The 56,159-nt window shown below is 68.5% G+C and carries 58 protein-coding genes and 2 tRNA genes (1 of these 60 only partly in view); 36 read left to right on the top strand and 24 right to left on the bottom strand.

Annotated features, from left to right (window positions below; all coding sequences use genetic code 11):
- From ABD156_RS32215 to ABD156_RS32190, 6 genes are all read left to right on the top strand, one after another.
- Positions 1 to 1,068: the 3' portion of a protein kinase family protein gene (locus ABD156_RS32215; RefSeq protein WP_344282467.1), read on the top strand. 531 nt of this gene lie to the left of the window's left edge; 1,068 of the gene's 1,599 nt are visible here — the last part of the coding sequence; its start codon lies off the left edge, out of view; the stop codon is at positions 1,066 to 1,068.
- 43 nt (positions 1,069 to 1,111) lie between these two features.
- On the top strand, positions 1,112 to 1,777 hold the full coding sequence (gene sigM, locus ABD156_RS32210; RefSeq protein ID WP_344282464.1) for an RNA polymerase sigma factor SigM: 666 nt from the start codon (positions 1,112 to 1,114) through the stop codon (positions 1,775 to 1,777).
- The gene (locus ABD156_RS32205) at positions 1,774 to 2,580 is read left to right on the top strand and encodes a hypothetical protein (RefSeq protein WP_344282461.1); all 807 of its coding nucleotides are present in this window, start codon (positions 1,774 to 1,776) and stop codon (positions 2,578 to 2,580) included. The genes sigM and ABD156_RS32205 overlap by 4 nt, the downstream gene beginning before the upstream one ends.
- A gap of 95 nt (positions 2,581 to 2,675) precedes the next feature.
- Positions 2,676 to 3,668, top strand: coding sequence for a thioredoxin-disulfide reductase (gene trxB / locus ABD156_RS32200; protein ID WP_344282458.1), 993 nt, complete (start codon positions 2,676 to 2,678; stop codon positions 3,666 to 3,668).
- 28 nt (positions 3,669 to 3,696) lie between these two features.
- The gene (gene trxA, locus ABD156_RS32195; RefSeq protein ID WP_009085330.1) at positions 3,697 to 4,020 is read left to right on the top strand and encodes a thioredoxin; all 324 of its coding nucleotides are present in this window, start codon (positions 3,697 to 3,699) and stop codon (positions 4,018 to 4,020) included.
- A 270-nt stretch (positions 4,021 to 4,290) separates the two neighbouring features.
- Complete coding sequence (locus tag ABD156_RS32190) at positions 4,291 to 5,439, top strand: N-acetylmuramoyl-L-alanine amidase (protein WP_344282451.1); 1,149 nt, start codon at positions 4,291 to 4,293, stop codon at positions 5,437 to 5,439.
- 868 nt (positions 5,440 to 6,307) lie between these two features.
- Here ABD156_RS32190 and ABD156_RS32185 read toward each other — a convergent pair.
- Positions 6,308 to 6,952: a GNAT family N-acetyltransferase gene (locus tag ABD156_RS32185; RefSeq protein WP_344282446.1), complete on the bottom strand. Its 645-nt coding sequence runs from the start codon at positions 6,950 to 6,952 to the stop codon at positions 6,308 to 6,310.
- Between the two features lie 182 nt (positions 6,953 to 7,134).
- Between ABD156_RS32185 and ABD156_RS32180 the strand changes: the two genes are divergently transcribed.
- On the top strand, positions 7,135 to 8,454 hold the full coding sequence (locus ABD156_RS32180; RefSeq protein ID WP_344282443.1) for an aminotransferase-like domain-containing protein: 1,320 nt from the start codon (positions 7,135 to 7,137) through the stop codon (positions 8,452 to 8,454).
- Positions 8,455 to 8,484: 30 nt separating this feature from the next.
- Positions 8,485 to 9,435, top strand: coding sequence for a D-alanine--D-alanine ligase family protein (locus ABD156_RS32175; protein ID WP_344282439.1), 951 nt, complete (start codon positions 8,485 to 8,487; stop codon positions 9,433 to 9,435).
- A 131-nt stretch (positions 9,436 to 9,566) separates the two neighbouring features.
- Here the strand turns inward: ABD156_RS32175 and ABD156_RS32170 are convergent, their stop codons facing one another.
- The 8 genes from ABD156_RS32170 to rpmH form a co-directional block, all read right to left on the bottom strand.
- Positions 9,567 to 10,583, bottom strand: coding sequence for a ParB/RepB/Spo0J family partition protein (locus tag ABD156_RS32170; RefSeq protein ID WP_344282437.1), 1,017 nt, complete (start codon positions 10,581 to 10,583; stop codon positions 9,567 to 9,569).
- On the bottom strand, positions 10,580 to 11,503 hold the full coding sequence (locus ABD156_RS32165; RefSeq protein ID WP_344282434.1) for a ParA family protein: 924 nt from the start codon (positions 11,501 to 11,503) through the stop codon (positions 10,580 to 10,582). Before ABD156_RS32165 ends, ABD156_RS32170 begins: the two co-directional genes overlap by 4 nt.
- Positions 11,504 to 11,589: 86 nt before the next feature.
- On the bottom strand, positions 11,590 to 12,270 hold the full coding sequence (gene rsmG, locus ABD156_RS32160; RefSeq protein WP_344282431.1) for a 16S rRNA (guanine(527)-N(7))-methyltransferase RsmG: 681 nt from the start codon (positions 12,268 to 12,270) through the stop codon (positions 11,590 to 11,592).
- Positions 12,271 to 12,931: 661 nt separating this feature from the next.
- Entirely contained in the window at positions 12,932 to 13,471 is a 540-nt protein-coding gene (locus tag ABD156_RS32155) for a Jag family protein (protein ID WP_067578310.1), read from the bottom strand.
- A gap of 27 nt (positions 13,472 to 13,498) precedes the next feature.
- A complete protein-coding gene (gene yidC / locus ABD156_RS32150; RefSeq protein WP_344282425.1) occupies positions 13,499 to 14,659 on the bottom strand; it encodes a membrane protein insertase YidC in 1,161 nt (386 codons plus the stop codon).
- 4 nt (positions 14,660 to 14,663) lie between these two features.
- Complete coding sequence (yidD, locus tag ABD156_RS32145) at positions 14,664 to 14,990, bottom strand: membrane protein insertion efficiency factor YidD (protein WP_116205228.1); 327 nt, start codon at positions 14,988 to 14,990, stop codon at positions 14,664 to 14,666.
- 6 nt (positions 14,991 to 14,996) lie between these two features.
- On the bottom strand, positions 14,997 to 15,416 hold the full coding sequence (gene rnpA / locus ABD156_RS32140; protein ID WP_344282422.1) for a ribonuclease P protein component: 420 nt from the start codon (positions 15,414 to 15,416) through the stop codon (positions 14,997 to 14,999).
- 22 nt (positions 15,417 to 15,438) lie between these two features.
- Entirely contained in the window at positions 15,439 to 15,582 is a 144-nt protein-coding gene (rpmH, locus tag ABD156_RS32135) for a 50S ribosomal protein L34 (protein ID WP_116205226.1), read from the bottom strand.
- 601 nt (positions 15,583 to 16,183) lie between these two features.
- Between rpmH and dnaA the strand changes: the two genes are divergently transcribed.
- The 10 genes from dnaA (at position 16,184) to ABD156_RS32085 (ending at position 29,900) form a co-directional block, all read left to right on the top strand.
- Positions 16,184 to 17,878: a chromosomal replication initiator protein DnaA gene (dnaA, locus tag ABD156_RS32130; protein WP_344282417.1), complete on the top strand. Its 1,695-nt coding sequence runs from the start codon at positions 16,184 to 16,186 to the stop codon at positions 17,876 to 17,878.
- Positions 17,879 to 18,788: 910 nt separating this feature from the next.
- On the top strand, positions 18,789 to 19,922 hold the full coding sequence (gene dnaN / locus ABD156_RS32125; protein ID WP_037363523.1) for a DNA polymerase III subunit beta: 1,134 nt from the start codon (positions 18,789 to 18,791) through the stop codon (positions 19,920 to 19,922).
- A 49-nt stretch (positions 19,923 to 19,971) separates the two neighbouring features.
- Entirely contained in the window at positions 19,972 to 20,862 is an 891-nt protein-coding gene (gnd, locus tag ABD156_RS32120; RefSeq protein ID WP_344282408.1) for a phosphogluconate dehydrogenase (NAD(+)-dependent, decarboxylating), read from the top strand.
- Positions 20,863 to 20,880: 18 nt separating this feature from the next.
- On the top strand, positions 20,881 to 22,035 hold the full coding sequence (gene recF / locus ABD156_RS32115; RefSeq protein WP_344282405.1) for a DNA replication/repair protein RecF: 1,155 nt from the start codon (positions 20,881 to 20,883) through the stop codon (positions 22,033 to 22,035).
- 109 nt (positions 22,036 to 22,144) lie between these two features.
- Entirely contained in the window at positions 22,145 to 22,780 is a 636-nt protein-coding gene (locus ABD156_RS32110) for a DciA family protein (protein WP_344282402.1), read from the top strand.
- A gap of 197 nt (positions 22,781 to 22,977) precedes the next feature.
- Entirely contained in the window at positions 22,978 to 24,945 is a 1,968-nt protein-coding gene (gene gyrB, locus ABD156_RS32105; RefSeq protein WP_344282399.1) for a DNA topoisomerase (ATP-hydrolyzing) subunit B, read from the top strand.
- Positions 24,946 to 24,996: 51 nt separating this feature from the next.
- A complete protein-coding gene (gyrA, locus tag ABD156_RS32100) occupies positions 24,997 to 27,600 on the top strand; it encodes a DNA gyrase subunit A (RefSeq protein WP_344282396.1) in 2,604 nt (867 codons plus the stop codon).
- Between the two features lie 35 nt (positions 27,601 to 27,635).
- A complete protein-coding gene (locus ABD156_RS32095) occupies positions 27,636 to 28,286 on the top strand; it encodes a DUF3566 domain-containing protein (protein WP_344282393.1) in 651 nt (216 codons plus the stop codon).
- A 50-nt stretch (positions 28,287 to 28,336) separates the two neighbouring features.
- Positions 28,337 to 28,410, top strand: a tRNA-Ile gene (locus ABD156_RS32090).
- A 92-nt stretch (positions 28,411 to 28,502) separates the two neighbouring features.
- Complete coding sequence (locus ABD156_RS32085; protein WP_344282390.1) at positions 28,503 to 29,900, top strand: hypothetical protein; 1,398 nt, start codon at positions 28,503 to 28,505, stop codon at positions 29,898 to 29,900.
- On the opposite strand, the gene ABD156_RS32080 is transcribed toward ABD156_RS32085, so the two are convergent.
- Positions 29,901 to 30,515, bottom strand: a complete 615-nt coding sequence (locus ABD156_RS32080) for a DinB family protein (RefSeq protein WP_344282387.1) — start codon at positions 30,513 to 30,515, stop codon at positions 29,901 to 29,903.
- Positions 30,516 to 30,561: 46 nt separating this feature from the next.
- Here ABD156_RS32080 and ABD156_RS32075 point away from each other — a divergent pair, with 46 nt between their 5' ends.
- From ABD156_RS32075 to ABD156_RS32060, 4 genes are all read left to right on the top strand, one after another.
- Entirely contained in the window at positions 30,562 to 31,332 is a 771-nt protein-coding gene (locus ABD156_RS32075) for a phosphotransferase (protein ID WP_344282384.1), read from the top strand.
- A gap of 157 nt (positions 31,333 to 31,489) precedes the next feature.
- A complete protein-coding gene (locus ABD156_RS32070; RefSeq protein WP_020663676.1) occupies positions 31,490 to 31,660 on the top strand; it encodes a DLW-39 family protein in 171 nt (56 codons plus the stop codon).
- A gap of 30 nt (positions 31,661 to 31,690) precedes the next feature.
- Positions 31,691 to 31,763 (top strand) — tRNA-Ala (locus ABD156_RS32065).
- A gap of 364 nt (positions 31,764 to 32,127) precedes the next feature.
- Entirely contained in the window at positions 32,128 to 32,781 is a 654-nt protein-coding gene (locus ABD156_RS32060; RefSeq protein ID WP_344282378.1) for a hypothetical protein, read from the top strand.
- 24 nt (positions 32,782 to 32,805) lie between these two features.
- On the opposite strand, the gene ABD156_RS32055 is transcribed toward ABD156_RS32060, so the two are convergent.
- Entirely contained in the window at positions 32,806 to 33,864 is a 1,059-nt protein-coding gene (locus tag ABD156_RS32055; protein WP_344282375.1) for an ankyrin repeat domain-containing protein, read from the bottom strand.
- A 43-nt stretch (positions 33,865 to 33,907) separates the two neighbouring features.
- Entirely contained in the window at positions 33,908 to 34,384 is a 477-nt protein-coding gene (locus tag ABD156_RS32050; RefSeq protein ID WP_344282372.1) for a MarR family winged helix-turn-helix transcriptional regulator, read from the bottom strand.
- A 55-nt stretch (positions 34,385 to 34,439) separates the two neighbouring features.
- Between ABD156_RS32050 and ABD156_RS32045 the strand changes: the two genes are divergently transcribed.
- From ABD156_RS32045 to ABD156_RS32030, 4 genes are all read left to right on the top strand, one after another.
- Positions 34,440 to 35,282: an LLM class flavin-dependent oxidoreductase gene (locus ABD156_RS32045; protein WP_344282369.1), complete on the top strand. Its 843-nt coding sequence runs from the start codon at positions 34,440 to 34,442 to the stop codon at positions 35,280 to 35,282.
- A 79-nt stretch (positions 35,283 to 35,361) separates the two neighbouring features.
- The gene (locus tag ABD156_RS32040; protein WP_344282366.1) at positions 35,362 to 35,556 is read left to right on the top strand and encodes a hypothetical protein; all 195 of its coding nucleotides are present in this window, start codon (positions 35,362 to 35,364) and stop codon (positions 35,554 to 35,556) included.
- A gap of 127 nt (positions 35,557 to 35,683) precedes the next feature.
- A complete protein-coding gene (locus tag ABD156_RS32035; RefSeq protein ID WP_344282363.1) occupies positions 35,684 to 36,310 on the top strand; it encodes a hypothetical protein in 627 nt (208 codons plus the stop codon).
- 182 nt (positions 36,311 to 36,492) lie between these two features.
- On the top strand, positions 36,493 to 36,657 hold the full coding sequence (locus ABD156_RS32030; RefSeq protein WP_377925996.1) for a UTRA domain-containing protein: 165 nt from the start codon (positions 36,493 to 36,495) through the stop codon (positions 36,655 to 36,657).
- Here ABD156_RS32030 and ABD156_RS32025 read toward each other — a convergent pair.
- The gene (locus ABD156_RS32025; RefSeq protein ID WP_344282360.1) at positions 36,636 to 37,280 is read right to left on the bottom strand and encodes a TetR/AcrR family transcriptional regulator; all 645 of its coding nucleotides are present in this window, start codon (positions 37,278 to 37,280) and stop codon (positions 36,636 to 36,638) included. The two genes, ABD156_RS32030 and ABD156_RS32025, sit on opposite strands and share 22 nt — an antisense overlap.
- A gap of 86 nt (positions 37,281 to 37,366) precedes the next feature.
- Between ABD156_RS32025 and ABD156_RS32020 the strand changes: the two genes are divergently transcribed.
- Positions 37,367 to 39,421, top strand: coding sequence for a HelD family protein (locus ABD156_RS32020; RefSeq protein ID WP_344282357.1), 2,055 nt, complete (start codon positions 37,367 to 37,369; stop codon positions 39,419 to 39,421).
- Here ABD156_RS32020 and ABD156_RS32015 read toward each other — a convergent pair.
- Both ABD156_RS32015 and ABD156_RS32010 read right to left on the bottom strand, forming a co-directional pair.
- Positions 39,403 to 40,602 carry a glycosyltransferase 87 family protein gene (locus ABD156_RS32015; protein WP_344282354.1) on the bottom strand — a complete coding sequence of 400 codons (1,200 nt, stop codon included), beginning with the start codon at positions 40,600 to 40,602 and terminating at the stop codon, positions 39,403 to 39,405. The two genes, ABD156_RS32020 and ABD156_RS32015, sit on opposite strands and share 19 nt — an antisense overlap.
- Before the next feature lie 21 nt (positions 40,603 to 40,623).
- Positions 40,624 to 41,442, bottom strand: a complete 819-nt coding sequence (locus tag ABD156_RS32010; RefSeq protein WP_344282351.1) for an AraC family transcriptional regulator — start codon at positions 41,440 to 41,442, stop codon at positions 40,624 to 40,626.
- Positions 41,443 to 41,542: 100 nt separating this feature from the next.
- On the opposite strand from ABD156_RS32010, the gene ABD156_RS32005 reads away from it, so the two are divergent.
- Positions 41,543 to 42,958 (top strand): amidase, encoded by a 1,416-nt coding sequence (locus tag ABD156_RS32005; RefSeq protein ID WP_344282348.1) that lies wholly within the window; start codon positions 41,543 to 41,545, stop codon positions 42,956 to 42,958.
- Here ABD156_RS32005 and ABD156_RS32000 read toward each other — a convergent pair.
- Genes ABD156_RS32000 through ABD156_RS31990 form a run of 3 tightly spaced genes read right to left on the bottom strand, consistent with a single transcriptional unit; the run spans position 42,955 to position 46,241 of the window.
- Positions 42,955 to 45,333 carry an ATP-binding cassette domain-containing protein gene (locus ABD156_RS32000; RefSeq protein WP_344282345.1) on the bottom strand — a complete coding sequence of 793 codons (2,379 nt, stop codon included), beginning with the start codon at positions 45,331 to 45,333 and terminating at the stop codon, positions 42,955 to 42,957. The genes ABD156_RS32005 and ABD156_RS32000 overlap by 4 nt on opposite strands.
- 43 nt (positions 45,334 to 45,376) lie before the next feature.
- Positions 45,377 to 45,787 (bottom strand): VOC family protein, encoded by a 411-nt coding sequence (locus tag ABD156_RS31995; RefSeq protein ID WP_344282342.1) that lies wholly within the window; start codon positions 45,785 to 45,787, stop codon positions 45,377 to 45,379.
- A 10-nt stretch (positions 45,788 to 45,797) separates the two neighbouring features.
- Positions 45,798 to 46,241, bottom strand: a complete 444-nt coding sequence (locus ABD156_RS31990; RefSeq protein ID WP_344282339.1) for a helix-turn-helix transcriptional regulator — start codon at positions 46,239 to 46,241, stop codon at positions 45,798 to 45,800.
- Between the two features lie 107 nt (positions 46,242 to 46,348).
- Between ABD156_RS31990 and ABD156_RS31985 the strand changes: the two genes are divergently transcribed.
- The gene (locus ABD156_RS31985) at positions 46,349 to 47,233 is read left to right on the top strand and encodes a hypothetical protein (protein ID WP_344282895.1); all 885 of its coding nucleotides are present in this window, start codon (positions 46,349 to 46,351) and stop codon (positions 47,231 to 47,233) included.
- Here ABD156_RS31985 and ABD156_RS31980 read toward each other — a convergent pair.
- Complete coding sequence (locus ABD156_RS31980) at positions 47,230 to 47,868, bottom strand: pyridoxine/pyridoxamine 5'-phosphate oxidase (protein ID WP_344282336.1); 639 nt, start codon at positions 47,866 to 47,868, stop codon at positions 47,230 to 47,232. The two genes, ABD156_RS31985 and ABD156_RS31980, sit on opposite strands and share 4 nt — an antisense overlap.
- Position 47,869: 1 nt before the next feature.
- On the bottom strand, positions 47,870 to 48,541 hold the full coding sequence (locus ABD156_RS31975; RefSeq protein ID WP_344282333.1) for a hypothetical protein: 672 nt from the start codon (positions 48,539 to 48,541) through the stop codon (positions 47,870 to 47,872).
- Between the two features lie 94 nt (positions 48,542 to 48,635).
- On the opposite strand from ABD156_RS31975, the gene ABD156_RS31970 reads away from it, so the two are divergent.
- Both ABD156_RS31970 and ABD156_RS31965 read left to right on the top strand, forming a co-directional pair.
- Entirely contained in the window at positions 48,636 to 49,163 is a 528-nt protein-coding gene (locus tag ABD156_RS31970; protein ID WP_344282331.1) for a DUF2020 domain-containing protein, read from the top strand.
- A 139-nt stretch (positions 49,164 to 49,302) separates the two neighbouring features.
- On the top strand, positions 49,303 to 49,755 hold the full coding sequence (locus ABD156_RS31965; RefSeq protein WP_116206128.1) for a DUF6918 family protein: 453 nt from the start codon (positions 49,303 to 49,305) through the stop codon (positions 49,753 to 49,755).
- Between the two features lie 64 nt (positions 49,756 to 49,819).
- Here the strand turns inward: ABD156_RS31965 and ABD156_RS31960 are convergent, their stop codons facing one another.
- Entirely contained in the window at positions 49,820 to 50,461 is a 642-nt protein-coding gene (locus ABD156_RS31960; protein ID WP_344282327.1) for a hypothetical protein, read from the bottom strand.
- Positions 50,462 to 50,667: 206 nt separating this feature from the next.
- On the opposite strand from ABD156_RS31960, the gene ABD156_RS31955 reads away from it, so the two are divergent.
- Positions 50,668 to 51,192 (top strand): peptidylprolyl isomerase, encoded by a 525-nt coding sequence (locus tag ABD156_RS31955; protein WP_344282324.1) that lies wholly within the window; start codon positions 50,668 to 50,670, stop codon positions 51,190 to 51,192.
- A 43-nt stretch (positions 51,193 to 51,235) separates the two neighbouring features.
- Complete coding sequence (locus tag ABD156_RS31950; protein WP_344282321.1) at positions 51,236 to 52,198, top strand: rhomboid family intramembrane serine protease; 963 nt, start codon at positions 51,236 to 51,238, stop codon at positions 52,196 to 52,198.
- Here ABD156_RS31950 and ABD156_RS31945 read toward each other — a convergent pair.
- Together ABD156_RS31945 and crgA are read right to left on the bottom strand one after the other, a co-directional pair.
- Complete coding sequence (locus ABD156_RS31945) at positions 52,184 to 52,612, bottom strand: PH domain-containing protein (protein ID WP_377925995.1); 429 nt, start codon at positions 52,610 to 52,612, stop codon at positions 52,184 to 52,186. The genes ABD156_RS31950 and ABD156_RS31945 overlap by 15 nt on opposite strands.
- 85 nt (positions 52,613 to 52,697) lie before the next feature.
- Positions 52,698 to 52,964 (bottom strand): cell division protein CrgA, encoded by a 267-nt coding sequence (crgA, locus tag ABD156_RS31940; protein WP_101436684.1) that lies wholly within the window; start codon positions 52,962 to 52,964, stop codon positions 52,698 to 52,700.
- A gap of 637 nt (positions 52,965 to 53,601) precedes the next feature.
- Between crgA and ABD156_RS31935 the strand changes: the two genes are divergently transcribed.
- The 3 genes from ABD156_RS31935 to ABD156_RS31925 are packed head-to-tail and all read left to right on the top strand — an operon-like array spanning position 53,602 to position 55,678.
- Positions 53,602 to 54,555: a class E sortase gene (locus ABD156_RS31935; RefSeq protein ID WP_344282315.1), complete on the top strand. Its 954-nt coding sequence runs from the start codon at positions 53,602 to 53,604 to the stop codon at positions 54,553 to 54,555.
- Complete coding sequence (locus ABD156_RS31930) at positions 54,555 to 54,713, top strand: hypothetical protein (RefSeq protein WP_344282313.1); 159 nt, start codon at positions 54,555 to 54,557, stop codon at positions 54,711 to 54,713. The genes ABD156_RS31935 and ABD156_RS31930 overlap by 1 nt, the downstream gene beginning before the upstream one ends.
- Positions 54,683 to 55,678 (top strand): LLM class flavin-dependent oxidoreductase, encoded by a 996-nt coding sequence (locus tag ABD156_RS31925; RefSeq protein WP_344282310.1) that lies wholly within the window; start codon positions 54,683 to 54,685, stop codon positions 55,676 to 55,678. Before ABD156_RS31930 ends, ABD156_RS31925 begins: the two co-directional genes overlap by 31 nt.
- Here the strand turns inward: ABD156_RS31925 and ABD156_RS31920 are convergent, their stop codons facing one another.
- The gene (locus ABD156_RS31920; RefSeq protein ID WP_344282307.1) at positions 55,679 to 55,933 is read right to left on the bottom strand and encodes a hypothetical protein; all 255 of its coding nucleotides are present in this window, start codon (positions 55,931 to 55,933) and stop codon (positions 55,679 to 55,681) included. It lies immediately after the preceding gene.
- Positions 55,934 to 56,159: the final 226 nt, after the last annotated feature.

Here is a 56,159-nt window from a genome sequence, read left to right as displayed (position 1 = left end):
GGCGGCGCGCTCAAGCTCGCCTTCCCCGGCCCGCTGCCGGAAGCCACTCTCCGCGACGACGTCAAGGCGCTCGGCGCGGTGTTGTATCTGCTGCTCACCGGACGCTGGGCGCTGCCGGGCGGGCCGCCCGCGATCCCCGCGGCCCCGCTCACGCCGCAGGGGCACGTGGTGCCGCCGCGGTCGCTGGTGCCCGCGGTGCCGCCGGAGCTGTCTTCGCTGGCCGTGCGCACGATCGAGGACGGCGGCAGCGGCGGGATCCGCACCAGCTCGGCCATCCTGCGCGTGCTCGGCCAGGTCGCCGAGCAGGAGGAACGCACCCAGCTGATCAACGCGGTCGGCAAGAACGAGGCGGCCGCCGAGACCGACGGCACGATCTGGACCACGAAGAAGCCGGTGAAGGACGTCGCGCGGCGGCGGAAGCTGGCCTTCGGCGTCACCGTGCTGGTGGTCGCCACCGTGGTGATCCTCGCGTGGGGCGGGCTGATGCTGATCAACCTGTTCCAGGGCGACGGCAAGCCCACCGGTCCGGCGATCAACGTCGCGGCGCCGCCGAGCAGCGCTCCGGCGAAACCGGGCAACCAGGCCCCGCCACCGGCGAACCAGCCGCCCGCGGCGCCGAAGATCGGCGACCCGGTGGCCCCGAAGTCGGCGTCGCTCTACAACCCGCAGGGCTCCGGCGACAACCCGGGCCGGGCGAAGAACACGATCGACGGCGATCCGGGAACGGTCTGGAAGACCGACCAGTACCAGCAGCAGCTGCCCGCGCTGAAGCCCGGCGTCGGGATCGCGGTCCAGTTCGACAACCCGGTGAACCTCGCGCAGGTGAAGATCAGCGCGAACAGTCCGGGCACGAAGGTCGAGATCCGGTCGGCGGACAGCAAGAACCCGCAGCTCGACGACACCAAGGTGGTCGGAGGCGGCGACCTGAACGGGCCGGACACCACGATCACGCTGCAGCAGCCGACGCAAAGCCAGTACTTCATCGTCTGGATCACCCAGCTGGGCGACAACGGCGGCGACGGCTTCGTGAGCCAGATCGGAGAACTGAGCTTCCTGCCTGCGGCGTGAGCTGCGAGCACGACTCGGCGGGCGACTCAGTAGGCTCTGCCGGGTGACGGCTGCAGCTCCCACGGATGCGGATCTGATCGCGGCGCACGCCGCGGGCGATCCGCATGCGTTCAGTGAACTGGTCCGGCGGCATCGAGACCGCATGTGGGCGGTGGCGCTGCGCACGCTGCGCGATCCGGAAGAGGCGTCGGACGCGCTGCAGGAGGCGTTCATCTCGGCCTTCCGCGCGGCGGGCAAGTTCCGCGCGGAATCGCAGGTCACGACCTGGCTGCACCGGATCGTGGTGAACGCGTGCCTCGACCGGATCCGGCGAAGGCAGGCCCGCCCGACCGTTCCGCTTCCGGAGACGGGGGAGTTCAACGAACCGGCCGCGCCCGGCGATTCGATGGCGGAGAAGGAAACCAGCCTCCTGGTCCGCAAGGCGCTCGACGAGCTGCCCGAGGACCAGCGCGCGCCGATCCTGCTCGTCGACGTCGAGGGCTATTCCGTGGCGGAGACGGCGAAAATGCTCGGCATCGCCGAGGGCACGGTCAAGAGCCGCTGCGCGCGCGGGCGGGGAAAACTCGCGAAGGTTCTCGGGCATCTGCGGAACCCGGACGGGGGTGGCGACGTCCCAACTAACGAAAGCAAACGCAAGCACGCCACTTCGGAGGGGTCCCGGAGTGCCGGGCGAGCCCAGCGCTCGCCGGGGAACGGGGAGGGACGATGACGGACGAGAGCCGGGGGGCAGGCGGAACCATCGGGCCGCCCTGGTCTGTCGACCTGCTCGCCGACCTCCACGCCGGGGTCCTCGACGACCAGGAGGCAGCACAGCTCTGGCCGCGGGTGAACGCGGATCCGGAGGCGCGCGCGATTCTCGAGGCCCTCGAAGCGACCACCGCCGACCTGTCCGCGCTCGCCGCGGAACCGGCCCCGCCGATGCCCGCCGAGTTCGCGGCAAGGCTCGACGCCGCGCTAGCCGCGGAGTCGGCGGCCCGGCAGGAGGCCACGTTTCCGGCGGCCGCACCACAGCCCGCACCACAAGCTGAGCAGCCGGTCGCGCCGGTGGTGGACCTGTCGGCCGCGCGGAAACGGCGAAACCGGCAGCTCGGCTGGGGCGCCGGGATCCTGACCGCCGCCGCGGCCGCCGCGGTGGCCATCACGCTGACCGTTCCCGGTACGACCAAGACGGACACGTCCGGCGTCGCCGCGCCCGCACCGTCCGCGGTGGGCGGCCCGTCCGTCGGCAGCGACGGCAGCGGGGCGGAATCGCTGCTGGGCGGCGGTCTCGGCGTGCGGAACTACGGCCCGCTGCAGGACTCGAAGCGGTTCGACGCATGCGTCACCGCGGCGGGCATGGATCCGAACGTGCGGCCGGAAGGCGTGCGGCCGGTGACCGTCGGGGGCAAGCCGGGCGTGGTGGCGATTTACACCACCGGCAAGCTCGCGCAGTTCCGGCTGGTCGCGTTCGGCGCGGACTGCGGTCCGGGCAACGCGGACAAGCTGTTCGACAAGGTGGTCGGCAAGAAGTAGCGGCCCGGACGTAGCGGGCGTCACCGCCGGGAACACCTCCACCTACGATCGTGTTGAGCCTGGAGCACAGGTCATGACGAGCGGAGGGTTGACGGGTGGCTGCCGAGGAAATCAGGAACCTGATCGTCGTCGGGTCGGGTCCTGCCGGTTACACCGCAGCGGTCTACGCGGCGCGCGCACAGCTCGAACCGCTGGTGTTCGAGGGCACCCAGTTCGGCGGCGCGCTGATGACGACCACCGAGGTCGAGAACTTCCCGGGCTTCCGCGACGGGATCCAGGGTCCGGACCTGATGGAGGAGATGCGCAAGCAGGCCGAGCGTTTCGGCGCCGAACTGCGCGCGGAGGACGTCGAGTCGCTCGAGCTGACCGGCGACGTGAAGTACGTCGTCGCGAACGGCAAGCGCTACGCCGCCCGCGCTGTGGTGCTGGCGATGGGCGCCGCCGCGCGGTACCTGAAGGTGCCGGGCGAGCAGGAGCTGCTCGGCCGCGGCGTGTCCGCCTGTGCGACCTGCGATGGTTTCTTCTTCCGCGACCACGACATCGCGGTCGCGGGCGGCGGCGACTCGGCGATGGAGGAGGCGACCTTCCTGACGAAGTTCGCCAAGTCCGTGACGATCGTGCACCGCCGCGACGAGTTCCGGGCGTCGAAGATCATGCTCGAGCGCGCTCGCGCGAACGAGAAGATCAAGTGGCAGCTGAACTCGCAGATCACCGGCGTCGAGGGCGACGGGACGGTGTCCGGCCTGAAGGTGCGCGACACGCAGTCCGGCGACGAGAAGACGCTCGACGTGACCGGGTTCTTCGTCGCGATCGGCCACGACCCGCGCAGTGAACTGGTGCGCGGCCAGGTGGACGTGGACGAGGACGGCTACGTGCTGACCCAGGGCCGCACGTCCTACACGAACGTGCCCGGTGTGTTCGCCGCGGGCGACTTGGTGGACCGCACCTACCGGCAGGCGATCACCGCGGCCGGCTCCGGCTGCAGCGCGGCGATCGACGCGGAACGATGGCTCGCGGAGCACGGCGAGTCCGAGGCGCACGAGGCACCGGAACTGGTCGGCGGCGGTTACGGCGCCGGCGAGCACTGACTTTCCCACCGAGTTGAAGGAGCAAGCGATGTCCGAACCCGTGAAGGTGACCGACAAGTCGTTCGTGGACGACGTCCTCACCAGCGAGAAGCCCGTTCTCGTCGACTTCTGGGCGACCTGGTGCGGCCCGTGCAAGATGGTCGCCCCGGTGCTCGAGGAGATCGCGAAGGAAAACGGCGACAAGATCACCGTCGCGAAGCTCGACATCGACGAGAACCCGAACACGGCGCGTGACTACCAGGTGATGTCGATTCCGACGCTGATCCTGTTCCAGGGCGGCAAGCCGGTGAAGCAGATCGTGGGCGCGAAGCCGAAGGCCGCGCTGCTGTCCGATCTCGCCGACGTGCTCTGAGCCGGTCCACCTGCTGAGAACCCGGGCCTGCGGCGATTCGACCCGCCGACCCGGGTTCTCGCACGTTCGGGGGACACCCGCGCGGAGGGGTGTCCGCAGGTGCACTTGGCGTGTCTGCCTGGGGAAGACGCACCCGTCCGGCGGCGCACCGACCGGGCCTGCGTACTCACCGAGAGTTCACAGGGCACAATAGGTGCCTGGGTACACCCCTGCCCGGGTTTCTGTTTCGCATCGAGCCGGTTTCGGTGCCTGAGGAAGAGCGAGGAGTGCATGCGGGTACTCCGCCGCGGTGACGCCGGTCCCGACGTCGCCGAGATCAGGTCGATCCTTGCCGGGATGGATCTGCTCCCGCCGGTGGCGGGGACCGAGCGGTACAACACGTTCGACGTCGCGGTGGAGCAGGCCGTGCGCGCGTTCCAGCAGCGCCGCGGGCTCATCACCGACGGCGTAGTGGGCCAGGCGACGTACCAGGCGCTCAAGGGCGCCAGCTATCACCTCGGGAGCCGCCCGCTCCAGTACCTTTTGTCGTCGCCGGTGAACGGCGACGACGTTTTCACTCTTCAGGAACGGCTCACCGAGCTGGGCTTCGACGCGGGCCGCCCGGACGGCTACTTCGGCCCCCAGACCGAGCGCGCCCTGCGCACGTTCCAACGCGACATGCGGCTGACGTCGGACGGCATCTGCGGCCCGGCCACCATCCGCGAACTGCACCGCCTCTCGTCGCCACGCGCCCGCGGCGGCCGCCCGGTCTTCCTGCGCGAGCAGGAGCAGGTGCGCCAGGCAGGCCCGCGCCTGCGCGGCAAGCGCATCGTGATCGACCCGGGCCACGGCGGCGAGGACCTCGGTGTCGTCGCCGGCGGCCTGCGCGAAGCAGACATCGCCTGGGACCTGGCGCGCCGGCTCGAAGGCCGCATGCAGGCCACCGGCATGGAAGCCTTGATCAGCCGAGGCCCGAACCACAGCCCGACGGACTTCGAACGCGCCCGTTTCGCCAACGACGCCGGCGCGGACCTGTTCCTGTCACTGCACAGCGACAGCAACCCGTCGCCGCGCGCCCAGGGCGTCGCGAGCTTCCACTTCGGCACCGGCAACGGCACGACGTCCACCGTCGGCGAACTGCTGGCCGGCTTCATCCAGCGCGAGGTCGCCGCCCGCACTGGGTTGCTGGACTGCCGCACGCACTACAAGACGTGGGAAATCTTCACCCGCACGCGCTGCCCAGCCGTCCGCGTGGAAATCGGCTACCTGACCAACCCAGACGACGCCGCCCGCCTTGGCGACCCCGCCTTCCGGGACGTCGTGGCCGAAGGCATCCTCATCGCGGTGAAGCGCCTCTACCTCCTGGGCGAAGGCGACCAGCCCACCGGCACCTTCACCTTCGCCGACGTCCTGGCCCACGAACTCGCGAAGGCCGAATAACCCCCTCCCTCTCCGGCGGCCTTCCTTCCGGTCGCCTCAGGCCTTCCTTCCACACCCTCTTAACCCCTGCCTGCCCCCTGAGACGCCCTTCACCGGACTTTCATCGCCGAATCCCGCCAGGGCCACCTCCAGCACGCCCCAACCGGCTGCCGCCCCTCTGAGCGCTCCGCGCGCCCAGCCGCCGCTCCCCGTTTACCCGTACTGACCCGACCGCACCCCAGCCGACAACTACCCACAGTCACCACAACCCGCACCGCCCGCGGCCCAGCACCCCCAAGCCCCACCACGAGGTAAGCCACCACCCCACACACCGCCAACCGCGCCCTCCGGCACCCCACAACCGGAGCCACCCCACCGCTTAACCGGCGCCACAAGAACTTGCGCCGCGCCGCTCCAACCGCCACCACACCTGGGGGCAACCCCCGCCCTCACCGGGGGGCGTCCCCAGATCCATTCTATCCATCCACAGCTTTTCCACGGCCTCTATCTGCAATCTGTGGATAACTCGGGGGTTCTTCCACAGTTGTGCACAGGTACCGGGAGTGGGTGTTTCCCGGGCGATCTTGAGGTGGTATAGGGCCCGTCTGGCAGAGGCGGACGACCCCCAAGGCCCGAGCGACCGGCGGGGAACTGGGCGCGGGCTGACCTCGGTCGATGCCGTTCAGGCGGCTCCGAATAGGGGCCAATCGCGGCTGTCCAAGCAAGGGGTGGAAGTCCGGCGGGAAGCCAAACGCTCCGGTCGATCAGCACTGAGAGTAACGGCCGAGCCGGGTGGTACGGGTCGCAGGGAGCAACCCGGGCGGGTTGTTCATGGTGGGTGCCAGCAAGGTCATTCTGGCTGATCCGAAACAGCAGCGATAAGGAACAGTCAGGCTCGGCCGAGGCTCGGTTCCGCGGTCGTGATCGTCACCTGGCCGAGCAGCCGCTCCAGGGCCGCTTCGACGTCTTCCTTCCAGGTGATCGCCGAGCGCAGTTCCAGGCGCAGCCGCGGGTACTTCGGGTGCGGGCGCACCGTTTTGAAGCCCACGCTCTGCAGGAACGCCGCGGGCAGCACGCACGAGTGCTGGCCAAGCGGATCCTCGTCGTCGGGCATGGCGTCGCCGAAGGATTCGATCGCGCGGACGCCGCGTTTCGTCAGGTCTTTCGCCACGGCCTGCACCAGCATTCGGCCGAGGCCGCCGCCGCGGAATTCCGGCAGGATCTGGAACGCGGTGAGCAGGACGGCGTCGGCGCTGGGCGGCGACGTCGGGAAAGCGAGCGAGCGGGGCACCGCGTTCGGCGGGGCGTAGAGCACGAACCCGACCGGCAGCGTGTCGCTGTAGACGATGCGGCCGCAGGAACCCCATTCCAGCAGCACGCTGGACACCCAGGCTTCCTTCTCGACCTCGGTGGAGCCGTACTCCTCAGCCTGCGCCTTCAGGTGCGGCGCGAGCTCCCAGTACACGCACTGCCGGCAGCTTTTGGGCAGGTGCTCGAGGTTGTCCAGGGTGACGCCCACCACGCGACGTGACACCTGAAACCTCCCTGGACCCCGCAACTCCGGCCTCGACGCCCGCAAAAGCGCAGGCGGCACCGGAAGAACCTCCCCGAGGATAGGCCGATGTGACAAGCGCCGGAAGAGCGGGGAGCCGGAAGAGGCCGCGGTTACACTCGATGGATCTACCAGCAGGTACCCACCGAGCCCTCAGGTGTCCGATGACCGAGAACCGCCCAGCCAAGCCGCAGACCGGCCGCCACAATCTCGACCCTCATCTCGACCGGTACGCGGCGCGTACCGCGGGGATGACCGCATCCGAGATCCGCGCGCTTTTCGCAGTGGCAAGCCGGCCGGAGGTCGTCTCGCTGGCAGGCGGCATGCCGAACCTCGCCGCGCTGCCGCTCGACACGCTCTCGGCCCAGGTCGGCGAGATCATCGCCGAGGAGGGGCTCGTCGCCCTGCAGTACGGGTCCGCGCACGGCGTTCCGGCGCTGCGGGACCAGATCTGCGAAATCATGGCCCTCGAGGGCATCAAGGCGCACCCCGACGACGTCGTGGTCACCGTCGGTTCCCAGATGGGCCTCGACATGGTGACCCGGCTCTTCTGCGACCCCGGCGATGTCGTGATCGCCGAAGGCCCGTCGTACGTCGGCGCGCTCGGATCGTTTTCCGCGTACCAGGCGAACGTCGTGCACGTCGCGATGGACGAGCACGGTCTCGTGCCGGAAGGGTTGCGGGAAGCCTTGCGCCAGGCCGAAAAGGCCGGGCAGCGGGTCAAATTCCTTTACACGATCCCGAATTTCCACAACCCGGCCGGCGTTACCCTTTCCGTCGAACGGCGTCCGGAGATCGTGGAGATCTGCCGCGAGCACGGCGTGCTGATCATCGAGGACAACCCGTACGGCCTGCTCGGTTTCGACGGCCAGGCCTACCCGGCGCTGCGCTCGCTCGACCCGGACAACGTCGTGTACCTCGGCTCGTTCTCGAAGACGTTCGCCTCCGGCCTGCGCGTCGGCTGGGTGCTCGCGCCGCACGCGGTGCGCGAAAAGCTGGTGCTGGCAGCGGAATCCGCGACGCTGTGCCCGCCGACCTTCAACCAGATGATCGTCTCGCGCTACCTCGCGACGCACGACTGGAAGGGCCAGATCAAGAAGTTCCGGGAGAACTACCGGGAACGCCGCGACGCGATGTTGTCGGCGCTGCAACAGTATCTGCCGCCCGGCTGCTCCTGGACCAACCCCGACGGCGGCTTCTACGTGTGGGTCACCGTGCCGGAAGGCGTTGACACCAAAGCGATGTTGCCGCGCGCGGTCACCGCTCGGGTGGCGTACGCGTCCGGCACCGGTTTCTACGCCGACGGTTTCGGCTCCCGCCAGATGCGGTTGTCGTACTGCTACCCGACGCCGGAGCGCATCCGGGAAGGCGTGCGCCGCCTCGCCGCGGTGCTCGAGTCCGAAATGGACCTCAGCCGCACCTTCGGTAGCGTGAAGGCGCGCACCATCCCGGGGCCCGAGACCCCGTCTCCGGACACGGTCTGACCGGCCCAGCAACACTAAGGAGTTCCCACGGTGGTCGACCGTACCGTTGCCGTGCTCGCCGGCGGGCTTTCCCACGAACGCGACGTTTCGCTCCGCTCCGGGCGCAGGCTGTCCGCCGCGCTGCGGGCCGAGGGCCTCACGGTGGAGGAGTGGGACACCGACGCCGGGCTGCTGGAGCGGCTGCGCACGCAGCGTCCGGACGCGGTTGTCGTCGCCCTGCACGGCGGCGAGGGCGAGAACGGCTCGGTGCAGACCGTGCTGGAAATGCTCGACGTGCCGTTCGTCGGCACCCATTCGCAGGGCTGCCGCCGCGCCTGGGACAAGCCGACCGCGAAGGCGTTCGTGCAGCAGGCCGGGTTCTCCACGCCGGACTGGGTTGTGTTGCCTCACAGCACTTTCCGGGAGCTGGGCGCCCAGTCGGTGCTCGACGCGATGGTCGAGCGGCTCGGCCTGCCGCTGATCCTCAAGCCGGATCAGGGCGGGTCCGCGCTCGGCACGCAGGTGGTGCGGGAGGCGGCCGAGCTGCCCGCGGCGATGGTCGGCTGCTTCGCCTATGGCGACACCGTGCTCGCGGAACGGTTCGTAGACGGCGTTGAAGTGGCCGTCACGGTCATCGAAGGGGAGAACGGGGCCGAGGCCCTGCCTGCGGTGGAGATCGTGCCGGAGAGCGGCGTCTACGACTACACCGCGCGCTACACCGCGGGTCTTACCGACTTCTTCACCCCGGCCCGGATTTCCGACGAAGCCGCGAAGGCGGTCGGCGAACTCGCCGTCGGCGCGCACCGGTGGCTCGGGCTGCGCGACATCTCGCGCACGGACGCGGTGATCACGCCGGACGGGGGAGTCCACTTCCTCGAAGTGAACCTCTCGCCGGGTCTCACCGAAACCTCGACGGTGCCGATGGCCGTCGAAGCCGCCGGCACCACCCTCGGTTCAGTTTTCGCGGACCTCGTCGCGCGCGCCGTCGCCCGCGCGAACTGAAACCAGGCGGACGGGGGCGGGCGGCGGTCTGCCGCCCCTCCCCGCGCCGGTCGATTCCGGCGGCCACTCCGGGTGACCATGACCGCCTCGATCCGCAATCATCACCGTGACGAAACGACCCTGGGTGATCCCTAATCGGTTTCGTCGGCCTGATTCGCCGATTTTTCCCCGGAATTCGCGTCGATGATCCCGACGATCCGCTCGAGGTCGTCCACCGAGCCGAACTCGAGAACGATGCGCCCCTTGCGCCGGCCGAGGTCGACCTTCACCCGGGTGTCGAACCGATCGGACAGCCGGTTCGCGAGTTCCTGCAATCCGGGTGCCTGAATCGGCTTGCGGGGAGCGGCCTTCGGCTTGGCCGGCTTCTCGCTCTTCTTCAGCGTGACGGCTTCCTCGGTGGCACGCACCGACATGCCCTCCGCGACGATCCGCGCCGCCAGTTCCTCCTGGCTTTCCGGATCCTCCAGCGACAGCAACGCCCGCGCGTGCCCGGCGGACAGGACGCCTGCCGCCACCCGCCGCTGCACGGCGAGGGGGAGTTTGAGCAACCGGATGGTGTTCGTGATGACCGGACGGCTGCGGCCGATGCGACTCGCCAGCTCCTCGTGCGTCACCGCGAACTCGTCGAGCAACTGCTGGTAAGCCGCCGCCTCTTCGAGCGGGTTCAGCTGCACGCGGTGGATGTTCTCCAGCAACGCGTCCCGCAGCATCGACTCGTCGGCGGTCTGCCGCACAATCGCGGGGATCGCCTCGAGCTCCGCCTGCTGCGAGGCGCGCAGCCGGCGCTCGCCCATGACGAGTTCGTACTCGTCGTTGCCGAGTTCGCGGACCACGATCGGCTGCATGAGCCCGAACTCGCGGATCGAATGCTCGAGTTCGGCGAGCGCTTCCTCGTCGAAAACCTGGCGAGGCTGCTTCGGGTTCGGCTTGACCGAGCTGACCGGGATCTCGCGGTACACCGCGCCGGCGACCTCGCCGCCCGCGACCGGCTGGCCCGCGGCACCGTTCGCCGCGAACCAGCCCTTGTCCTCGCGCACCGCTTTCTCCGCAGGCGTGGCGGCCTCGGTCGCGGCCGGAGGAGGCGTCGCCGGTCCGGTCGGGATCAAGGCCGCCAGTCCGCGGCCGAGCCCTCCTCTGCGCTCAGTCATGTGGTGCTGCTCCTCTCGTTCACACCCCGCTCGGCGATCTCCTTCGCCGCGTCGAGATAGCTCATGGCACCACGTGAACCGGGGTCGTAGGCGAGGACGGTCTGGCCGTAGCCGGGTGCCTCGGACACCTTCACGCTGCGCGGGATGACGGTCTTCAGCACCGTGTCGCCGAAGTGGTTGCGGACCTCGTTGGTCACCTGGTCGGCCAGTTTGGTGCGACCGTCGTACATGGTGAGCAGAATCGTCGACACGCTGAGTTCGCGGTTCAGGTGCTGCTGCACGAGTTCGATGTTGCTGAGGAGCTGCCCGAGACCTTCGAGTGCGTAGTACTCGCACTGGATCGGGATGAGCACTTCCTGCGCCGCCACCATCGCGTTGACGGTGAGGAGACCGAGCGACGGCGGGCAGTCGATGAAGACGTAGTCGACGCCGATCTGGTCGAGCACCTCGGCCGACAGCGCCTCCTTGAGCCGCGTCTCGCGGTTCGCCATGGAGACGAGTTCGATCTCGGCGCCGGCGAGGTCGATCGTCGCGGGCACGCAGAAGAGGTTGGGGGACTGCTCGCTCTGCTGCGCGGCCTCGGCGATCGAGACCTCGCCGATGAGCACCTCGTAGATCGAGGGCGTCCCAGAGCGGTGGTCGATGTCGAGCGCGGTGCTGGCGTTGCCCTGGGGGTCAAGGTCGATCACCAACGTTTTCAGCCCGTGCACGGCGAGCGCCGCGGCCAGGTTGACGGTGCTGGTCGTCTTGCCGACCCCGCCCTTCTGGTTGGCGACGGTCAGCACGCGGCGGCGAGCCGGTCGGGGGAGTACCCCTTCCTTGGGGTGGAGCACGCTCGCGGCGCGAACGGCTTCTTCAGCGATCGGCGTCCAGCCCATCTCCTGGCTGGCCTCCGCGGAGTCGGACGGCGGGGGATTCACCGGTCTCGACACCTCCTCCTGGTAGACGATTCGGGGGCGTTCACACCGCGATGTTTCACGTGGAACGGCGCGGCTCTTGTCGTTCGCTAGCTCCGTCTGCCGCGTGGCCGGTTCGGCTTTGGCGGCAGGCGACGGATCAGGACCACCGTGCTGGGGACTTCGAGTACTGCCTTCCCGCATTCAGCGACCTGTGGTTCGGCACCACCGGCCTTGCGCACCGCGTCGCGGTCGCGGGAGATCTCTTCAGCGGCGCTGGCGCCTTTGAGGGCGACCAGTCGACCTTCGGGACGAACCAGGGGAAGGCACCAGCCCGCGAGCCGAGCAAGAGGGGCGACCGCGCGGGCGGTGACGACGTCTGCGCCACTCAACTGCTCGCGTACGGACCGCTCCTCGGCGCGTCCACGGACGATGGTGATCGGGAGTTCCAGCTTCTCGGCGACCTCGGCCAACCAGTCAACCCGGCGAGCCATGGGTTCCAAGAGCACGATATCGAGGTCCGGTCGAGCGATCGCCAGCGGTACTCCCGGAAGCCCGGCGCCCGACCCCACGTCGACCACGCGCGACCCGGACGGGATCTGCTCGCCGATCACCGCGGAGTTCAGCACGTGCCGCTCCCACAGCCGCTCCACCTCACGCGGACCGATCAACCCTCGCTCGACCCCATGAGTCGCCAGCAGCTCCACGTACCCGGCGGCTTGCTCGACGCGCTCCCCGAACACCTCCACCGCCGCGGTCCGGACCGTCCCGGTGGCGCCGTCCAAGCTCACTACTCCCACTCCTCGCTCCGCGCGTTTCACGTGAAACGCGCTCGGTTGATTGTCCCTGATGCCGACGCCAAATCGAGCCGACAGACCGCAACTGTGGACAACTCCACTCGAGTCGCCGAGCGATCCACAGGTCGTTTCACGTGAAACGCGGTGACCCGGGTGAGCGCGGCCGGCGAGTTTCACGTGAAACGCCACGCTTGTAATTCGCTCTGGGGGACCGGCACGCTGACCGCCCGCGCATCTCGTCAGAGACACGGTGATCACTGACGCTCCACCGTGCCGACGATCGGGATCTCACCGGCGGGGCCGAAGCGCGCGAGTCGGGATGCGGGACACCGCTGCAACGACGTCCCGACAGCCGTCCGGATGAGTACTTCGCCTTCGCATCTCAAGGCATCGAGGCGGCGGCAACGCCAGCCAAGCAACTGGCGACGGTTGGCTGTCGAACCGATGCCGATCGTCCTCCGGCGGCGGGGAGGACTCTCCTCAGCGAAGGAACCGTGCCGATGCGCTTCGAGAGACCGATCGCGGCAGTCGAGAAACTCGGTATGACTCGCCTCCGGTTCCGGAGCACGAAGCAGGCATAAAAGAAGCGGCCCACCGGAACTCCGGTGGGCCGCTTCGGCTCAGTGCTCGACGCGGCTCTGCGCGTCCGAGGGGCTCAGTCCTCGGGGAAGATCACCACGCGGCGCTTGGGGTCCTCGCCCTCGCTCTCGCTCGTGACGCCCTTGACCGTCGCGACCGCGTCGTGGACGACCTTGCGCTCGAACGGGCTCATCGGCTGCAGGCGCACCCGCTCGCCGCTCGACAGCACCGACTCGGCGGTGGACCGGCCGAGTTCGCGGAGCTCCTCCCGGCGGTCCGCGCGCCAGCCGGCGATGTCCAGCATCAGCCGGCTGCGCGAGCCGGTCTCCTGCTGGACCGCGAGACGGGTCAGCTCCTGCAGCGCTTCGAGCACCGTGCCGCGCGGGCCGACGAGCTTCTCCAGGTCGTCGCCGCCGTCGATGCTGACGATCGCGCGGCCCGCTTCGACGTCCAGGTCGATGTCGCCGTCGTAGTCGAGCAGGTCCAGCAGACGCTCGAGGTAGTCGCCGGCGATGTCGCCCTCTTGCACGAGAGCGTCGTCACCGCCCGCCTTCGGCTCGGCCGGTGCGCTCGTCTCTTCCTGATCGGCGTCGATCGTGTCGACCGTCTCCGACATCTTTAGTCTCCTCTCCGAACCGAAGCGTCAGCGACGCTTGCGGCCCGACTTCCTGTTCGAGTCCTTGAGGAGTCCGGGCACTCCGGTGCCGTTCTCCTTCGATCCGTTCTGGTTCGACGTCTGCTCCGGCGCGCTCTCCGCCGGCTCGGCTGCCTTCGTCTCGGACGACGCGGCGCCGTCGGACTTCGTGTTGCCGGACTTGCCACCGGTCGACGTCTGCGCGAAGCCGTGCGCCGAACCTGCCTTGGTCACCTTGCCCTGCTGACCCTGCTGCTGGTTCTTCTTCTGCTGCACGGGCTTCTGCCCGACCTTCGGCGCGGTCGGCTTCTGGCCCGGCTTCGGGCCGAGCGACGCGCGCTTCTCGGCCGCCTCTTCCTTGCGGGCTGCCTCTTCCTTGTCGATCTTCGTGTAGACGAGGCGCTGCTGCATGAGCGTCCAGCCGTTGTTCGCCAGCCAGTAGAAGAGCAGGCCGAGCGGGAAGAAGGCACCGAACACGAGCACACCGAGCGGGAAGACGTACATGGTGAGCTTGTTCATGATCGCGGTCTGCGCGGTGCCCGCGGCCGACGCGTTCTGCCGGGAGACCGAGTGGCGCGCGGTGAGGTGCGTGGCGATCGAGGCGATGATCATCAGCGGCAGCGCGACCGGGAGGACCTCCCAGTGCCACCCGCCGTTCGCGACGTGGCCCGCGACGGCGCCGACGCCGTTGTTGACCGCCTCGCCCATGTTGACGCCGAAGAGCTTCGCGCTGACGTAAGAGTTCACGTCCTGCGCGTTGAAGAAGTAGTTCTCGGTCTTCGGGCCGCCGCCCGCGGGCGGCATGGTGAACGCGCGGAGCACGTGGTTCAGGCCGATGAAGACCGGGATCTGGAGGATCATCGGAAGGCAGCTGCCGAGCGGGTTGACGCCGTGCTCGCGCTGGAGCTTCTGCATCTCCTGCGCCTGGCGCTGCCGGTCGTTCGCGTACTTCTTCTGGATCTTCTTCATTTCCGGCGCGAAGTCTTGCATCTTCTTCATCGACCGGACCTGGTTCACGAACGGCTTGAACATGATGCCGCGGACGGTGAACGTCAGGAAGATGATGCCGAGGATCCACGAGATCGCGGTCGCTTCCCCGAAGACGAACCCGAAGACCTTGTGCCAACACCACAAGATGAAGGACACGGGGTAGTAGATGAAATCGAGCACTGAGCTACTCCTCGATCGGTGTTTCAGGCGTGCGGTGTCGCCACGAGAACTTCTCGGGCACCGGGTCGCGGCCGGGCGGGGTCCACGGGCCGCAGCGAAGCAGCCGGCGCAGCGCGAGATAGGAGCCCTTGGCCGCGCCGTGGCGGGTCAATGCTTCGACTGCGTACGCGCTGCAGCTCGGGTAGAACCGGCAGGCCGGGGGAAGAAAGGGCGAGATCGCCTTGCGGTAGAACCGCACGGGAAGGAGCAGCACCCACGCGACCGGTCCGGGCCGGGGCGGCTTGCCTTCCTCGGGTGCTTCGGTGGTGCTGTGCTCGGAGGTGGCGTCCATGGCCGTTTACACCGCTGATCCGTGGTCGGGTGCCGCGCCCTGCTGACGCGGCTGCCGGGGAGCATCGGCCCCGGACGGCGCGAGGCCGAGCCGGCGCAGCGCGGCGTCGAGATCGGAGCCGAGCTCCGCGCTCGACGCGGACGCCGCCGGAGGCAATGCCCGTACCACCAACGAAGTGCCCGCGGGCAGTGTTCCGAGACGCGCGGAAACGAGGTGGCGCAACCGGCGGGTCACCCGGTGGCGGACCACCGAGTTGCCGACGGCCTTGCTCACCACAAAACCCGCCCTGGCCGCGAACGAGGCGGCCACGGACGGGTCCGTGGTCAACGCATGAACGACGAGGCGGCGCCTGCCGGCTCGGGACCCCCGGCGGAGGACGACCCGGAAGTCCTCGCTCCGCCGCAGACGTGCGCCAGCGGGCAGCACGACGCGGTTCGGCGGAGCCGAGTCAGGCGGACAGCTCGGCGCGGCCCTTGCGACGGCGCGCCGCGAGGATGCCGCGACCCGCGCGGGTCCGCATGCGCAGGCGGAAACCGTGGGTCTTCGCGCGACGACGGTTGTTCGGCTGGAAGGTGCGCTTGCCCTTGCTCACTGCTTCTCCTGTGTCTCGGCCGTCGGGCGACGGCGGATTCCCCGGCGCCCGGCGTGTCGTGCGGGTCGCACGGAAGTTCGTGCTGTCTCCTACCACCGGGTGGTCTCGTCACGACGAGCGACGACATACGTAGGCACGCGAAACGCACCCGTCGCATACGGGAGACCTTACGAGGGTACGCACCCCGGTCGTGAACGCCGCAGGCGCCCCTCCGCCACCCTCGGCGACCGACCCGCGAGACTGCCTCCCGGCACGGCGCGGCACCGAATGGCAACACGCCGTACACCGTGAAATGCTTGCGCAGCACCACGCCTTGTGGCATCGGGCAGGGCTTGTTAGCGTGCCTCTCTCGGCCTCCGGGCAGGACTGATGCCGCTTCGCCGGCGCCGGGGGGTGTGGAGGCGCCCGGGGAGTACGCCGAGCCCGCAGGTGGCGTGGCTGCGGACGGCCGTACATTAGTGCACAGCTGTGGACAACTTTGTGGATATCGCTGTGCCGTCGCGCGGGTGAGTCCGGACCGCGTGCTTCGAGGCGAGCTTCCAGGACGTGCTCGGGGTGGGTCCGAGGCGTGCGCGCCGACGAGGGGAGGGGAGTCAGACCGGTGTCGGAGCACCAGCACAATCTGGGCGTCATCTGGGAGCAGGTGGTGCGGGAGCTGTCCGACGGCACCCTCTCCCCGCAGCAACGAGCCTGGATGCGGGTGACCCGCCCGATCGGTCTCCTCGACGGCACCGCGCTGCTCGCCGCGCCGAGCGATTTCGCGAAGGAAGCCATCGAACGCGCGCTGCGCACCTCGATCACCGAAGCGCTGTCCCGGCGGCTCGGCCGTCCGGTGTCGCTCGCGGTGAAGGTCGACAGCACCGAACCGGTCGCGCCGGTTCCCCGTTATGCGGCGTCACCCGCCCGGGTGGAAAACGATGTCCCGCATCCGGAGCCGATGCCGATGCCGCCCGCGAGCCCGCACACGGAGAACGGCCAGGCCGATCACGTGCGCCCGGAGCGCCCGAAGCCGAAACCGCCGCCGCGGCGGCCGCAGGTCGAAGCGGCCGGTCTTCCGCCGGCGCGGGTCGACCCGCCGCCGCCGCCTCAGCAGCAGCCGCTGCACCCGGCCCACCCCGGCCTGGACGACATCGAGGACCCGGACGAAGAAGTCGACGAAGAGGGCGAAGCGCTGGCGACCGCCAACGAGATCTGGCCCCGGTTCGCCGGGCAGCCGATCGCGGGGCAGCCCTACACCGCGCCCGCGCAGCCGCAGACGTCGAAGACCAAGCTGAACGAGAAGTACAACTTCGACACCTTCGTCATCGGCGCGTCCAACCGCTTCGCGCACGCCGCCGCGGTCGCCGTGGCCGAGGCGCCCGCCCGGGCGTACAACCCGCTGTTCATCTGGGGTGAGTCCGGGCTCGGCAAGACGCACCTGCTGCACGCGGTCGGGCATTACGCGCAGCGGCTGTTCCCCGGCATGCGCGTGCGGTACGTCTCCACCGAAGAGTTCACGAACGACTTCATCAACTCGCTGCGCGACGACCGCAAGGTCGCCTTTCAGCGGCGCTACCGCGACGTCGACATCCTGCTGGTGGACGACATCCAGTTCCTGGAGGGCAAGGAAGGCACCCAGGAGGAGTTCTTCCACACCTTCAACACGCTGCACAACCAGAACAAGCAGATCGTGGTCAGCTCCGACCGGCCGCCCAAGCGGCTGGAAACCCTGGAGGACCGGCTGCGGACGCGGTTCGAATGGGGTCTGATCACCGACATCCAGCCGCCTGAGCTGGAAACCCGGATCGCGATCCTCCGCAAGAAGGCGGCGCAGGACCGGCTCGCGGTGCCCGGCGACGTGCTGGAGTTCATCGCGTCGCGGGTCGAGGCGAACATCCGCGAACTGGAGGGCGCGCTGATCCGCGTCACCGCGTTCGCGTCGCTGAACCAGCAGCCGGTGGAAGCCGGGCTCGCCGAGATCGTGCTGCGCGACCTGATCCCGGATTCGCACACGCCGGAGATCACCGCGCCGACCATCATGGGCGTGACCGCCGAGTTCTTCGACGTGACGCTCGACGAGCTGTGCGGGCCCGGCAAGACGAAGGCGCTCGCCACCGCCCGCCAGATCGCGATGTACCTCTGCCGCGAGCTGACCGAGATGTCGCTGCCGAAGATCGGGCAGACGTTCGGCGGCCGCGACCACACGACCGTCATGCACGCGGACAAGAAGATCCGCAAGGAGATGGCCGAGCGCCGGCGGATTTACGACCAGGTGCAAGAGCTGACGTCGCGGATCAAGCAGCGCGCGCGGCAGTAGCCGACTGACGCGTTTGGACACTCGCTTGTAGACAGTCCTGTTTCGACCCCAAGGCCACCACGGACCTCCCGTGGTGGCCTTTTTCGTGCTCTGACTGGCTTCTCGCGCGTACGCAGCCGAAGTGTGCGTACGCAGCGGCGTAGGAGCGAAGCACGCGTACGTATCCACAGACGTCCACAGCCTGTGTACACAGAATTTCTCAAACTTATTGATACACAAGGGGTTTTCCCCAGGGTGTGGGCAGTTTGCCCACAGTGCCAACGGATCCCGGAGCTGCGACGACCCGGATTTGATCCACATCCCACTCACACCGAATCCACAGGTTGTCCCCAGGGTTGTCCACGCTGATTCCCCAGGTTGCCCACAAGTCATCCACAGCTGTGGTTCGTCACTCACCAGGGCGATCCCGGCCGCTCGGACTGCCCCCAGAGCCTGGGTACAACTCGGCCCCAACCTGGGGACAACCCTGGGGACAACTGGGCCGGATTGTGGATGAATCGGGGACGGCCCGAAACCATCCACGGATCGGCCGAACCATCCACCGATCCGCCACCAGGGCTGCCCACAGGCCCGCGCCTGCCACGACCAGCGCGAACGAGCCCTGTCCACACAATCCACAGCCCCTATTACTGCTACTGGTTTTTCATCTCTTCTAAGAAAGAACAGAACAAAAACAGGCGGAGGACGAAACTGGGGACAAGCCGAGATTCGTGTCGTCTTGTCGACAAAGTGAAGGGGAGGCCGAGGTGACGGCACCCCCGGCGACGGCCTAACGTGGATGTCTGCAGCTGGTCCGTTCCCGCGCGGGGCGGACCGGACCGGCGGGGACCCGGTCGCACGCGGTGCTCACGACCGGTACCCGGCGACCCCTTCACGAGCCGAGGGGCTCGGCTGTCGAAAGGAAGCGCGCATGAAGATCCGCGTCGAGCGCGACGGGCTCGCCGACGCCGTCGCGTGGGTGGCCAGAAGCCTCCCCTCCCGGCCTCCGGTGCCGGTCCTGGGCGGCGTCCTCCTCGACGCGGGCGCGGACGGGGAGTCCGACGCGCTCACGGTCTCCGGCTTCGACTACGAGGTCTCGGCCACGGTCGGCGTTCCCGCGACCATCGCCGACGGCGGACGGCTGCTCGTCTCCGGCAGGCTGCTGGCCGACATCACCAAGGCGCTTCCCGCGCAGCCGGTGGAGATCTCCGTCGACGGCGCCCGCGCCACCATCACGTGCGGCAGCGCCCGGTTCAGCCTCCCGACCATGCCGGTCGAGGACTACCCGCAGCTGCCGTCCCAGCCCGCGCACGCGGGCGAGCTCACCGGCGACGTCTTCGGCCAGGCGGTCACCCAGGTCGCCACCGCGGCAGGCAAGGACGACACGCTCCCCATGCTCACCGGCATGCGGCTGGAGATCTCCGGCGAGACGCTCACCCTCGTCGCCACCGACCGGTTCCGGCTCGCCATGCGCGAGTTCACCTGGAAGCCGGCCGAGGGCCTGTCCGACGCCGCGGTGCTCGTCCCGGCGCGCACGCTCGCCGAGGCCGCCAAGACGCTCGGCGGCGCGGGCACCACCGTGCAGCTCGCGCTCGCTTCCGGCGACGGCCTGCTCGGCCTGTCCGGCGCGGGCCGCTACACGACCACCCGGCTGCTCGACGCCGAATTCCCGCCGTACCGCCAGCTGCTGCCCGCGAACCACACCTCGCGCGCGGTCATCGAGGTCGGCGCGCTCACCGAGTCGATCAAGCGCGTGTCGCTGGTCGCCGAGCGCGGCACCCAGGTGCGGCTCGAGTTCGGCGACGGCTCGCTGCGGCTGTCGGCCGGCGGCGACGACGAGGGCAGCGCCGAAGAGGAACTGCAGGTCGACTACGAGGGCGAGCCGGTCACCATCGCGTTCAACCCCGGCTACCTCGTCGACGGGCTCGGCGCGCTGCACAGCGACCGGGCCGAGCTGACTTTCACCACGCCCAACCGGCCGGCGCTGATCAAGCCCGCCGACGCCGAGGGCAACGTCGTCCCCGGATATCTCTACCTGCTCATGCCGGTCCGGCTGCCGGGCTGAGCGGCGCGCGTCCAACCGAGGAAAACCGATCCAATCCAAAGGGGATCTCATGGTTCAGCTGGGTCTCGTCGGCCTGGGCAAGATGGGCTTCAACATGCGCGAGCGGCTGCGCGCCGCCGGGCACGAGGTGGTCGGCTACGACCGCAACCAGGACGTCAGCGACTCGGCGTCGCTCGAGGACCTGGTGTCCAAGCTGTCCGGTCCCCGGATCGTGTGGATCATGGTCCCGGCCGGGGAGCCGACCCGGCAGACCGTCACCGAGCTCGGGCAGCTGCTGTCCGAGGGCGATCTGGTGATCGACGGCGGGAACTCGAAGTTCACCGACGACAAGCTGAACGCTGATCTGCTCGCTTCGCACGGGGTCGGCTACCTCGACTGCGGCGTCTCCGGCGGCGTGTGGGGCAAGGACAACGGCTACGGCCTGATGGTCGGCGGCGCGGCGTCCGACGTCCAGCGCGCGATGCCGATCTTCGACGCGCTGCGTCCGGAGGGTCCGCGCGAGGAAGGCTTCTCGCACGCCGGCTCGGTCGGTGCCGGGCACTACGCGAAGATGATCCACAACGGCATCGAGTACGGCATCATGCAGGCCTACGCCGAGGGCTTCGAACTGCTCGAAGCGGCGAAGACCGTCGACGACGTGCCCGCCGTGATCAAGGGCTGGCAGCGCGGCACCGTGGTCCGCTCCTGGCTGCTCGACCTGCTGGTGCGCGCGCTGGACGAGGACCCGGAGCTGGACGACCTCGAGGGTTACGTCGAGGACTCCGGCGAAGGCCGCTGGACGCTGGAGGAAGCGGTCAACAACGCGGTGCCCGCCCCGGTGCTCTCGGCCGCGCTGTTCGCCCGGTTCTCCTCGCGGCAGAAGGACTCCGCCGCGATGCGCGCCGTCGCCGCGCTGCGCAACCAGTTCGGCGGCCACGCGGTGAAGAAGGCCGGGAGCTAGCTCCCGCGGTCCCCGCCCGTGTATCTGCGACATCTCCAGGTCACCGACTTCCGGTCCTGGCCGCTGGCCGACCTCGCCCTCGAACCGGGGCCGGTCGTGCTCGTCGGCCAGAACGGCCGGGGGAAGACGAACCTGCTCGAAGCGATCGGCTACGTGGCGACCCTCGGTTCGCACCGGGTCGCCACGGACGCCCCGCTCGTCCGCCATGGCTGTGAACGCGCGCTCGTCCGGGTCGCGGTCGTCAACGAAGACCGCGAGCTGACAGTCGAACTCGAGATCACGCCCGGCCGCGCCAACCGTGCCCGCGTGAACCGGGGCGCGGTCGGCAAGCCGCGCGACGTGCTCGGCATTCTGCGTACGGTGCTGTTCTCTCCCGAGGACCTCTCACTCGTGCGCGGCGATCCGAGCGAACGCCGTCGGTTCATGGACGAGCTACTCGTGCTTCGCGCGCCTCGGTACGCAGGCGTGCGCGCGGACTACGAGAAGGTGCTTAAGCAGCGCAACGCGCTTCTTAAGACTGCGGGCAAACGCCGTACTGGTCGCGAAGATCCGTACGCACTGTCGACGCTCGATGTGTGGGACGACCATCTCTCGGTGGCTGGCGCGCAGCTGCTGGCCGCGCGGTTGAACCTCATCGCGGACCTCGCGCCGTACACGGCTGACGCTTATATGGGCGTCGCACCGGACTCTCGCCCGGCGAAGATCGCGTACAAGTCTTCGCTCGGCGACGCGCTTCCGCCGTCGTACGGCGTGCCTGGCGGAGAGCGTGCGGACGCGGAGGTACTGCGCGAGCTGTTGCTGAAGGCGTTGGCCGACTCGCGGCGGCAAGAACTGGAGCGAGGCATCAGTCTCGTCGGCCCGCATCGGGACGAACTGGAGCTGATCCTGGGCGAGCTCCCGGCGAAGGGCTACGCGAGCCACGGCGAGTCGTGGTCGTTCGCGCTCGCTTTGCGGCTCGGAAGTTACGAGCTTCTGCGTGCCGAAGCGGGCGAACCGGTGTTGTTGCTGGACGATGTCTTTGCCGAACTCGACCGCAAGCGCCGGGCCCGGCTGGCCGAGGTCTCCGCGGGCGCCGAGCAGGTGCTCATCACCGCGGCGGTGGCCGAGGACGTGCCCACCGAGCTCGCCGGCGCGAGGTTCACGGTGGCCGACGGGGAGGTGAACCGTGCCTGAACAGCCACGACGACCACGCGGGGTGACCGGGGTCACGCGAGTTGCCCACCGATCTGGGGACAAACCTGTGGACAGTGTGGATAAACCCGGAGCCGCGTTATCGCCGCGCGTGACGAACCGGCCGGATGGCCGTCTTGACACCTCGAAAGCGGAAGACACCCCCCGAAATCCCGCGCGTGGCGCGACTGAGCGTGACAGTTCCGCTGGGCCGAACGAGACGCCCGCTGGGGACGCGCCGAGCGGCCGCGACCTCGCGCACGCCGCGCTCGAAGCGGCGAAGGCGAAAGCCCGCGAGCGAGGAGCCCCGCCGAATCTCCGGCGCGGCCGGATCACCGGCGGCGGCGGGCAGAACCGCGCGCGCCGGCGCTGGTCCGGTCCCGGCTCGGACCCGCGCGACCCGCAGCCGCTCGGCAGGCTCGTGTCGAGGCTGATCTCCGACAGCGGCTGGCAGGACACGATGACCAACGCGCGCGTGTTCGGGCAGTGGGCCCGGCTCGTGGGCGAGGACGTGGCCGAACACGCCCAGCCGGTTGCGCTGAAAGACGGCGAGCTGACCGTTCGAGCGAGTTCCACCGCGTGGGCGACGCAGTTGCGGTTGCTGCAGGGCAAGCTGCTGGCGAAGATCGCCGCGGGCGTCGGGAACGGCGTGGTCAAGCGGATGCGGATCCAGGGTCCGACCGCTCCGAGCTGGCGGAAAGGCCCCCGGCACGTGCCTGGCCGCGGGCCGCGTGACACGTACGGCTGACGGGGGTTGCGCTTCGCCGGATGAGTTCCCCGAGAACCGGGCCGCGCAGGTTCGGATACGAGATGACTCAACTGAGGGTGATTTCGTCCCTCTGCGACCGGCTCAGCGGTGTCCTAGCCGCATGTGAGCGCGTGCGGCCAAGTACACTGTTGTAGTAGCGGACGTCCGCTCGGGCGAGACGAGGAGAAACAACGCCGGTGACCGAGAACAAGAGCGAGTACAACGCGTCGTCCATCACCGTGCTCGAAGGCCTCGAAGCGGTTCGCAAGCGCCCCGGCATGTACATCGGTTCCACCGGTGAGCGCGGCCTGCACCACCTGGTCCAGGAGGTGGTGGACAACTCCGTGGACGAGGCGATGGCGGGGTACGCCACCAAGGTCGAGGTTACCCTGCTCGCCGACGGCGGGGTGCGGGTAGTCGACGACGGCCGCGGCATCCCGGTCGACATGCACCCCAAGGAGAAGAAGCCGACTCTCGAGGTCGTGCTCACCATCCTGCACGCGGGCGGCAAGTTCGACAGCGACTCGTACGCGGTGTCCGGCGGTCTGCACGGCGTCGGCGTGTCCGTGGTGAACGCGCTGTCGACGAAGCTGCTCGCGGAGATCAAGGTCGGCGGCCGCAGCTGGCGCCAGGAGTACACCAACCAGGTCCCCGGTCCGCTCCAGGACCTCGGCCCGGCCACCGACACCGGCACCACCATCACGTTCTGGGCCGACGGCGGCATCTTCGAGACCACCACCTACAACTTCGAGACCATCTCGCGCCGCCTGCAGGAGATGGCGTTCCTCAACAAGGGCCTCACCCTGTCGCTGCGCGACGAGCGGGTGTCGGACGAGGAGACCGAAGAGGACGCCGCGGGCAAGCCGGCGCGGATCAAGGAAAAGGTCTACTGCTACCCGGGCGGGCTCGAGGACTTCGTCAAGCACATCAACGGCAGCAAGGACCCGATCCACGAGAGCGTCATCTCCTTCGACGCCAAGGGCGCCGGCCTCGAGGTCGAGGTCGCGATGCAGTGGAACACCGGGTTCACGCCGTCGGTGTACACCTTCGCCAACACGATCAACACGCACGAGGGCGGCACGCACGAAGAGGGCTTCCGCGCCGCGCTCACCCGCGTGGTCAACGCGTACGCGCGCGAGAAGAAGCTGCTCAAGGAGAAGGACGCGAACCTGACCGGCGACGACGTGCGCGAGGGCCTCGCCGCGATCGTGTCGATCAAGCTGTCCGAACCGCAGTTCGAGGGCCAGACGAAGACCAAGCTGGGCAACAGCGAGGCCAAGACGTTCGTGCAGCAGCAGTCGAACGAATGGCTCGGCGACTGGTTCGAGCGCAACCCGAGCGAAGCCAAGACGATCATCAACAAGTCGATCTCGTCGGCGCAGGCCCGGCTCGCCGCCCGCAAGGCGCGCGACCTGGTGCGGCGCAAGGGAGCGCTGGAGATCGGCGGTCTTCCCGGCAAGCTCAAGGACTGCCGTTCCAACGACCCCGGCGAGTGCGAGCTCTACATCGTGGAGGGCGACTCGGCGGGCGGTTCGGCCAAGGAAGGCCGCGACTCGATGTACCAGGCGATCCTGCCGATCCGGGGCAAGATCATCAACGTCGAGAAGGCCCGCATCGACCGTGTCCTCAAGAACACCGAGGTCCAGTCGCTGATCACCGCGCTCGGCACCGGCATCCACGACGACTTCGACATCTCGAAGCTGCGCTATCACAAGATCGTGCTGATGGCCGACGCCGACGTCGACGGCCAGCACATCACCACGCTGCTGCTCACCCTGCTGTTCCGCTTCATGACGCCGCTGATCGAGCACGGCCACGTGTTCCTGTCGCGGCCGCCGCTGTACAAGATCAAGTGGCCGCGCTCGGAGCCGGAGTACGCGTACTCGGACAAGGAACGCGACGCGGTCATCCAGGCCGGCGTCGAGTCCGGCCGCCGGCTCCCGAAGGACGACGCGATCCAGCGCTACAAGGGTCTCGGCGAGATGAACGCCGAGGAGCTGTGGGAGACCACGATGGACCCGGCGAACCGGCTGCTCGGGCAGGTCACGCTCGACGACGCGGCGCAGGCCGACGAACTGTTCTCCGTGCTGATGGGCGAGGACGTGGAAGCCCGGCGCTCGTTCATCACGCGCAACGCCAAGGACGTGCGCTTCCTGGACGTGTAGGCGTCCCCTCCTCACTCACTTCCCCAGGACTGCTCACCCGAGAAGGACCCCATGACGGAAACCTTGCCGCCGGAACACGACCGGATCGAACCGGTCGACATCCAGCAGGAGATGCAGCGCTCCTACATCGACTACGCGATGAGCGTCATCGTGTCGCGGGCGCTGCCGGACGTGCGCGACGGCCTCAAGCCGGTGGCGCGCCGGATCCTGTACTCGATGTTCGACTCCGGGTTCCGCCCGGACCGCGGGTACAACAAGTGCTCCCGCGTCGTCGGCGACGTCATGGGCAACTATCACCCGCACGGCGACTCGGCGATCTACGACGCGCTCGTGCGGCTCGCCCAGCCGTGGTCGCTGCGCTACCCGCTGATCGACGGCCAGGGCAACTTCGGCTCGTCGGGCAACGACCCCGCCGCCGCGATGCGGTACACCGAATCCCGCCTCGCGCCGCTCGCGATGCAGATGCTCGCGGACATCGAAGAGGACACCGTCGATTTCCGCGACAACTACGACGGGCGCACGCAAGAGCCCGACGTGCTGCCGTCGCGGTTCCCGAACCTGCTGGTCAACGGCGGTTCCGGGATCGCGGTCGGGATGGCGACGAACATCCCGCCGCACAACCTGCGCGAGGTGTCCGAAGGCGTCGTGTGGGCGCTGGAGAACCCCGAGGCGACCGACGACGAACTGCTCGCCGCGCTGCTCGTGCGGGTCAAGGGCCCGGACTTCCCGACCAAGGCGATGATCCTCGGCACCTCGGGCATCGAGGACGCCTACCGCACCGGCCGCGGTTCGATCCGGATGCGCGCGGTCGTCGAGGTCGAGGAAGACGCCAAGGGCCGCACGATCCTCGTCGTGTCCGAGCTGCCGTACCAGGTCAACCCGGACAACCTGGTGGAGAACATCGCGCACCTGGTGCGCGACGGCAAGATCACCGGGATCTCGGACATCGCGGACGAGTCCAACAGCCGCTCCGGCATGCGGATCGTCGTCACGATCAAGCGCGACGCGGTGGCGAAGGTGGTGCTGAACAACCTGTTCAAGCACACCCAGCTGCAGCAGAACTTCGGCGTCAACATGCTGGCGCTGGTCGACGACGTGCCGCGCACGCTGCGGCTCGACCAGATCATCCGGCACTACGTGAAGCACCAGGTCGACGTGATCGTGCGGCGCACCCGGTACCGGCTGCGCAAGGCCGAGGAACGGGCCCACATCCTGCGCGGCCTGGTCAAGGCGCTCGACATGCTGGACGAGGTGATCGCCCTGATCCGGCGCTCGCCGTCGGCCGACGAGGCCCGGCCGGGCCTGATGTCGCTGCTCGAGATCGACGAGATCCAGGCGACCGCGATCCTGGACATGCAGCTGCGCCGGCTGGCCGCGCTGGAACGCCAGCGGATCATCGACACCCTGGCCGAGATCGAGCTGGAGATCGCCGACCTCAAGGACATCCTCGCGAAGCCCGAGCGGCAGCGGTCGATCATCCGCGACGAGCTGATGGAGATCGTCGACAAGTACGGCGACGAGCGGCGCACGCAGATCATCCCGTTCGACGGCGACGTGTCGGTCGAGGACCTGATCGCGCAGGAAGACGTCGTCGTCACCATCACCCGCACGGGCTACGCCAAGCGGACGAAAACCGATCTGTACCGCTCGCAGAAGCGCGGCGGCAAGGGCGTGCAGGGCGCGACGCTGAAGCAGGACGACATCGTCCAGCACTTCTTCGTGTGCTCCACGCACGACTGGATCTTGTTCTTCACGAACAAGGGCCGGGTGTACCGGGCGAAGGCCTACGACCTGCCCGAGGCCAACCGCAACGCGCGCGGCCAGCACGTGGCGAACCTGCTCGCGTTCCAGCCGGACGAGCAGATCGCCCAGGTCATCGAGATCCCGAACTACGAGGTCGCGCCGTACCTGGTGCTCGCCACGCAGCGCGGTCTGGTGAAGAAGACGAAGCTCACCGATTTCGACTCCAACCGCGCGGGCGGGCTCATCGCGATCAACCTGCGCGAGGGCGACGAGCTGATGGGCGCGGTGCTGGCCGCGGCCGAGGACGACCTGCTGCTGGTGTCCGCGGGCGGCCAGTCGATCCGCTTCCACGCGACCGACGAGGCGCTGCGCCCGATGGGGCGGCCGACCTCGGGCGTGCTGGGCATGCGGTTCAACGAGGGTGACGAACTGCTCGGCATCAGCGTGGTCAAACCGGACAAGTTCCTGCTGGTCGCCACGGACGGCGCGTATGCGAAGCGGACGCCGATCGAGGACTATCCGGTACAGGGCCGCGGCGGCAAGGGCGTGCTCACCATTCAGCACGACAGCAAACGTGGCAGGCTGGTGGGGGCACTCATCGTCGACGAGGACGACGAGCTGTTCGCCATCACGTCCAGCGGCGGGGTCATCCGCACGCCGGCGCGGGACGTGCGCAAGGCGGGCAGGCAGACCAAGGGCGTTCGGCTGATGAACCTGGGTGACGGAACCACTCTTCTCGCGGTCGCACGCAACGCGGACGAGGGTTCGGACGTCGCCAATGGTGGCGAGGACTCCGCCGAGGACGGTTCCGAGGTTTCGGAAGTTATCGCTTCCGAGACGGTTTCGGAGGAAGCGGCCGAGGCTACGCCAGAGGAGCCCACAGCAGAAGACGGCACGGCGCCGGAGCAGTGATCGGCGCCCCACGCACGGGTAAGGACTGACTCAACGTGGCACCATCCGACAAGGCCGACGACGCGTCGGCCAACCCGCCCTGGCAGCGCACCGCCAAGGACGGCGGCGGCGACTCCGAGGCCATGGCCACGGCGCGGATCGCGACCGAGGACGTGCCCACCGCGGCTCCCGAACCGGCCGCGGCCGAGAACGACTACCCGGTGACCGGCTCGGCGGCGCCCCGGCTCTTCGGAGGCGAGGCACCGCCGCCGGCGGACGACGTGCCGCCCGCGGGCCGCACCCGGCCGACGCCGAGCGCGCTGCGCCGTCCCGGCCGGGGCCCGCGGCGGGCGAGCCTGCAGATCAAGCGGTTCGACCCGTGGTCGGTGCTGAAGCTGGCGCTGGTGCTCGGCGTCGCGATGTTCTTCGTGTGGCTGGTCGCGGTCGGCGTGCTCTACACCGTGCTCGACGGCATGGGTGTGTGGGACAAGCTGAACGGCACGTATTCGTCCCTGGTCGGCGGCGAGGGCGCGAACGCGTCCCCGGAACCGCTGATCAGCGCCGGTCGCGTGTTCGGCATCGCGGCGATCCTCGGGGCGATCAACATCGTGCTGGTGTCCGCGCTGGCCACGGTGAGCGCGTTCATCTACAACGTGTCGGCGGACCTCGCGGGCGGGCTGGAAGTCACCCTGTCCGAGCGAGAGTAACCCGGTTGCACGAGCGGATGAGGGGTCCGGTAAAGTACTCCTCGTTCGACGGGCCCATAGCTCAGGCGGTTAGAGCGCTTCGCTGATAACGAAGAGGTCCCAGGTTCAAGTCCTGGTGGGCCCACATTTCCCAGAAGGCCGGTTCGCAGCTCCTGCGGACCGGCCTTCTGGTATTTCGGATGACTGACCGGCGGTGCGGTCGCCAGAATCAGCCGTATGCAGACTCCGGCGGAGATCCTTTATCGGCTGAGCCTCGGCGTGGTCGCCGCGCAGTGGGACGACCGCGAAGGCTTGGCCGAAACCTCAGCGTGGTTCGAGTCGGCGACCGCGCGCGAGATGCTGCGGATCGACTGCTACTCCCGCCAGTCCCGCTCCGAGGAACCGGTGATGGGGCGGGTGACGGACCGGAAGCTGAAGCGCGCTCCGCTGGTCGCGCTGGTGCTGGCTTCGATGCATCGCAACGGGCGCCTGCGGGAGCGGGCGGTCCGGCTGTTGTGCTCCTCGGACAGTGCGTTGAGCGACCGGGCGCTGGCGGTCCGGGTTGCCGACTACGCCGAGGCGGTCCGGGAACTGGCCGAACAAGAGGTGCTGCGGCGGACGACGTTGGCGCAGGCGGAGCGGATCATGCCGCTGCTGCAGCGGATTTCGCAGCGCTGGCGGGGTTCGGAAGTTTTCGCGCGCTATCTGCGTGCGCTGACCGCCGTGCACGGCGAGGCGACAGTGTGGGCGTGCTTGCGAAACTCCGAGGGCTTTGAGGTCCGGCGGGCGGCGTTCCGGCACAGCTTCGAGTCCGGATTGCTCGGCTTGCCGGACGCGGTCCGGTTGCTGCCCCGGGAACGGGACCAGATCGTCCGGCGGCAGTTGATCGGGATCGTCGCGGAATCGGCGGCGCCGGACGTCATCGCCGAGTTGCTGCTTCGCGGGCGGTCCGCGGAGAGCCGGGTGCTGGGGTTGGTGAAGCTGACCGCGGCGCAGCTCGATCCGGTTGAGGTGGAACGACTTCTGGTCGACCGGTCGGTGCTGGTGCGGTTGTGGGCGCGGCTGCGCTGGCGGGAAATGGGACGGGACCCGGTCGAGGTTTACGCGGCGGTCGCCCGTTCCGCTGCCAAGCCGGCGGTGCGGGCTCGGGCTTACGTCGGGCTCGCGGAGGCTGGGACTGAGCTGGACCGTTCGGAGATCGTCGGTCTCGCGCGGAGCGCGGACTTGCCGTTGAAGAAGGTCGGGTTGTCGTTGCTGCGGGGCAAGGCGATCGCTTCGGAAGTGCCGTGGCTGTTGCGGGAAATGACCGGCGAGCACTCGCGCGTGGCCCGGTTGGCGGGGGAAGTGCTCAGCAGCAGTCCGCAGCTGTGGTCGCCGGCGGATTTGGCTGTGTTGAAGGGTTCTCCGGAGACAGTGCTTCGGCGTCGGGGATGGGGGCTGCACCGCGGTCGCGGCGGATGGGAGGCGGTGATCGCCGACCTGGAGTTCGGGGAGGTTCGGGGCAGGCTGGCGCTGCCGATGTACTTCCAGCCGACCGACGTGCAGCGGCAACGGATCGTGGACCTGCTCAGCACGCTTTCCCTTGACCGGCACAAGGTTTCGGAGATCGCGTTCGCCGCGGGGATTCCGGGGTGATCAGCGGGTCTGCCGGTACAGGTCGCGCAGCAGGGCGATTTCCGCGCCGTGGTGCAGGACTTCCTGGTTGACCCACCAGACGATCTCGAGGAAGGGGCTTTCGGCGTCGCTGCCGTGCGGGTAGGTGCAGTAGCCGACGGTGTCCAGCGCGGCGTCGTCGATGGTCAGCAAGGCTTCGCGCCAGGCTGTCGCACCGGCGTCGAAAGCGGCGACGGCGGCCGTGACGTCGCCGGCGATCGGGTAGTCGTCGCGGGTTTTGGTGTGCGTGCCCGAGGTGTGGTCGGCGCGGAGGGCGAGCATTTCGCTGAGATGGCTGAGCCGCCAGGCGATGGTGGTGAACGGCGGTGGCACCGGTTGCGGGTACGGCGCGGCGTCGCGGCCCCACTCGCCGGTGCCGGCCAGGTGCGTCGCGCGCGGTCCGGGTCCGTCGGCGCGGCGGCGCACCGACCAGTGCCCGGGGACCGGCGGCCAGTGGTATTCGGCGTCGGTCATCGGGCTGACCGGTATTTCGGAGCCGTCGCCGCTGTCCAGGAACGAACCGGTGAGGCGGTTCGCGAGGCGGGTGCGGGCGAAGTCGAACTGGTCGAGCAGCGGTGCCAAACGGGGTGGCGGCACGGAAAACTCCCTGGGCCGATGCCGGGAAGACCTGGTTCAGTGTGGCATGGCCGGCGAGGATCTGGGCGAGGGTTGGGACAGCGTCGCGACGCTTGTCGACGGGCGATGGGTCGAGCGGCGACCCAAACGGGACGAGGTACGCGCTTGGCTGCTGCGGGAGACGACGGTGTTGCCGTGGCTGGCTCCGCAGCTGCCGTTGCCAGTGCCGATTCCCGTTGTGTGGCAGGAAAATCCGTTGGTCGTACGGCGCGAGCTGGTGCCCGGCGAGCCGGGCGAACTGACCGCGGACGACGGCGGAGCGCTCGGTCGGTTCCTCCGCGCTTTGCACAGCGCGGACGTACCCAAGGCGCGCGAACTTGGTGCTGTGCCGGAAGATCTGGCCCTCGACGCTGTCCCGCCCTTGCTTGGTCCGCTGGCTGATCGCGCTCGTGCTTTGCTGGCGGAGGTCGAGGATTATCCAGCAGACACAGTGGTGCACGGAGACGTCGGGCCCGAGCACGTGCTCAAGCAGGACGGCCGGGTGAGCGGCGTGATCGACTGGTCCGACGTCTCGATCGGCGACCCCGCGCGGGACCTGGCGTGGCTGCTGTTCGGGACGTCGGCGGAGTGCGTCGCGGCGTTCTCCGCGGAGTACGAGGTCACGCCCGAACTGCGCCGGCGCGCGTGGGCGTGGAACCAGCTGGGCCCGTGGTACGAGGTGACGTACGGCTTGGAGAACGACCGCCCTGACCTGGTCGAATCGGGCCTCGCCGGCACCCGCGCGCGGCTCGTGGAGACGAGTCAGCCCTGCCGGGAAGAGAAGGACCGGCAGGGCTGAGTGATGCGCGGCCACGAGGACCGTCGGGTTCAACGGACCGATCACTCCGGATATTCCCGGTGTTCCACGTGGAACGAGAGACGGAACCGCCGGACGGGACGCGCGGCGGGTCCGGTAGCATCGTGGGGTAGCGCAAGCACTCAGAAGGGGGCTTCAGGTGAAGAAGCTGTTGGCACTCGCGGTCGTCGCGGGCGGCGTCCTGTTCGTCGTCAAGCGGAACAAGGCCGCCAAGGCCGAGGCTGACCTGTGGCGTGAGGCCACCACGCCTGCCGCCCCGTCGGCGAACGGCAGCGCGCCGGCCAAGGCCGCGGACGCCTCGCGCAACTGACGTCATGCTTCGCGGACCTCGGTCCGCACCGGGCCTGTAGCTCAATTGGTAGAGCACCGCCTTTGCAAGGCGGGGGTCAGGGGTTCGATTCCCCTCAGGTCCACTTCGGGATCCCCGTTCGGCCAGCGCCGAGCGGGGATTGTTGCGTTCGAGGGGCGCTACGGAAGCTGCTTCAACCGGTCGATGATCTTCAGGACGGCACCGCCGAACACCTGGTTGAGCGTGGGTGGCAGGTCGCGTGGTTGGCGTAGGTCGCGCCGTCCGCGTTGTCGTACGTCTCGACGCGAGCCGTCAATTCGTCCTGTTTGGCCTTGTCGCCGGTGTCGGCGCTCAGCTCCCTTGGCTGTACCGGAGCTAGCTTTGCCCGCGACCGCGGTGCTGCATCCGGCCGCTGGCTTGACTTCAACCTACCTTGAAGTTTCATCCTTCGGGAGTTATCGCTGAACTCGAAGGGATACCGAAGATTCATGACTGCCAACCAAGTCGCGCGTCCTGACCTTGCCCGCCAGGATGTTGGCACTGTACTGGTCGCCGAGACAGCCGTCGGTGCGGCGAACGTGCTTGCGGAGCTGGAAAACGAGCCGTGGCCTGCGGGGATGATTTCGTTCAGTGCGTTGGACAGTACCGACGGCGAGGCGTCGCTGATCTACACCCAGTGGGCGGAGGGAACAGCCAACCCCGGGTTCGTGGGTCGGGTTTCTGGAGGTGATCCCGTTGAGTACCGGTTGTACCGCAGCGGAATTCGGGAGGATTCGGCGGTTCCGGGGTGCATTGTCGTCGTGAGTGTCGAGTTCGACGGTGCTGACGCGCGGCGGCAGCGGCGTTGGGTGGACACCGTGTTCGGCGCGTTGGGCAGTGAAGAAACGCCTGCGCCTGGCGGGATCTCCGGGCACTTCCATGTCAGCACCGACGGGACTCGGGTGCTCAACTATGCGGAGTGGACTGACGAACAGTCGCATCGAGACGCGTTGGCGCTGTCCGGCCGGGGGACGGTCGGGGTGTCTGACGAGTGGCGAAAGGTGCAGGAGTTTCCGGGAGTGCGCGGCAGCGGGTTCCGGCGATATCGGATGGTGCGCAGTCTTTCGCTGGGGCTGTCCGCGAAGGAATCAACCGTCGCATAGCTTTCTCTGTGCGGGGCTGTCCGGCTAACGGCCGTAGTTGGGCGAAGTCATCGGCAACGGGGTCGAGTTGAGCCGGACCCAGGCGACCGCGAGTTTGGACAGCCGGGCCAGTTCTTCGTCGGTTCCGTTGCCGGAGCGGGTGCGCTTGGTGAGGGCCTGTGCTTCGTGAAGTTCAGGCAGCGGGGTGCCCGACGCGAGGTAGCCGGGGAGTGCGTCGATCATGGCGCGGAAGGATCGGTCCCAGTTCACGCTGCCGTTGTCGAGGATCTCGCGAGCGACTTTTCCGGTTACGCGGATCGCTTCTCCCTGCACGGTTTCCGCCGCGCCCGAGGACGGGACGAGCAGTTCCCACAGCTGCTGGTGCTGTTTCTGCCAGGTGCCGTCGGGCACCGTGATCGGGGAGGTTCCGTCGTGGATCAGCCGCGGTGGGACCGGTTCGACGTCGAATAAGCGGTACAACTCCTGCAGCCCGGCGTCGGTCGCGTCGAGGAGGTCGCGGTTGAAACCCTTGCGGTGGAACTCGAAGGTGGTGCCGATCCGGCGGACCAGATCTCGCGCTACGTCCGTTACGGGTGCGCCGGCTTGAAGGAGAAGCGCGGCAGTTTCTGCCATGTCCGCGATCCCGATGTTCTCGGTGTGCCGCAGGCCGAACAGGAGTGGCGTGAGGTTTGGCTTGCCGTCGATCGTGGCGTGGACATTCGCGCCGTGTTCGATCAGTACTCGCACTGTTTCCGGTCGCTGTCGGCTGGCCGCGCCGTGCAGTGGGGTGCCGTTGTGGCCTCGTCGTCGTTCGAGGTCAGCGCCGAGGGAAAGAAGCAGCGGGATCTGTGCTGCTTCGCCTCTCGCGGCCCGTGTCCACAGTGGAGTTTCGTCGTACTGGTTGGCCGCGTCCACGTCGAGGCCCTGGTCGACTAGCCAGACGATGAGTTCGTCCGGGCAGTCGACGTATCCGATCGCCGTTTCCTTGCCGTATCCGCCGCGAGCGTCCAGTTCGGTGCGGCCGAACACTGCCTGGAGCTCGGCGAGCGACGCGGACGTCAGCATCTCGCCGAAGTTCTTCGGCAGCGTCTTTCGCTTACGCATCAGCGGTTTCTCCTTGACGTCCGGGGAGACGCCAGCTTAGTGATCAGGAGGGCAGTTCGGATTTCAATCGGTGCTGCAGTTCGATGAGCGTCTGCCGGGCCAATTCCAGCCGTTCCAGGTCTAGGCCATCGGTGGTGCGCAGGGCCAGGTCGTCGTACGCCGCTTGCATTCGGTGCAAAGCGGCGCGGCCGGTCGAGGTGACTTCGAGCAGTTTGGCGCGTTGGTGCGCGGGGTTCGGACGGTAGCTGGCCAGGTCGTCGTCGACCAGTAGGTCCGCGACTCGTTGGACGCTTTGTCTCGTGTGGCCTAACTGCGTGGCGATGGTCCCGACCGGAGCGGGTTCCTCTTCGACCGCGGCCAGCACTTGGTACCGCGCGACGCTCAGGCCGGTGGGGCGGGCGATGCCGTTGCCGACTGCTTCCAGGATGTCGGAGAGTCGGATGACCTCGTCCATCAGGTCGTTGTAGGCGTCGCAGGCCTTCTTGACAGCATGCTGTCGTATCGCTAGCTTGTCGGACATGACAGCATGCTGTCATTTAGCGCTGAGTCAGGCAACAGCTCGAGAGGATCATCTGGTGCGGATCGGCATAGGACTTCCGAATCAAGTGCGCGACGTCGACCCCACGGTCGTGCCGCGGTGGGCGGTGCGGGCGGAGGAGGCGGGCTTTTCCTCGCTGGCGACGATCGGCCGGTACGCGTATCCGGGGGTGAGCGACACGGTTTCGCTGGCGGCCGCTGCTGGGGCGACCGAGCGGATCGGGCTGCTCAGCGGCGTGTTGCTCGCGCCGACGTGGCCGGCCGCGTTGCTGGCCAAGGAAATCGCGAGTATCGACGGCGTTTCCGGGCATCGGCTGACGTTCGGCGTCGGCGTGGGGCTTCGGGAGGAGGAGTTCACCGTGCCGGGGCTTGGGGCGCGTGGCCGCGGTGCGCGGTTCGATGCTGACCTGGAGATTTACCGCGAAGTGTGGGGTGGCAAACCGGTCGGGGAGAACGCGGCGGTACCGAGCGGGACGCGTCAGGTGCCGATGTTGTTCGGCGGCTATACCGAGCAGGCGTTGCAGCGAATGGTGCGATGGGGCACGGGTTACATCGCCGGTTCGGGCTCGGTGGCGGCCAGCGCGCCTCGGTTCGCGGCGGCGAAACGTGCCTGGAGCGAGGGTGGTCGGGACGGGGTGCCGCGGCTGGTTTCGTTGGCCTACTTCGTGTTGGGGGACGTCGACGCTGGCTTGGCGAATGTGCGGGACTTCTATCGGTTGGCTCCGAAGGAAGTCGCGGACAGCGTGGTGCCTTGCTCGTCTCCGGAGCTGGTGCGGAAGTCTATTGCGGATTTCGCTGAGCTGGGCGCGGACGAGCTGATTCTTGTGCCGGTGACGGATGACGTGGACGAGGTCGCTCGCTTGGCGGACGTCGTCAGCTGAGTATCGTCCCGGAAGATGACTTCGACATCGGGGGCTCATCGGGGACTTCACCGATGCTGCCTGGCATGGCGACCACAGCATGTTCACCGATGAACTGCTGCTCTTTCAGCAGGCGGGGATGCCGTTGCCGGGGGTCGAGATCGATCCGTCGCGGGGGCTCCGGGTCGGCGAGGCGTACCTGACCGCGTTCCTCGACCAGCACCTGCGCGGGGTGCACCAGCCGCTGCTGGACGGCCCGTCGCCGCGGTTCCCTGAAGTGCGCTTTTGGGGCTGAGTTTCCCTGCCGGGGAAGTCCGGCGGAATTTCTTCGCAACCCCCTCCGGCGGTGTGCGTCTCTATAGGCAAAGGGAAAGCCAAGAGCGGGTCAGGGGAGAATTGAAATGCTCATGAAGACTGTCAAATTGGCCACCGTCGGAGCGGCTCTCGGCGCGGTCGCGCTGCTTTCCGCGTGCTCTGGCCAGAATTCGGCAGCCCCGGCGAGCAACCAATCCGCCCCGGTCAACGTCGCGGCGAAGAGCCAAGCGCAGCAACCGAATGCGCCGGTCAAAAAGGGCGGCAGCGGCGGTGGCGGGGCCGGCTCGGAGGACGTTAATTGCAGCACACGCGGCGGAACTGTCGGGCCGCGCAAGGTTGATTTGATCGCGGACGCAACCAAATCCGGTACCGTTGGATGCACTGAGGCGTTCAATGTCATGACCGAATACTTCGACAATATCGACAAGGCCGTCGGATCCAACTACATGCTGACCGTCCAGGGCTGGCAGTGCCTGACCGACACCGGCGCGGAGGGCACGCACGAGATCCGTTGCGCGAAGGACGGTCTCAAGATGCACACGACTCCGCCGAAGGACGAGAACACGCCGGACCCGCAGGAACAGGGCACTGGCTACCACGGTGTTCCGATCGATCCGCCCACGGCGCAGGACCAGGGCACGGGGTACAACGGGATGCCGATTGACCCGCCGACCGCGCAGGACCAGGGGACTGGGTACAACGGCGCGCCGATCGACAATCCGGACCAGAACTGAGCTACGCCGCTGAGGAAGCAGGGCCAGGCCTTCCGGGGCCTGGCCCTTTTCGCGCGCTGGGCAGCAAGGCGAAGATGGGCGCATGGCCGATTTCGTACCGCCCGCCGACGCCATCCATCGCAGCTCCCAGGCCGGACTGTCCCGCGCGGCCCGGGCGGCGAACTGGGGCGCGTTTCTCGCGGATGCCGACCCCGGACGAGGCGGCGATTCTGCACCTCTCCGAAGGAACACCCGTCCTGACGGTCACCCGAATCGCCCGCGACGAGGACGGCCTACCGCTGGAGGTCAACGACATGGTCCTCGCCGCTGACCGCTACCAGGTCTCTTACGAATGGCTCGCAGACTGACCCAGCACCGAACACAGCCCCTCCCGCAACACCCGATAAGCCGCCTCCGCTCGTGCCACAGCGTCCGGGTACGTCTCATCGGCGCTCCGACCACCACGAATCTCCCGGGCATTGTGAAACCCCAAGATCCGCTGCGCCCCGAAGATCTGCGCCGCCACCAGCCGCGCGGTGAACTCGTCCGAGACCCCGCACGAAGCCCGCAGCTCCTCCACCAGCTCCTGCTCCTTCTCCAGCAGGTACGTGGCAAGCCGAGCCAGCAGCGCCGGCGTTGAGTACAGCAGGGTGTGGCACGTGATCGCGTCCGGCGAGTCGTTCAGGCCGGTCAGCGGGTCGCGTTCGGCCAGGCGGTCCAGGAAAGACCGTTCCAAGGCGGACAGGGCCGACACCCCGTCTGGCCGCGCGCGGACGATTTCCGCGGGGCCGTTGTCGTCGGCGAACTGGTGGATGACCAGGTCTTCCTTCGTCGGGAAGTACGCGAACAGCGTCGGCTTCGAGATCTCGGCCGCCGCGGCGATGTCGGCTACCGAGACCCCGTCGAAGCCGGATTCCCGGAACAGCCGCAGCGCCGCCGAGGCGATGGCTTCCCTCGTGCGGCGGCGTTTGCGCTCGCGCAGTCCTGACACGGGCGTCAGCCTAGCCGGAACTCGAACCCGGATAAAAACTTGACTGAGTTGTATATTTAACTTAGTCAATAATCAGGGGGCGGGGAGTGGAACCAGAGATCCGGGCGGAGCGCGAGTATCTCCAGGCCTGTCACGCAGAACTGGACCGCATGCGGGAGGAGATCAAGACCGCGATCGCGACGGGGATGGGCGAGGGCGACGCGGTCGACGACAAGTACTTCAACCACGTCCTCAGGCAGTTTCGCACCGAGATCGCCGAGGAGCTAGCGGATATCGACGAGGCGCCGCTCTTCTTCGGCCGGCTCGACTATCCGCCGGGCGAGGTCTACGAGGCTGCCCGTGGATCGCATACTCGGTCGCCGCGGCATGACCTGGTTTACCTGGGGCGCAGAGGAATCCGCGACGACGATGGCGAACCGCTGGTGATCGATTGGCGGGCGCCGCTCGCCAGGGCGTTTTACGAAGCCGATCACGATCATCCGATGGGCGTGCGGGTGCGGCGCCGGTACGGCTTCGACCAGGCCGGGGTGCTCAGCGCGTTCGAGGACGAGCCGCTCGATCGGCCTGGCTCCTCAGCGAATCGGCTGCTCACCGCCGAAATTGAGCGGCCGAGGCAGGGGCCGATGCGGGACATCGTCGCCACGATTCAGCCGGATCAGATGCGGTTGGTTCGGGCACCGGTCGATCGGACGCTGTGCATTCAGGGCGCGCCGGGGACGGGTAAGACGGCGGTGGGGCTGCATCGGCTCGCGTATCTGCTCTACACCGAGCGGGTGCGGCTGCAGAAGGCCGGCGGGGTCGCGGTGATCGGGCCGAACCGGTCGTTTCTCGCTTACATCGCGGGTGTGCTTCCGGCGCTCGGCGAGGTGGCGGTTTCCCAGGCCACGATTGACGAATTGACCGGGGCGGGGCATCCGGCCGAGCACGTCGACGAGCCGGGGACGGCGCGGATCAAGGGTGACGTCCGGATGGCGGAGGTTGTCCGGAGGCATCTGTGGGCGCGGATCCGGCCGGTCGATCGGACGCTCGAAGTCAAGTATCAGCACCGGACCTGGCGGTTGTATCCCGAGGACATCGCCGAGGAATTGACCGAAATCCTCAGTCGCGGCGCGGATTACAGCGCGGGGCGCGAATTGCTGGCCCAGCGGCTCGCGCATCGGGTCTTGCGCGAGATGGAGCGCTCCGGCGGCACGAGCGCGACGCTGCATCAGCTCCGCCGCAATGCCGCGATCACCAAGGCGGTCCGCGACATGTGGCCTGCGGTTGAGCCTGCGCGGTTGGTCTATGACCTGCTTACGGACCGAGCAAGTCTCGCTGAAGCGGCCGAAGGAATCCTCACCGCCGAGGAGCAGGAAGCGCTAATCCGGCCAAGGCCGCGCAGTCGTAAGGCGATGACCTGGTCAACGCTCGATCTGGCGTTGCTGGACGAGGCCGCGGCGCTGGTCGAGCGTCCGGCGAAACTTGGGCACGTCGTGGTGGACGAGGCCCAGGACCTCAGCCCGATGCATCTGCGGGCGATCGCGCGCAGATTGGCGGGGGCGTGCACGGTTCTCGGCGACGTCGCGCAGGCGACCAGTCCGTCCGCCGTCCGCGAGTGGACCACAGTGCTGACCCATCTTGATAGACCTGGCGGGCGGATCGAGGAACTCACGCACGGCTACCGCGTTCCGGCGGATGTTCTCGATTTCGCGGCTCGGCTGCTTCCGCACATCGCGCCGGAGCTGGGCAGTCCCACGTCGTTCCGACATTCCGCGGATGCCTTGCACCTGACCGAAACGGACGAGACGGTCGCCGCCGCGGCCGACGCTTGTGCCAAGGCGCTCAGCCAAGAAGGGTCGATCGGGCTGTTGGCGGCGGACACGGATGTTCCGGAGTTAAGCCAGGCCCTCGCCGAACGCGGGTTGGACCACGCGGTGCTGGGCACCGAGGGAACCGCGCGGATCACGCTGGCGCCGGTGAGTTTGGCGAAGGGGCTGGAGTACGACACGGTCCTGGTGGTCGAACCGGCGCGCATTGTGGCGGCCGAAGAGCGTGGGCTGCAACGGTTGTACGTCGCGCTCACCCGGGCGGTCAGCACGTTGCACGTCCTCCACGCAGACCGGCTTCCGGAGCCGCTGCTGGCTCAGACCGCGGCGGTCTGACGGCGCGTCGAAGAGAACTGCCAGCCGAGGAATCCCAGCGCCAGCAGCAAATAGCTGTTGCCGATCAGGTGCTCGACAGGGCCCCAGGACAGCTCCAGGTACCCGTTTTTCGGCAGCCACGAATGCGGTGCGATCACGAAAATCGCGGCCACCGCGGCCAAACCGGCGACGGCGATCCGCGTGTGGGCGCGAGCGGCGAACAGCACGATCGCGGGCACGATCCACACCCAGTGGTGGGACCACGAAATCGGCGAACACACCAGGATCGCCGCCGTGTTGAGCAGGAACGCCATCGGCGGGTCGGCACGCAGCATCGCGGGAACGGTCAGCGCGAGCGCGGCCAAAGTCAGCACCGCGACCAGGATCAGCGTCGGAGTGTCCGGAAGTCCGAACCGGTGCACCGCGCCCTGGATGGTCTGGTTCGTCGCGAAAATCGACCCGCTCATCCCGGACGCGCCGGTCAGCCCGCCGCCGAACCAGTACTTCATCGACGCTTCCGGCGCGATCACGAACCCGGCCACGCCGGCGAGCACGAAGGTGACCACCGTGGTCACGACGGCTCGGAAGTCCTTTTTCAGCAGGAAGAACAGCAGAAACCCGGCCGGAGTGATCTTCATGGCGGCGGCAAGACCGAGCAGGACGCCGCGCGGCAGCCGGGTCCGCGGGCCGAGGCAGTCGATGACCACAAGCGCCATCAGGATCAGGTTGATTTGCCCGAACCACAACGTTTCGCGGACCGGTTCGAAGGCCAGCGATCCGGCCCCGACCACCAGCGCGGCCAGCAACGCGGTCCGCCGCCGGGCCTGCGGGCGGACCACGACGTAGACGGTCCCGCAGAGCGCCGCCAGCGAGACGGCGAGCATCAAGATCGCGCCCAGCGGCAACGGCATCGCGGCGAACACCAGGAAGACGACGGCCGCGAACGGCGGGTAGATGAACGGCAGGATCAGCCCGGCGCGGGTCGGCGGGAGCGGGCCGTAGACGTCCTCGCCCTGGGCCAGTGCCCGCGCGCCGGAGCGGTAGATCTCCAGGTCGAGCGGCCACATCGTGCAGACGAGCCAGAGTATCGCCGCCGCCACCGCCACCGAGGCGATGACCAGCGCGAATACCACCCGCCGGCGGCTGCCGACGTCGTCTAGCCACCGGCGCAGCGCGACAGCGGGGGGCCGGAGGGAAGTCACTCCGCGATCATGCCGGTGCGATCACCCGTTCGCGCAGTGGGGGCGGGACCAGGCCACTTCGTCGACCGCGAGCCATGGCGCGTTCGCTGCGGCCGCGGGGGTGACTCCGGCGAAGGCTTTGACCTCGTGGTGCAGGTGCGACTGGTCGACATATCCGCTGTCCGCGGCCACTGAAGCGGGGCTTTCGCCTGCGGCTAGCCGGTGTACCGCGTGGTCGAAACGGACCAGTTGCGCGGCGCGCTTCGGGCTGAGTCCGAGCTGGCCGCGGAACCGGGACCACAGCCGTTTCCGGCTCCATCCGGTCTCGTCGGCCAGCTGCTCGATCCGTACCTGACCGTGGCGCGCGTCCATCCGCTGCCAGGCGAAGGCGACTTCCGGGTCGACAGTGCGACCTGCCTCGTACCGCGCCCCTAAAGAGGCTTCTACCAGCGCAAACCGGTCGTTCCAGGAGCCCAGGGCGCGCAGCCGGTCGGGCAGTTCAGTAGGCCAGACGTCCTCGAGAGACACGACCTCGCCGCTGAGATCCGTCCCGAGCACCGCGTGCGCGACCCCGGGGGACAGCCGGATCTGCATGCATTCGATGTCCTGCCCGCGCACGCGCATCCCCTGCGGAGCGAGCCCGGCGACGACGCTGCCGCGAGCGACGTCGTTGACCAACAGCCGTTCGCGAAGATTGACGAACAGCGTGACCGCCGGATACGGGACCACCCTCAGGTCGACCAGATCGACGGTGTCGCCGACAAACCCGGCCATCTGCACGCCCGGCAGCCGACTCGGGCGGGGCGGCACCGCGATGCCCCACACCGCCGCCCCATCGCGAGCCCACTCGGCTGGTCGCATGCCGCCATCGTAGGAGAAAACCAGCCGCGCGACATTTCTCCAAGACCGGCGACCCTCACCCTGACCAGGCTGAACGAAGGTATCGGAAAGGGGATCCGTCATGGTCAATCCGTTCAGCTCCGCCGTCGAACTCGCCGCCGCCATCCGCGCGAAGGAGGTGAGCCCGGTCGAGGTCGCCGGCTGCTACCTCGACCGCATCGCCGCGCTGGACCCGAAGTTCAACGCCTTCTGCTTCCGCGCAGACGACGAGGTCCGCGCCGCCGCGAAAGCCGCCGCCGACGCGGTGGTCCAGTGCCCGCCGGAGGACCTGCCGCCGTTCCACGGGATTCCGTTGCCGATCAAGGATCTCGCCAACGTCCAAGGCTGGCCGACGACCTACGGCTCGCTGGCCACCGACCGGGCTCCGCAGCCGAAGTCGGATCCGCTGGTGCAGCGGTTCACCGACGCGGGCTTCCTCCCGCTCGGCAAGACCACGACGTCGGAATTCGGCGCGGTGCCGTTCACCGAAAGCGAGGCGCAGGGCATCTCGCGCAACCCGTGGGACCCGGACCGCACGCCTGGCGGTTCGTCCAGCGGGGCCGGGATCTCCGTCATCGCCGGGATGGCCCCGGTCGCGCACGCGGAGGACGGCGGCGGCTCGATCCGCATTCCGGCGTCGTGCACCGGGCTCGTCGGACTCAAGCCGACCCGCGGCCTGATCACGAACGCCGTGGTGGAGGTCGAAGGCTTCGCGACCAGCGGCGTCGTGAGCCGGACGCTCGTCGACACCGCCGCGGTGCTGGACGTCATCGCGCGGCACGACCCCGGCGCGTGGTGGTCGCAGCCGACGCCCACGCGGTCGCTCGCGAAAGCGCTGAACGAAGAACCGCCGACTGGCCTGCGGATCGGTGTCCTCACGACCTCGCTCATCGACGGCATCACCGTCGACCCGGCGTGCCTGACCGCGGTCGACAAAACCCTCCGCGCGTTGGAAGAAGCCGGACACCAGATCGTCGACAAACCGCTTCCGCTGCCCACCTCAGAGGAGCTGATCTCGACGTTCATGAAGGTCTGGAACGTCGCCAGCGCAGGCATCCCGCTGGTCGATCCGGACCGCGTCGAACCGCACAACCGTGCCCAGCGCGAAGCCGCGAAGTCGGTCGATTCCTGGGCTTACGCGGAGAGCGTGCACAAGACCCAGGTGCTGTCGCGTCGCATTGTCGAGGCCTTCACCGACAGCTTCGACCTGCTGGTCACGCCGACCATGGCGTGCCTGCCGCCGAAGGTCGGCGCATGGCGGGCGAGTGGAAATCCGGTGGTGGCCGCGTACCCGATGGGCGTCTTCACGTCGTTGTTCAACGTGACCGGCCAGCCCGCGATCTCGCTTCCGCTGCACCACGACGAGGCCAGCGGCCTGCCGGTCGGCGTCCAGTTGGTCGCCGCGCCCTGGCGGGAAGACCTGTTGTTGCAGGCCTCCCGCACCCTGGAGCAGGCACTTCCCTGGACGGACCGGCGGCCGCCGCTCGATCTCAGCTAGCCGACGTAGGCGGCCAGGTGCTTCCCGGTCAGCGTCCGCTTCTTCTTCACCAGCTCGGCGGGCGTCCCCTCGAAGACCACCTGGCCGCCGTCGTGCCCGGCGCCGGGACCGAGGTCGATGATCCAGTCCGCGTGCGCCATCACGGCCTGGTGGTGCTCGATGACGATCACCGACTTGCCCGATTCGACCAGGTGGTCCAGCAGCCCGAGCAGCTGTTCCACGTCGGCGAGGTGCAGGCCGGTGGTCGGCTCGTCAAGGATGTACACGCCGCCGTTCGACCCCATGTGCGTTGCCAGCTTCAGCCGCTGCCGCTCGCCGCCGGACAGCGTGGTCAGCGGCTGGCCGAGGGTCAGGTATCCGAGCCCGACCTGCTCCATCCGTTCGAGAATCCGGTGCGCGGCCGGGGTTTTCGCGTCGCCGTCGGCGAAGAAGGCGGTGGCCTGCGCGACCGACATCGCGAGCACCTCGCTGATGTCCCGGCCGCCGAAGTGGTACTCCAGCACCGAGGCGTCGAACCGCTTGCCCTCGCAGACCTCGCACGTGGTGGCGACCCCGGCCATCATCCCGAGGTCGGTGTAGATCACGCCGTTGCCGTTGCAGTTCGGGCACGCGCCCTCGGAGTTGGCGCTGAACAGCGCCGGCTTCACGTTGTTGGCCTTGGCGAAAGCCTTGCGGATCGGTTCGAGCAGCCCGGTGTACGTCGCCGGGTTGCTCCGCCGCGAACCGCGGATCGGCGCCTGGTCCACCGATACGACGTCGTCGGACTCCCGGATGGACCCGTGAATCAGCGAGCTCTTGCCCGACCCGGCAACACCGGTGATCACGCACAGGACGCCGAGCGGGATGTCGACGTCGACGTCCTGCAGGTTGTGCGTGTTCGCGCCGCGGATTTCCAGCACGCCCGTGCGCTCCCGCACCGACGGCTTGAGCGACGCGCGGTCGTCCAAGTGCTTGCCCGTCAACGTCTTGCTCGCGCGCAGACCGTCCACAGTGCCCTCGAAACACACCATGCCGCCGTTCGTGCCCGCGCCCGGCCCGAGGTCGACCACGTGGTCGGCGATCGCGATCGCCTCCGGCTTGTGCTCCACGACGAGGACGGTGTTTCCCTTGTCCCGCAACCGGAGCAGCAGGTCATTCATCCGCTGGATGTCGTGCGGGTGCAGGCCGATGGTGGGCTCGTCGAAGACATACGTGACGTCGGTGAGCGACGATCCGAGATGCCGGACCATCTTCACCCGCTGCGCCTCGCCGCCGGACAGCGTGCCCGCCGGCCGGTCCAGCGACAGGTAGCCGAGCCCGATCTCGACAAACGATTCGAGCGTTTCGTGCAGCGACTTCAGCAGTGGCGCGACCGACGGTTCGGACAGCTTCCCGACCCAATCGGCGAGATCGCTGATCTGCATCGCGCACACGTCGGCGATGCTCATCCCGTCGATCTTGGCCGACCGCGCCAGTTCGCTCAGCCGCGTCCCGTCGCATTCCGGGCAGGTCGCGAAGGTGACCGCCCGGTCCACGAACGCGCGGATGTGCGGCTGCATCGCCTCGACGTCCTTGGACAGATACGACTTCTGGATCCTCAGCACCAGACCCTCGTAGGTCATGTTGATGCCTTCGATCTTCATCCGCGTCGGTTCCTTGTACAGGAAGTCCTGCAGCTCGCGCTTGGTGTACTTGCGGATCGGCTTGCTCGGGTCGACCAGGCCGGAACCGGTGTAGAGCCGGTAGTTCCAGCCGCCCGGGGTGTAGCCGGGGATGGTGAGCGCACCGTCGTCGAGCGACTTCGTGTCGTCGTACAGCTGGGCGAGGTCGATGTCGTTGATCGAACCGCGGCCCTCGCAACGCGGGCACATGCCGCCGGTGATGCTGAAGCTGCGCCGCTCCTTGATCTCCTTCCCGGCGCGCCGCACGGTGACCGCGCCCGCGCCGCTGACCGACGCGACGTTGAACGAGAACGCCTGCGAAGACCCGATGTGCGGCACGGCGAGCCTGCTGAACAGGATCCGCAGCATCGCGTTGGCGTCGGTGGCGGTGCCGACCGTCGAGCGCGGATCGGCCCCCATCCGCTGCTGGTCGACGATGATCGCGGTGGTCAGCCCGTCGAGCACGTCGACCTCGGGCCGGGCCAGCGTGGGCATGAAGCCCTGCACGAAACTGCTGTAGGTCTCGTTGATCAGCCGCTGCGATTCCGCCGCGATGGTGCTGAACACCAGCGAGCTTTTGCCCGAGCCGGACACCCCGGTGAACACCGTCAACCGGCGCTTCGGGAGTTCGACGCTGACGTCCTTGAGGTTGTTCACGCGGGCGCCCTGCACGCGGATCAGGTCATGGCTGTCTGCGGCGTGCTCCGGCGCGGGCTTCCCCTTGGCCTTCGTCATCGTCTCTCCTTGTTTCTTCCCCAGAGGTCCGGCTCGGACTTCTTCAGCTCGCTTGCTGGATGCGGATCAGGTTCCCGGCCGGGTCGCGGAACGAGCAGTCGCGGACGCCGTAGGGCTGGTCCGTCGGCTCCTGCACGACCTCGGCGTCGCTGGCCTGCAACCGGTTGAAGGTCGCGTCGACGTCCTTGGTGGCCAGGTTCAGCGCGGCGTAGGTGCCCTTGGCCATCATTTCGGCGATCATCCGGCGTTCGTCGTCGGTGAGGCCGGGGAACGCGGCGACCGGCTGCAGCACGACCGAGGTGTCCGGCTGTCCGGGCGGGCCGACGGTAATCCAGGCCATGTCCCCGTACTTGACGTTGTTGCGCACCTCGAAGCCGAGGACGTCGCGGTAGAAGGTCAGCGTCGCTTCCGGATCGGTGTGCGGGAGGAAGCTCGCGTGAATGGTCATCTCCATGCCGATCACACTAGGTTCGCGCCGAAGGGGGTGCTTCTCGATTCCTGATCGGTCGCGTGACCTGTTTCGCGACGCACGGCGCCATGCCCTCGGTCGCGCCGGTCTCCTCCTGGCGGTAAACGCTTGGCGGCTTCCCGACCAGCTCGGTGAACCGCGTGCTGAACGTCCCCAGCGACGAAAAGCCGACCTCGAAACACACCTCGGTGACGCTCAGGTCGCCTCGGCGGAGCAGCGCCATGGCGCGCTCGATGCGGCGGGTCATCAGATACGAATACGGCGACTCTCCGTAAGCGGCGCGGAATTGCCGGCTGAGGTGCCCGGCGGACACGTTGACGCTCCGCGCGAGCGCCTCGACGTCCAGGGGACGCGCGTACTCGCGGTCGATCCGGTCGCGCACCCGGCGCAACCGTGCGAGATCGGCCAATCGCTGCGCGTCGTCCGGCTTGCTGGTCACCCCGAAATCGTGCCATGACGATCGCCGCGGTCCCAGTAATCCGCTCTTTCGGGCTGGTGGCCGATTCGTTCAAGACCGTCGCGCCGAGCACGTGCGACGGTTTCCGGGTGACTGTGAAATTGGAGGCCGTCGCCCCGTTCCTCGCCGGGCACGGCCGGTTGCTGGACCAGCGGCGGTTCGAGTTGCTGGAAGGAAATGGGCGCGCCGAGGAGGTGCTCGCGGCGGTCGCGGCCTACCGGAATCCGGACGGCGGCTACGGCTGGGGCCTGGAGCCGGACCTGCGCGCGCCGGAAAGCCAGCCGGGCGGCGCGCTGCACGCGTTCGAGATGTTCGGCGACATCGCGCCGGTGACCACGCCGCACGCGGTGCAGCTGTGCGACTGGCTGGAGTCGGTGTCGTTCGCCGACGGCGGGCTGCCGTTCGCGTTCCCGGTCGCCGATCCGACGGCGTGCGCTCCCTTTTGGACTGGAGCCGACCCGACGGTGTTCTCGTTGCAGAGCACCGCGTTCGTCACGTCGGCGGCGTGGCGGGTCGCCGAACACGACGAGGCGGTCGCGGCCCATCCGTGGCTCGCGCGGGCGACCGAGACGTGCCTGCGCGCGATCCGGGACCTCAACGAGATGCCGCACGTCATCGAGTTGAGCTTCGCGATCCACCTGCTGGACGCCGCGTACGACCGGTACCCGGAGGCCGACGAACTCCTGACAAAACTGGGGAAGTTCCTGCCGGAGAGCGGAATCGTCGCGGTGCAGGGCGGCTCCGAGGGAGAGGTGCTGCGCCCGCTGGACTTCAGCCCGGTGCCCGGCCCGTCCCGGCGGCTGTTCACTCCGGAAGCGGTCGAGGCTGACCTGACCCGGCTGGAACAGGGCCAGCAGCCCGACGGCGGCTGGACGGTCGACTTCGCCAGCTTCTCCCCGATGGCCTCGCTGGAGTGGCGCGGCTACGCCACCGTCGGCGCGATCTTCAAGCTGCGCGCCAACTCCCGGCTCTAGGGCCAGAGCCGTTCGCGGACCCAGCCCGCGGGTTCGCGGCGGTAGCGGACCCGGACGTGCCGCCGGTCGTGCGAGGCCTGCCAGAACTCCACCGATTCCGGCTGGATCAGGTAGCGCGTCCACGTTTCCGGTGCCGCGTCCGGGTTTTCCGCCACCCACTTCGCCGCTGCCTCAGCGGCTTCGACCAGCTTCGCCGGGTCGGACAGCACCTCCGACTGGTGCCCGACGTACGCCTCGGCCCGCGACGCCGGCGGCCGAGCGAGAAAGTCGTCGGCGGACACCTCGGCCGCGGCCGGGACCACCAGACCGCGCACGCGCACCTGCCGTCCGCGACCGGGCCAGAAGAACGTCAACGCCGCCCGCGGGTTCGCCGTCAGCTGCTGACCCTTCGGGCTTTCCGAGCTGGTCGCGATCGCCCAGCCGTCCTCGTCGACGTTCTTCAGGATGACCACGCGAGCGTCCGGCGCGCCGTCGGCGTCCACTGTGGACAGAGTGACCGCGTGCGGGGCCAGCACGTGCTCGCCGGCTTCGGTCAGCCAGGCGAGGAACAGCTCCTCGGGCGTTTCCGGGGTGCGGTCCGGGTCGAAGTCCGGGAGCTGTTCGGGGAACGACTGCCAGCCGCGCAACGAAACCATGTCACCGACCGTACGGCGGTTGCCCCGGCGGCGGGTAATGCGGCGGCTGCGGCCCGGCCGGACCCGCGGCGGGCGGGGGAGAAGTCTGTGGCATCGGCCCCTGCGGAATCTGCCCGGGGAAACCGCCGGGTCCCGATTGCGGGGGCTGCTGGTAAGCGGCCTGTTGCTGCTGCCACTGCACCTGCTGGAAAGCCTCGGCGGGCTGCGGGAAACAGAACGTCAGCTTCGCGTTGATCGCGCCGTGCATCGCCGCGCCCCAGAGCTTCCCGCCGGTGAAGGCGTACGTCGCGCCCGCGTACGGATCCACCGCGACCATCCGGGTTTCGCCGGCGAACTGGTTGCGCGTCTTCGCGCTCGCCAGCTGCGCGGCGTCCGGGTGCACGCGTCCGACGAGCCCGCAGATCACCACCGACCCGGCGGTCCAGCCGATCGTGCCCTGCACGTTGGCGCGGGCGTGCTGGGTGGCCATGCCGGTGAACTGCTGCAATGTCGCCGCATCGACCTCGGGATAAGCCCCGGCCACGACGCAGTAGTTCATCGTGGACAACATGATCGACTCGGTGAACAGGCCGACCGCGGCGGTCACCGGTCCGATCTGGACGGTGTTGAGCCTGCCGCCGCTGCGCACCACGCGTTCGGCGACCACCTGCAGGTACTGCTCGGGCGTGAGCACGTCCGCGACCTCCCGGGCTGAGCGGAATCCGGGGCAATCGTCGCACGCGCCGCCTTCGCACGGACTTCACCGGGCATGGTTGACTGTGCCCGCCATGCGCCGACTTCTCGTTCTCGCCCCAGCCCTGGTCCTGCTCGCCGGCTGCAACCCGTCGAGCCCGGCGAAGGAGACTCCGTCTTCGGTGCCGGCGAGTTCCGCTTCGGCGTCCGCGGGGCTGCCGCCCGATCCGCAGCCCGCGCGCACCGCGGAGTGCCCGTACCTGTCGAACGAGACGGTGCAGGACGCGAACGGACAGCACGTCACCAAGGTCAGCGTGTCCGACGACGAGCCGCATCCGACGTGCTTCTTCTACCGCCCGGACGGCAGTCTCCAGCTGTCCGTGCGCGTGTACGTGGGCAAGAGCGACGTCGCGACCGCGCTGGTCAACAAGGCCGCGCCGGTCGACACGTCGAACCCGGCTTCGGATCCGGCGGGGTGGAAGGGCGGCTACCAGCCCGCCGGCGACGGGGTGGTCTACGCCGTCGCGAAGGGCGAGGCCGCCGTCATCGTGACGAGCAACCAGAAGCAGAGCATCAAAGCACGCACAGTGGCGAAAAAGGCTATCGCTGCCCTGAAGCTCTGAGTAACGGGCTCCGCACGGGTGAGTGAAGTTGATCTTGTATTACTCTAAGCAGCACGCGCAGTCCCCCCAACACTCGCGCGGCGGGTGCCCGTCCGGCACCGAATACTTGGTTACCCCTTTTGACGACAAGGACAGATTCGTGGCTGACACCCTCAAGGAAATCCTGCTCGACTCGAGCCGTCGCCCCAGCGTGGTCACCGACCTCGGAGAGCTCGTGGACGCCGAGGTCTCCGACAAGGGCGGGGTCTCGGGCGCGGTCGTGAAGACCGGCTTCGCCGCCGTCAAGAAGATCAAGCCGGGCATCATCCCGTCCGCGGTCGACAGCCTGCTGGACGACTTCGCCGGCGCGCTCGAGCCGTTCTACGGCGACTACCGCGCGAAGGGCGGCAACGACTTCGGCGCGTACCTGACCAGCCGCTCGGACGAGGCTTCGGACGCGCTGCTCGGGGTTACCGACAGCCGCGCGGACCGCAGCAGCCGCGACAGCATCAAGAAGGTCTACTCGAAGCTGCGCCCGAACGGCAAGAAGAACGTCGAAGAGGCGCTGCCGCGTCTCGGCCAGCTGATCGACAAGCACGCCGCCGCGGTCTGAACCGACTGAGCGCTCGCACGAAAAAGGGCCCCGGGACGCACTTCCCGGGGCCCTTTTCGCGCGTTCAGTTCTTCTTCTCCGCAGCCGACGTGCTCGGCGCCTTGCCGTTCGTCTTCGGCTCGCCCGGCTTGGCGTCCTTCGCGTCCTTGGCTTCCGGAGCCGGCTTCGCGGGCGGAGCCGGAGGAGCGGGCGGGGTGGCCTTCGGCGGCGCCGGCGCGACCGGCGGCTCCTGCTGACGCGACTTCAGCGCGACGGCGGTGCCGACCGCGACCGCGCCGAGACCGAGGATCCACGGCCAGCGGCGACGCTTGCGGGTGCCCTTGGCCGCGCTCTTCGCCTCCTCCAGCGCGACGCGGAACTCCTTCTTCGCCGCCTTGAAGTCCTTCTTGCCGCGGCGCTTCGACTCACCGGCCGACGAGGCGGCCTTGATCGCGGCCTTCTTGGCCTTGCGGCCCGGCTTCTTCAGCTCGGCGATGCGGGCGAGCGCCTCCTTGCGCGCCGCGGCGGAGCTCTTCTTGAGCTCCTTGCGAGTCAGCTCCGTCTTCTTCGCCAGCTTGCGCCGGGCCCGGCGGCTCTGCTTCCCCAGCTCCTCCGCGCCGGCCTCGGCGGCCTTCGCGCCCGCCTTGCCCGCCTCGACGACCAGCTTCCGCAGGTCCGTCGAGCCGGACTTGACCGACTCGCCGACCGATTCCACGGCCCGGGTCATGGTCTTCACCTCATCAATCGTTGTGAAACAGATCTGTTGCTTGACATCTATCCTGCCCTTTTTCCGCCCGCACCGCTGCGGCTTCCCGTTCGAGGCGGATCGGAAACCTCAAGAAAGTGGTCTCTTCCTGGGCCGATGTCCAGCGCGACGGGCCGGGACGGCCCCCTGAACCCCCCATTTGTGCGAAGGGGTGGCACGATGGCGGCGTGACTGAAAGCGCCCGCAAGGCCACCCTGCACACCAACCAGGGTGACATCCACGTGAACCTGCTGCCCGACCACGCGCCGAAGACCGTGGCGAACTTCGTGGGGCTGGCCACCGGCTCCAAGGAGTACACCCAGCCGAACGCGAAGGGCGGCAACTCCGGTCCGTTCTACGACGGCTCGATCTTCCACCGCGTCATCGACGGCTTCATGATCCAGGGCGGTGACCCGACGGGCACCGGCCGCGGCGGCCCCGGCTACAAGTTCGGCGACGAGTTCCACCCCGAGCTGCAGTTCTCCAAGCCGTACCTGCTGGCCATGGCGAACGCCGGGCCGGGCACCAACGGCTCGCAGTTCTTCATCACCGTCGCGCCGACCTCGCACCTGAACTTCCGGCACACGATCTTCGGCGAGGTCGCGGACCAGGACTCCCGGAACGTCGTCGACGCCATCGCCACCAGCGCGACCGGCCCGGCGGACCGCCCGCTGTCCGACGTGGTCATCGAGAAGATCACCGTCGAAGACTGACGAGCCGCAGGCAGGGACGGGGTTTCGGTAGGTTGGAGTCATCGTGAGCCAACCGCCGAACCCGTCCGCGCCGTCTCTTCCCGGTTGCTGGTGGCATCCGAACCGCCCGACCGGTCTCAGCTGCGCCCGCTGCGGGCGTCCGGCCTGCCCGGACTGCCTGCGCGAGGCCCCGGTGGGATTCCAGTGCACCGACTGCGTGCAGACCGGGGCGCAGCAGCAGAAACAGCAGCAACGGCAGTATCGCAATGCCGGGATGGGCACTCGCACGATCGCGGGGGCCCGGCTGTCCAATTCTTACGTCGTCACCGCCACGTTGATCGCGGTGAACGTGGTGATCTTCCTGATCACCGTCATCCAGGCGAAGAGCCTGTTCAACAACCAAGTCGCGCCCGTCGAGCAGGCGGGTGTCCTCTGGCCCTCGGCCACACTCGGCGGCGGCGAGTTGTGGCGGATCTTCACCTCCGGTTTCCTGCATTACGGGCCTGTTCACATCGCGGCGAACGCGTTCTCGCTGTGGATGATGGGCCGCGCTTTGGAACAGGTCTTCGGCAGGATCCGCTACCTGGCGCTCTACTTCGTGTCGATGCTCGGCGCTTCCACCGCGGTGCTGCTCTTCCAGGACATCGACGGTGCCACCGCGGGCGCGTCCGGTGCGATCTTCGGGTTGCTCGGCAGCTATGCGGTCATCGTTCTGAAGCTCCGGCTGAACCCTTCCGCGCTGCTCGTCAACCTGGCGATCAACGCCTACGTCACCTTCGCGATCCCCGGTATTTCGATCTGGGCGCACGCGGGAGGGCTCGTCACCGGTGCGCTGGTGACGGCAGCGATGCTTTACGCGCCGGCCCGGAACCTGGTCCGGTGGCAGGCGATCGGCACGGTCATCGTCGCGGTCGCGCTCGCCGGGCTGATCGGCTGGCGAGCCACCCAAATTCCCACGGTTTCGTGCGGTTTCCACGAGTCCCGCGGCCAGACCTATTACGGCTGCGGGACGTCACGCTCCGTCTGACCGGGCCCGCAGCTCCGTAAGCACGTCCAGCACGTCGCGAGGATCCTCGCCGAGATCGGTCTGCCCGAAGATGAACAGCTGATCGCCGTGCTCCAGCTCGAGCGTCACGCCGTCACGGCCGAGGCGGCGCGTGCTGCGCAGCCGGACCGTCGTGCCGGTCCAGGGGAGCCGGTGCGTGCCGTTGAGCGTGCGAGCGCGCACACCGTCCAGATCCGCGGCAAGCCGAGGGCGCACGAGCGTCCAGTGGACCGCGAACGCGCCGACGGCCAGCGTCGCGAGGCCGGTGAGCACCGCGCCCTTGCCGTCGCCGAAGGTCGCGTCCACGACGGTTCCGACCAGCAACAGCGCGGTCAGGCCCCACGCCACTACCACGAGGTTTCGGCGCGGAGCCCACGAGGCCGGGTGGTTATCCACAGGGGTTATCCACACTGGGGATGAGTCACACCGGTGTGATTCGGTGTCAATCGGCCGTCCGGAGCAAAGCTGATCCGGCGGATGGTCAGCGCCACCGCATCGTCATCAGCAGGCCGGCGATCATCGCGGCGAATCCGATCGCGAAATTCCAGTTTCCGAGCTGGCTGAGGAACGAAACCTTGTCGCCCGCGATGTAGTTCACGACCAGCCACACCAGCCCGAGGAGCATGAGGCCGAACATGACGATCTTGTAGAACAGGTTCGACGGTCCCGCGGCCTGGACCTTCACCGGGGTGCGGCGGTCGACAGGCGGGGTGTACGCGGTCTTCTTGCGGACCTTCGACTTCGGCATCGTTTCCTCGCGTGCTCTCGGGCATTCCTGGTGGCGGCATCCTGGACGAGGTCCCGCTGTCGGGGTGCGCAACCAGCGCCACGTGCACACGTTAACGTAAAGGACGGCTCCGCAGCACCGGGCGGGAGCGGTCGGGTTTCTCAGACTGTGACAATAGCGCCACCTGGAGTGCCGAGGAGGACTCCGGCCGGGCGCGGGAGGAGCTTGGGTGACGCCGCAAGATTGGCCGGGCGAGGACGACCGCCGCCCCGGCACGGGACCTGACCGCCCGGTCCGCCGACAGCCCCCGCCGCCGAGAAGGCAGTCCGGGGAGACGCCGCCGCGGCGAAGAGTGGCAGGCGATCCGGGCCGGAGATCACCCGAACAGCGCACGCCGATCGACCGGGGCGGACCGGCCCAGGGCGGCGGCGAAAACCGGCCTGGGCAAGGGCGGCCCCGCGAGGGTGACCCCCGCGGCGGTGATTTCGGCGGCGCTCGCGGCAACGCACCCCGCCGTACCGCCGAGTTCCGCGCCGAAGGCAACCCGCGCGGCGAACGACGCCCGGCCGACCCGCGCGCTGATCGTGCGCAGCCTGGGGATCCTGGACGGCGTCCCCGCGGCGGAGATCCTCGCCGTCAGCCGGAAGAAGGCCGTCAGATGCCTCGCCGGGTGGGGGCCGCGGCCCCGGACCCGTCCCGGCGGCGGATGACCGGACCGGAGTTCGCGGAGCAGCCGACCGAGGTGTTCTCCGCGGTGGCCGTCGCGGACAAGGACGAGAAGAAGGCCAAGAAGACCCCGCCGCCGCTGGGCAAGGGCGGAATCGCGATCCGCACCGCGGGCGAAATCTTCATCACGCTCGGCGTCGTCGTGCTGCTGTTCATGGTGTACGAGGTCTGGGTCACCGACCTGTTCTCGGCGGAGAAACAGCACACCGCGAGCGACCAGCTCGACGGCGACTGGCAGAAGGACCGCACGCTGCACCCCGAGCTGATCGACGGCAAGGCGTTCGCGCGGATCCACATCCCGTCGTTCGGCGCGGACTTCAACTTCACCATCCAGGAAGGCACCGGCGAGGACTCGCTGGCGGTCGGCCCCGGCCACTACAAGGGCACCGCGCTGCCGGGCGAACCGGGCAACTTCGGCATCGCCGGGCACCGCGTCGGCAAGGGCGCGCCGTTCAACGACCTGGACAACCTGAGCTCCTGCGACCAGATCGTCATCGAAACGCACAGCGATTTCTTCATCTACCAGGTGCTGCCCTACGACGACGAGATCAAGGGCTGGAGCAGCGGCAAGGGCGCGCAGCCGGAGTGCAAGGGCGTCTCGACGCTGCGCAATTCGAGCATCCCCGGCGGCGGACCGTACGACGAGACGTTCGGCCGCAAGGTCGTCCAGCCGAGCCAGGGCGACGCGGTGAACGCGGTGCCGTACAAGCCGGCCGACGCGTTGCCCAAGGCGCAGCAGGCTTCGCTGCTCACGCTCACCACGTGCCACCCGCAGTTCTCGGCGAAGGAGCGGCTGATCATCACCTCGGTGCTGACCCGCCAGGTGCCGAAGACGCAGGTGCCGGATTACACGACGCTGCTGAAGAAGATCGGAGTCGGTTCCTGATGTACGGCTGGCTCTGGCGGCATCTGCCCGGTCCGTTCGCGGTGAAGCTCGTGATCGCGCTCGTGCTGGCGCTCGGGATCGTGGCGTTGCTGATGTTCGTGGTGTTCCCGTGGCTGGACCCGCTGCTGTGGTTCAACAACGTGTCGGTGAACAACTGAGGTTCGGCGTCTTCCTGGTCTCGGGCCGCTTCCCGGGCCAGGACGACGCCGCCGTCCTGCGGCGCACCGTCCGTGCCGCTCTTGCTGCCGAGGCGGCTGGCTTCGACGACGTGTGGCTGGCCGAGCACCACTTCATGCCTTATGGCGTGTGTCCGTCGGCGATCACGCTCGCCGCGCACGTGCTTGGCCAAACGTCGCGGATCAGCGTGGGCACGGCGGTGAGCGTGCTGTCGACGACGCATCCGGTCGCGTTGGCCGAGCAGTGGTCAATGCTGGACGCGGTTTCCGACGGCCGATTGCGATTGGGTGTTGGCCGGGGCGGGCCTTGGCAAGATCTGGAAGTGTTCGGGACCGGGTTGTCGCGCTATGAAACGGGTTTCGCCGAGTCGCTAGATCTTCTGCTGACTGCCGCTGCTGGCCGGGTTTCGGCTCACGGGGCGCACTTCTCATTTCGCGAGGTGCCGCTGCGCCCTGCTCCGCAACGCTCCCCGCAAGTCGTGGTGGCCTGCGGCGGACCTGCTTCTTCCGCGGTCCGGCTGGCTGCTGAACGTGACTTGCCGCTGTTGCTGGGCCTGCACGCGGATGACTTTGAGAAGGCCGCGACCGTCGCCGCTTACGGTGCGCCCGCGGCCCATGTGTCGACTGTGCTGTGCCAGGTCGGCGATGATGCTTCTGCGGTGGTCCGCCGCGCCCTGCCGGGCTGGCTGTCGGACGGCTTGGCCGCTCATGTGCCGGTAGACGACCGGCCCGGTCCGGCGCGAGATCCTTGGGAGTACACGGAAAACCTGTGCGCGATCCATCCGGTCGGCCCGGTTGAGCACTGTGTCGAGACCCTGCGGACGAGCCTCCGGCGCACCGGGGTGTGCCAGGTGATCATGTTCGTGGAAGCATCCGGCACACCGGAGGGCACGCTGGCGAACATCGCACGGATCGGTGCCGAGGTGCTGCCCGCGCTGCGGGATTAGTCATTGGTCCCGGAGCTTGCAGGACTCCAACGCCCAGAGTTGACGGCCGTACTCGTCGCGGAATACCCGGTAGCAGTCGAGGAGCGAGCCTTGAGTGCACGCCTGGAAGGCGATATCGATACTGGCGTCCCCCTCGTCCGCCGCGTACTGGACACAGTCCGGAACGCTCTGGGCGGTCGCCGAGGCGCTCGGCGCCATCGGCACCATCGCACCCGCCGCCAGCACCAGCACGGATATCGCTGCTTTGCCGAACATGTCATCACCCTCCGGTTCGTGCGGCGGAGACCCGCCGGCACGCGCTCCCAGTCCAGCGCCCAGCCGGCCTGGGCACCAGACTTCTCCGGAACGATCAGCCAAGTACCCCGATGCGTCACCGCACCGTGCCGGTGAGCTCACTGGACGTATCCCGCGCCGGGCGCGTCCGTTCACTCCTCCCCGTGCGAAACTTCCCCTCCGTGTGACCCGCATTGGCGCCATCGAC

It is taken from the genome of Amycolatopsis albidoflavus, from assembly GCF_039525725.1.
GTDB classification, from domain to species: Bacteria; Actinomycetota; Actinomycetes; order Mycobacteriales; family Pseudonocardiaceae; genus Amycolatopsis; species Amycolatopsis albidoflava.
Note: the sequence above shows the minus strand (reverse complement) of the source record. Positions and strands in the feature narration are given on the sequence as shown.

What these genes read in the sequence shown, in the direction of transcription:
- ABD156_RS32180 (WP_344282443.1), top strand. Translation starts at nt 7,135, where the DNA reads ATGACCGAGAACCGCCCAGCCAAGCCGCAGACCGGCCGCCACAATCTC.
- ABD156_RS32075 (WP_344282384.1), top strand. Translation starts at nt 30,562, where the DNA reads ATGGCCGGCGAGGATCTGGGCGAGGGTTGGGACAGCGTCGCGACGCTT.
- ABD156_RS31930 (WP_344282313.1), top strand. Translation starts at nt 54,555, where the DNA reads ATGTACGGCTGGCTCTGGCGGCATCTGCCCGGTCCGTTCGCGGTGAAG.
- ABD156_RS32050 (WP_344282372.1), bottom strand. Translation starts at nt 34,384, where the DNA reads ATGTCCGACAAGCTAGCGATACGACAGCATGCTGTCAAGAAGGCCTGC.
- ABD156_RS32005 (WP_344282348.1), top strand. Translation starts at nt 41,543, where the DNA reads ATGGTCAATCCGTTCAGCTCCGCCGTCGAACTCGCCGCCGCCATCCGC.
- ABD156_RS32040 (WP_344282366.1), top strand. Translation starts at nt 35,362, where the DNA reads ATGTTCACCGATGAACTGCTGCTCTTTCAGCAGGCGGGGATGCCGTTG.
- ABD156_RS32155 (WP_067578310.1), bottom strand. Translation starts at nt 13,471, where the DNA reads ATGTCGGAGACGGTCGACACGATCGACGCCGATCAGGAAGAGACGAGC.
- ABD156_RS31995 (WP_344282342.1), bottom strand. Translation starts at nt 45,787, where the DNA reads ATGGAGATGACCATTCACGCGAGCTTCCTCCCGCACACCGATCCGGAA.
- ABD156_RS31920 (WP_344282307.1), bottom strand. Translation starts at nt 55,933, where the DNA reads ATGTTCGGCAAAGCAGCGATATCCGTGCTGGTGCTGGCGGCGGGTGCG.
- ABD156_RS32060 (WP_344282378.1), top strand. Translation starts at nt 32,128, where the DNA reads ATGACTGCCAACCAAGTCGCGCGTCCTGACCTTGCCCGCCAGGATGTT.
- trxA (WP_009085330.1), top strand. Translation starts at nt 3,697, where the DNA reads ATGTCCGAACCCGTGAAGGTGACCGACAAGTCGTTCGTGGACGACGTC.
- ABD156_RS31980 (WP_344282336.1), bottom strand. Translation starts at nt 47,868, where the DNA reads ATGGTTTCGTTGCGCGGCTGGCAGTCGTTCCCCGAACAGCTCCCGGAC.
- ABD156_RS32170 (WP_344282437.1), bottom strand. Translation starts at nt 10,583, where the DNA reads ATGACTGAGCGCAGAGGAGGGCTCGGCCGCGGACTGGCGGCCTTGATC.
- dnaN (WP_037363523.1), top strand. Translation starts at nt 18,789, where the DNA reads ATGAAGATCCGCGTCGAGCGCGACGGGCTCGCCGACGCCGTCGCGTGG.
- ABD156_RS32010 (WP_344282351.1), bottom strand. Translation starts at nt 41,442, where the DNA reads ATGCGACCAGCCGAGTGGGCTCGCGATGGGGCGGCGGTGTGGGGCATC.
- ABD156_RS32000 (WP_344282345.1), bottom strand. Translation starts at nt 45,333, where the DNA reads ATGACGAAGGCCAAGGGGAAGCCCGCGCCGGAGCACGCCGCAGACAGC.
- ABD156_RS32205 (WP_344282461.1), top strand. Translation starts at nt 1,774, where the DNA reads ATGACGGACGAGAGCCGGGGGGCAGGCGGAACCATCGGGCCGCCCTGG.
- ABD156_RS32030 (WP_377925996.1), top strand. Translation starts at nt 36,493, where the DNA reads ATGCCGACCCCGGACGAGGCGGCGATTCTGCACCTCTCCGAAGGAACA.
- yidD (WP_116205228.1), bottom strand. Translation starts at nt 14,990, where the DNA reads ATGGACGCCACCTCCGAGCACAGCACCACCGAAGCACCCGAGGAAGGC.
- ABD156_RS31935 (WP_344282315.1), top strand. Translation starts at nt 53,602, where the DNA reads ATGCCTCGCCGGGTGGGGGCCGCGGCCCCGGACCCGTCCCGGCGGCGG.
- ABD156_RS32055 (WP_344282375.1), bottom strand. Translation starts at nt 33,864, where the DNA reads ATGCGTAAGCGAAAGACGCTGCCGAAGAACTTCGGCGAGATGCTGACG.
- ABD156_RS32085 (WP_344282390.1), top strand. Translation starts at nt 28,503, where the DNA reads ATGCAGACTCCGGCGGAGATCCTTTATCGGCTGAGCCTCGGCGTGGTC.
- ABD156_RS32190 (WP_344282451.1), top strand. Translation starts at nt 4,291, where the DNA reads ATGCGGGTACTCCGCCGCGGTGACGCCGGTCCCGACGTCGCCGAGATC.
- ABD156_RS31960 (WP_344282327.1), bottom strand. Translation starts at nt 50,461, where the DNA reads ATGACCCGGGCCGTGGAATCGGTCGGCGAGTCGGTCAAGTCCGGCTCG.
- gnd (WP_344282408.1), top strand. Translation starts at nt 19,972, where the DNA reads ATGGTTCAGCTGGGTCTCGTCGGCCTGGGCAAGATGGGCTTCAACATG.
- gyrA (WP_344282396.1), top strand. Translation starts at nt 24,997, where the DNA reads ATGACGGAAACCTTGCCGCCGGAACACGACCGGATCGAACCGGTCGAC.
- crgA (WP_101436684.1), bottom strand. Translation starts at nt 52,964, where the DNA reads ATGCCGAAGTCGAAGGTCCGCAAGAAGACCGCGTACACCCCGCCTGTC.
- ABD156_RS31970 (WP_344282331.1), top strand. Translation starts at nt 48,636, where the DNA reads ATGCGCCGACTTCTCGTTCTCGCCCCAGCCCTGGTCCTGCTCGCCGGC.